We start from the raw sequence: 57,671 nt of genomic DNA on the forward strand, positions 1-57,671 counted from the left end.
CGGCTAAATGCCGCCCGGCTAAGCAGTTGAGTTAACCGATCTTTGTTCTCTGATTGCCGCTGTTTACGTTCGGTAAGGCGGCGCTTACGATCGGCGCGATCTTGAATTAATACGCCAATACCGATTAAAGCGATGACAAACCAACTCACCGCAACAACAAAAGCACTGATCAAACTCTTAATAGGGGAGTGCATGAATGATTGAACAACCAGCAGACCCAATATAAACGCAAATAAGTAACTGCCCACCATTTGAGCTCGAGCAACTCGACTCGCGATATGAGAAGAGAGTAACACACGAACGATGCCCTGATTAGCATTGGCCAAAAGTGCACTGAGTGAGAGGATAATCCCTAAGGTAGTGGTAATAAACGACATCTCTCCAAACAGGGACGGTACTCCGTAGGCATAACCGGTAATGGCTGTCATCGGTATCGACAACGCGCTAAAACTGAGTAATTGAGAGGCAATTCGAAATCGATAGAGGCGACACAAAGTAGCAATGGCAACCGCTTCAAGCATTAGGGCCGTGTTTAACCCCATAATATTGGTTTGCCCCTGTTGATCCTCGATGGTGTAATCGTGAATAAATAGAGTCAGAAGCTTCGCATTATTGGTGAAAAAGAGGACGTCAACAATGCGAATGCTCACCAATAATAAACTGATGTACGCACAAAGCATAACCAGCAGAGGCTGCTTTTTGATTGAGCTAAATAAACAGATCGCGAGTAACACGCCAACCACCGCGGTCAGGGGATTGGTTGCAGGACCATTTGCTATGGGGCGGTACAGCGCGTCTAATTCGAGTAAGTAGCCAGCAACGCTCGTCCCGGATAGCAGCAATACGACTAATGCTAGCGTTTGACTAAGTGTGACTGACGCGCGGGTGTTTGATAGGAGGCCAAACCATTTTGTTGTTAAAGCCAAAGTTTATACCTGTTGAACGAACTGACTAGTCTATAGAGTAGTTCAACCGGTAATAGAAGGTCAATTTACATGCCACTGTTCCCTAAAACACTGATCACAAAATGGTTTCGTCATTACTCATCTCATTTTAAAATCGCACTTTCATCCTCATTGTTACGGCATGGATGGGCGATTAAGTACATACGAAGTTGACTTAGTGCTTGGTTAAGCCGCTTGAGATCGCAACCATAGCAGATACGAAGGTGCCCTTCGCCGCCTTGACCAAAGGCCTCGCCTGGAGCGACACCTACTTTCGATTTTTCAATCATTTGCAAAATATAGGGCTGGCTATTGTCACCCAGTCCTTCAATTTTTAGAAAGGCATAAAAGGTCGCTGGCATGTCATATAAAGTTGTGCCCGGAATATCACTCAACCACTTGAGGACTAACGCCCTCGCTTGAGTGTACCGTTCACGGCTTTGTTCAATAAAGGATTCGCCTTGAGTGACGGCTGCCAGCCCGCCAGCTTGAACAAATCCAGGCGCACACGAAACATTATATTCAATCAACTTAGTGACGGTTGGTGTGATGGATTTCGGCAGTGTTAGCCAGCCAAGTCGCCAACCGGTCATACTCCACGCTTTTGAGAAACTGTTACACACAATGATGGGGTCAGACTCTTTCATGAACTGACAAAACGACGGGGCACTTTCAGCTTCATAGGTGTGGCGCGCATAGACCTCATCGGCAATGATCCAAACATGATGGGTGCGAGCAAATTGGCAAATTGCCTCGACTTCCTGTTGGCTGGCACACCAACCTGTTGGATTGGCAGGGCTGTTAATGATGATTGCTTTTGCGTCTTTGGCTTGGCTAAACAACGCGTCTAAGTCGAGTTCAAAGCGATTATCCACCTGAATTAGTGGATGCTGAACCACCTCAGCGCCAAGCAGTTCAGGGACGGCAAATAGCGTCGGGAAGACAGGTGTGATCACCACCACTTTGTCGCCAGCGCTAATACACGTTTGCGCGGCCAACATAATCGCATTGGTGCCTGAAACGGTGACCACAATGTTGTTTTCATCAAATGGGGTGTGATAGAGACGACGTTGATAATCGGCCAAAGCGCGGCGAAGTGCTGGTGCACCATTGTTTGGCGTATAACGAGTGTCACCTTGGCTCAGGCTGTCACTGGCGGCTTGGCGAATAAACTCAGGGGTTGGAATATCCGACTCCCCAAACCAAAGTGGCGTAACATCAGGTTGAGTCATACCAAAATTGGCGATGGTTCGAATTGAGGACTCTTTGAGCTGTGCCGCTATCGGGCTTAACTGGACGCCTGCGCCGTATTCCATGTCTTTTAATCTCCCTGTCAGTCATGGTGATGCAGTCAATGCTGCCTCATCTACTATCTCACCTTTTTTTTCTGAGGTTAACCATTTACTTGGCTAGTTTTTCTGCAAGTTGAGTATGGTTATCACCGTTTTATCGGTATTTCCTGGTGGTGTTTCATGGCGAATTAGCCCTTTTTTCACTCGGTAGCTACCTGATGTATTAACAAAACTACTCTTTCGCTTGGTTGTCGCCCAGTGCTGAATGTGATGATTTAAAAGCAACAGACACGCACATAGTTCAGGGAAGAATATATGAATCAAGTCTACTACCTTTGGTTACGCTTGAGTCGCTTGTTATTGGTGTTGGTGGGATTGTCGGTGATCATCTTTGTCGTTGCCCGCCTTATTCCTGGGGATCCTGCTCGAATCGCGCTAGGACCACTTGCAACGCCGGAGCAGGTAGAAGCGTTACGACTTAAAATGGGCTTAGACCATTCACTGCTTATCCAATATTTTGATTACATGATGAATGTGTTTCGCGGTGATATGGGAGAGTCAACCATCACCAATCAACCCGTTCTTCTCGATATCACACAAGCGCTACCCGCCACCCTTGAGTTAGTGTTGGTTGCGGTGATGTTTACCGCGTTGATTGGTATGCCTTTGGGGATTGTTGCCGCGTATCGTCCAAACGGCTGGTTTGATCAACTGTCGCGTATTTTTTCTTTAGTCGGGGTGGTCACCCCGTCCTTTTTACTGGCGCTGGTTTTGCAGTTAATCGCAAGCCTCGGTTGGTTTGGCTTACCGGTCACCGAGCGTTTGTCATCCTCATTGACATTCTCTGCGGATTTTTCCGGCTTACTGCTTATTGATAGTGTTCTGCAAGGCCGTTTTGATGTGTTTATCGATGCCTTACAACATATTTTGCTGCCTGCGATAGCGTTATCGGCTGCTGGGATTGGCCAAGTAATGCGCATTACTCGTTCCTCAATGATTGAGTTTAGTCACCGAGACCATGTTGAGACTCTGCGGGCATGTGGTGTCTCCAAGCGGGTGGTCAATTTTAAATATTTGCTCCGTCTGAGTGCCTCAGCACCACTCACTATTTTAGGCCTCGAGTTCGCTTCGCTGATTGGTAACGCCTTTGTCGTTGAGATGGTCTTTTCTTGGCCAGGCGTCGCCAGTTATGGTGTGCGGTCCATTTTGCACAAAGACTTTAATGCTGTGATTGGCGTGGTGCTGGTTTCTGGGGTGTTCTTCATTGTCGCCAACTTAATGATCGACTTTGTCATTGGTCTTGTTGACCCTCGCGTTAAGCTAAAAGGAGCGTAATATGATAACCAAACACCGTTCTTATCTACCTCACGGCGCGCAAGAATTTACGCCATCAAGTGCGAACAAACAGTACTCTAACTTCGGTAAGGCGTGGTATCGATTTAGCCGAAACCCAACCGCAGTGATTGGTTTAACCATCGTCGCTAGTGTGATTTTAATGGCGATATTCGCGCCGCTGATCGCGCCATACCCTGAACATGCCGGCAGTTTTGTTAACTTTCGTGATCGTCACTCGGCCCCTGATTTTAGCTACTGGATGGGAACCGACAACATCGGCCGCGACATCTTAACGCGCGTCATTTATGGTTATCGCATCTCTCTTAGTTTGGTCGTTGGGGTTCTCGCGCTTTCGGTTCCGGTTGGGGTGCTGCTAGGGATTGTCGCTGCTTATGCCGGTGGCTGGGTTGAGCAGCTGATTATGCGCTTTAACGATATGTTACTTGCGGTTCCGCCTCTGGCACTGGCACTGGCTATTACCTCTATTTTGGAACCAAATTTAACCAACGCCATGATTGCCATCGCTAGCCTATGGTGGAACTGGCACTGCCGATTAGTCTACCGCTTAGCCAAAAGTATTGTCACCGAAGATTTTATCGAAGCCGCACGTTTATCTGGTGCGAGCCATTGGCATATTGTCGTCAAAGAAATTCTGCCGAACTGCGTTGCCGCCATTAGTGTGAAAACGACGCTGGATGCTGGGTTCGTTATTTTGTTCGGCGCAACCTTGAGCTTTCTAGGGCTAGGCGTTCAACCGCCAACGCCGGATCTCGGTACCATGGTTTCGACGGGGGCGAGTTACCTTCCCGAATACTGGTGGGAAGCGATTATGCCTGGCCTTGCGATTTTATACGCCATTCTCGGGTTTAACTTATTGGGCGACGGCCTACGCGACTTTTTTGATGTAGAGGTATAAGTAGTATGCAGCCTTTAGTTGAAATTAATGATTTTAGTTTGGCGTTTCGCGTGTATGGCGGTACTCGTCAAGTCTTGCATCATCTATCGATGGAGATTTATCCCGGAGAGCGGGTTGCCTTAATTGGTGAATCTGGCTCAGGGAAAAGTGTCACCAGTAAAATGTTAATGGGGACACTCAACGAGGGTCAAATTCAGATCCTGGGCGGGGACATCCACGTTGAAGGGCAATCCCTGCTGAATATGGCAGTGAATCAGCGTGAAGGGCTGAAAGGCACGGTGATGTCTATGATTCAGCAAGACCCGCAAACGTCATTTAATCCGGTGTTTAAAATCAGTACCCATCTCAATGACATCATGCAGTTTGTGGAACGGACCACTGGCGTTCGCCGCAGCAAAGCGCAACGTAAAGCACATATTTGTCGCGTTCTTGAAAAAGTCAAACTACCGGACGTGGAGCGCGTTTATCACGCCTATCCTTGGCAATTATCGGGTGGCATGCGTCAGCGAGTATTGATTGCAATGGCGCTGCTGCACCCAACTAAATTACTGATTGCGGATGAACCGGGCACCGCGCTGGATGTCACCACCCAAGATGAAATTATCAAATTAATCAATCAACTGGTGAAAGAGGAACAACTTGCTCTGTTGATGATTACCCATAACCTAGGTGTGGTAAGAAAAACGGCGGATCGCGTTTATGTAATGCAGCATGGACGCATCGTCGAGCACGGTTATGTTGACACGATTTTTCAATCAGCTCAGCACTCTTACACTCAAAGGTTGTTTGATTCCGTCCCACGCTTATACAGTGATGAGCAGCCATCTCAACGCGACTCTAAGCCGCAAACATTGGTGCATTTTGTTGAAACCAGTAAAACATTTCACGGCAAAAAGGATTGGCGTGGTCGAGTCACTCAGTCGGTGAATGCGGTTAAGCCGCTCAACCTGACAATCCATCGCGGCGACAGTTTTGGTCTAGCGGGGGAGTCTGGCTCAGGTAAGACGACATTGGCAAGAATGTTGATGGGCATTATCGACAGCAGTGATGGCAACATCATGGTTGAATCTAAGCCATTGGCAACCTGGCGTGCGGACAAAGCCAACCGCCACAGTATTCAAATGGTGCATCAAAACCCGGCGGCGTCATTGAATCCTAGACGTACGATCGCTCAAACGCTGGCCGTACCATTGCAGTTTATTGGCAATTCAAAACGCCGCGCGCAGGAGATAAAACGGCTGCTTGATCTGGTAGAGCTGCCTGAAGAGTACGCGCAGATGTACCCATCAAGCTTGTCTGGCGGGCAAAAGCAGCGTGTGGCTATCGCACGTGCGCTGGCGGCGAATCCGACCATCATGGTGCTGGATGAACCCACGTCTGCATTGGACGTCTCTGTGCAAAAAAGTGTTATCGAGCTTTTGAAAAAGCTTCAACGCGATCTGGGCTTAACGTATCTATTTATCTCCCACGACCTGAGCTTAATGCGCCATTTCTGTAATCGCGTTGCTGTGATGTATCGCGGCGAGTTGCTGGAAGTCGGGGAAACTCAAGCTCTGTTTGCTGAGCCGACGCATAACTACACACGAGCCTTGATTCGCGCCATTCCAGTGATCAGTGAAGATGAAGAACGTCATAAACCGTATTTAAGTGATGCTGATGCGCAAGCGGTGTTGCAATCAGCATAAGAACAAGGAGTTACGATGAAATCCAATTATCGGATAGGAATTGATGTTGGCGGCACCAATACGGATGCGGTCATCATGCAAAATGATACGGTTTTAGCGGCGACCAAACAGCCAACGACCTCGGATGTCACCTCTGGGATCGAAAACGCGCTCAACGCAGTATTGAAAGCCTCGGGTATTGATAGCCAAGCGATCAGTGCGGTCATGATTGGGACTACCCATTTTACCAATGCGGTCGTGGAACGTAAGCATCTGCAAAAAACCGCAGTGATTCGAGTGTGTTTGCCTGCGACGCTCAGTGTGCCTCCGTTTTCTGATTGGCCGCAAGATATTCAGACCATGGTTGATGGCGGTTGCTACTTAGTCAAAGGTGGCTATGAGTTTGACGGGCGATTGATTAACCCGCTCGATGAACAACACATTCGTCAAATTGCGCTGGAGTTAAAGCACAACCAAGTCAATGCAGTAGCGATTAGCTGCGTATTTAGCCCGGTTAACGATGATACGGAATATCGTGTACGCACCTTAATTAATGAGCTTCATCCTGAGTGTGATGTGGTGTTGTCGTGCGAAGTTGGACGTATTGGACTTCTGGAGCGTGAAAACGCAGCGATCTTAAATGCGAGTTTGCGTCAACTTAGCCGCAAAACAGTGACTGCCTTTGGTCAAGCTCTGTCGGTATGTGGCTTGAGTTGTCCGTTTTTCATTACCCAAAATGATGGCACCTTGATGAGCGCGGATTTCGTTGAGCGTTACCCGGTTTTGACCTTTGCCAGTGGCCCAACCAACTCGATGCGCGGCGCGGTATTCCTATCCGGAGAGCAAGACGCAATTGTGGTCGATATTGGCGGAACGACCACCGATGTGGGGCTGGTACAGCAAGGATTTCCACGCCAAGCGGCAATGTCTGTCAATGTTGGCGGCGTGCGCACCAACTTTCGCATGCCTGATATGGTCAGCGTTGGCCTGGGGGGGGGAAGTCTGGTTCGAGACAGCGCGAATGGCATCACCATCGGCCCTGATAGTGTCGGTTACCAAATCAGTGAACGGGCTTGGGTGTTTGGTGGACAAGAACTGACCGCGACGGATATTGCGGTGGCAAGCGGTCGTGCGCAAGTTGGTGAGGCAAGTCATGTCGCTGACCTAGATGCCAATAAAGTCATGGAATCTCTAGGCATCATTGATGAGATTATTGTGGATGTGGTTGAAAAGAACCGCTTATCGGCAGCCAAAATCCCGGTGATTGTTGTCGGGGGAGGTTCTGTGCTTGCCGCGGAACAAATTGGTGACCTCGACACTATTCGTCCTAATCATTTTTCTGTCGCTAACGCCGTCGGCGCTGCCATTGCTCAAGTGAGTGGTGAAGTCGACCGCATTTTTAGCCTCGCTGATATCTCCCGCGAGCAAGCGTTAGAGCACGCCAAGCAAGCTGCAAGTGACAAAGCGATTGAAGCGGGAGCGAAAGCCGAGACGATTTCCTTGGTTGATCAAGAAGATGTTCCGCTAGCTTATCTGCCGGGTAATGCAACGCGCATTCGAGTCAAAGTCGTCGGTGAATTGGAGTTTTAAGATGCAAGAATTAACAGAAAAAGATATCGAAGCGATTGAGATCGGCGCTGGGATTTTGGGCACTGGAGGCGGTGGCAACCCTTACTACGGCAAGTTACATGCTTTGGCAGAAATGCGTCAAGGTGCGAAAGTGAGACTCGTGAGTCTTGGCGAATTAGATGATGATGCCTTAGTGATTTCCGTTGGCAATATAGGTGCTCCGGCGGTGTCGATGGAAAAAATTTGTGAAGGCCGAGAGATCGTGCGAGCGATTCAAGCACTTGAAGAAGAAGTGGGTCGTAAAGTTGATGCGATCATTGCGGTTGAAATCGGCGGAGCGAATGGAATTCGCCCTGCAGCCATCGCTGCGCACATGGATTTACCGCTGGTGGACGGTGATGGTATGGGCCGTGCTTTTCCTGAAATGCAGATGACCACCTTTAGTATTTACGGTCATTGCAGCATGCCGGCGGCCATGTCTGATGCCCATGGCAATACAGTAATCTTTAAACACTTAGTCGATGAATTTTGGCTTGAACGGTTGGCTCGCAGCTGCGTGGTTCAAATGGGCGCGGGAGCCGGAATGGTTGAAGCACCGATGAGTGGTCGCTTTGTTAAGCAATATGCGGTGCCAGGTACGGTAACACAAGCCCGTAACTTGGGGCGCGCTGTTCTGGAGGCGAATAAAGCCAATGTGAACCCAATTGAACAGATTTGTCGTCAAGAAAACGGTCAAGTTCTGTTTGAAGGGAAGATCGTCGATTTAGAGCGCAAGATGGCGGCAGGTTTCACTCGCGGCAATTTATCGCTGGAGGGCATTGCGACGTTTAATGGCCAGCAAGCCAGTGTCGATATTCAAAACGAAAATTTGATTTTCCGCATTGGTGGTGAAGTCAAATGCAGCGTGCCGGATCTTATCATCATTTTAGATATTGAAACGGGGCATGCGATTACCACGGAAGTTTTGCGCTACGGGCAAAAAGTGGCGGTACTGGGTATTCCTTGTCATCCGCTATTGCGCTCAAGCCGTGCGCTGGAAGTGGTTGGGCCAAAAGCATTTGGTTATTCCGATGTGATTTACCAACCATTTGAACAAGTTTAATCAAAAGGGAATTGTATTATGAACTATAAACCTCTTGTGACATTGATGTCGGGTCTGATGTTGGCACAGCCTGCACTGGCCGAAAACTACGATGATTTAACCGCAACGCTCAACGTGATTCAGATTGTCGGCACGATTGATCCCGCGAAAATCAGCGATTACACCGAATACTTGATGGCGGTGAACCTGTATGACGGTTTAACGACCGCAGATTCGACAGGGGCGATTAAACCGTTACTGGCGAAAGATTGGCAAGCCAGCGAAGATGGCAAAACCTTTACCTTTCATCTGCGCGAAGATGCCACATTCCAAAATGGCAACCCCATTGAAGCGGAAGATGTTGTGTACTCTGTTCAGCGTTTAATGACGATAAATCAGGGGCCGTCTAGCTTCTTCACTCCTTTTCTGGATGCCGATGGTGTCAGCGCCATTGATAAGCATACTGTTGAATTTAAGCTCAAAACGTCTTCGTCAGCTTTTCTGGCGATGACGCCACTGCTATTTGTGATCGACAAAGACGTTGCGCAGGAGCACAGTGAAGGCGGTGAGTGGTCAGAGACTTACCTTGCCAGTCATCCTCTGGGTTCAGGCCCGTATGAACTCAGCCAGTGGCAACGTGGTAGCCGAGTCATTTTACAGCGCAACCATGACTACTTTGCGGGGTTCCCTGAGAATCCGCTTGAAAAAGTACGCGTGTTGATCACCAAAGATGAATCGACGATCAAAGCCTTAGCTAACAAGGGTGAATTGGACTTCAGCAGTATTTATCAAGCCAATGAAACCCTTGCCGCCATCGACAAAATTGATGGTTACCATATTCAAAACATGGGCACGGCAACGGGCTATTACATCAAATTCAATAATCAGTTAGCGCCGACAGATGATGTGAACATTCGTAAGGCGATTGCGCTGTCTATTGATTATGACTTGGTCAACAGCGAGTTACACCCCGGTGATCCCATGTCAGGCCCATTAGCGGCGCTGTTTAAGGATGCATTTTTAGATGAGCTTGAAGCGCCGCATATGGACCTTGCCAAAGCGGCTGACTACGTCAAGCAATCAAAATATGCAGGGGGACGCATTCCGCTCACTCTGGGTTATGTGGCGGGCTCTGCGTATGAAGAGGAAATCTCTTTGATGATGCAAGCTAACCTGCAAAGCATTGGTTTTGACGTCAAGCTACAAGCCGACCCTTGGAGCCGAATTACTGAGATTGCAGCCAAACCGGAGACGACACCTAACGTCAACCAAATTTTCTTTGGGCCGACCTATTCGTCACCCCTGTCGGTATTTTATAACCAGTATTCGTCTCAATCGGCAGGATCATGGGCTTCTATGTCGTGGCTTAATGACCAGCAAGTCGATCAGTGGATCACTCAGGCGAGTGAAGAACTCGATAGTGACAAACGTAATGCTATCTACAAAAAGATTCAGCGTTACTTGGTGGATAACCAAGTTGATGCGTTCCTGCAAACCACACGTTACCGCATGGTCATCAATGACTGTTTGACGGACATGCAGTACGTGCCCATCCAAGGGTTTTACTATGACTTTTCTAAGTATAACTGGTTGTGTCGTCCTAACCGCAAGTAAGCGTTATGGCGAGAAGTTAGGCTCTTAATTGAGCCACGGTGAATGGTCAAGAGGCTAGTTGTGGGCTGAAACATTCACCGTTACTTCAAATTATTCCTTTCCTGTTATTTGATCCAGTTTTTGGATTTCGCCAGCGCCAATAAGGCCTGGCGGTTTTTTATTTGGTGCTGTTTAAACAAGTTTTTAAGATGGAACTTCACGGTACTCTCGCTAATACCACAATACTGAGCGATTTGTTTATTTGATAATCCTTCTGCTAACCGTTGAACAATTTGTAATTGTTTGGCGCTCAATTCTTCTATCTCGACATTACTGTTCAAGGCTTGATGACGTTGTTGCCATGCTTTGACCGCTGCTTCTAATGGGGTATTCACATGACGGTGTTTGTCTTTTTTCCAAAGCCATTGTGTCGCAGCGTGAAACCAATCGCTTTCTAACAACGCTGGAAACCATAAATCGAGACGATAACAACGTACGATCAGTTCCTGAAGAGGCGCTTGTAGCTGAGCATATTCACGTTTGAACCAGCGGAGTTTTATAATCTGAAGTTGGTTGGCGATTTCAATCCAAGGATAAGAAGAGAGGGGGTTATCCGTGATTGTTGCCGCGCGTTTTTGTTGATGAATGCATAACATACCCACTTGGTTTCTCAGGGTTAACCATTGATATAGCTCTTGTAAGTTTCCCGTAATGATTTGGGGTGACGTCATTGTGTGATTGGTCAATTTATCCAAGTATTTTTGGCCATCAACCCAGCGCTGTTGCTGCTGCAAGATCAGTACTCGCAGCAAAGTAAACAGGGTGTGACCACTATCGTCGGCAAAGCAAACCAAAAACTCATAATGTAATTCATCGAGAAGCTGGTAGGCGTTGTCCATCGAGTGCTCAAATAATTGAGTAAACAGGCCAAATGAATGGAACTGAATCAGAAAGTCCGGCCAAACTTCAGAATGCTTGCGCAATGTCGCCACCTTTTCCCACTGCAATATCGCTGGCTGAATGTGGCCGCTCATGAGCAAATAGAGACCATTGGCTAAATCGATAAAGTTATGTTCGTAACTTAAGGTGCGTCGATAGCTCACGCGATTTAGCGCCCGTTCCGCTTGTGTAATGTGAGCGTGAGCTTTGGTTGGGTAACCCATGCGTAGGTCGAAGCGCGCTTTATTGAAGTAACAGTAAAAGATCAGGTAGGGGATATCGTACTTCTTGGCCAGAGCCAGTTCTTTGTCTTGATAAACCGCGGCTTGAAACCATTCTCCTTGATTCGAGTAACTGACAGACGTCGAACTGTAATAACTCATCAGGGCGCCATGATGGTCGGCAAAGGAGCTCTCTATCGCCTGCTGGCGGTCAACTTGCAACTGCTCTGTGGTTGAAGAAAAATAGACCTTTTGCTTACTTTTTATCAGGTTAACGATGCCTCTTTGCTGAGGGGAATCGAGCCATACCGGGTTATCCAGAGGTAAGCTCTCAATGAAGTGCTGCGCCTCTATCGATTGATGGGATTTTAAAAGCGCCAACATTTTTGCCCACGCCAATTGCAACTCTTGCTTTAGCATCATTTCGGGAAAGAGGTTTAGCACCTGTTCCAGTTCTTGATACCCGTGATAATAGCCGTACATCCCGCCACCGTTGTCTTTGAACCAACGCATGGCGAGGTCGAAATTGCTCGATTGAACTGCGGTTTGAATCGCTTCAATACGCTGCCCTGCAAGGTGATGATGTTTTGAAACTAAGCGCATCGCACCTTGGTAAAGCCTTAACTCATTACCAGCGATCCGCTGGAGAACAGAGCGAAGGTATGGGACGCCAAGGCGCATTTCGCCGAGGCTATTGAGCTGGATCAGCGGTGCCACGGATTCAATATTAAGTTGCTGGTGATTGATGCTGTTATGATTAAGCGTTGGACAAAATGCCAACGCGACCAGCAGTTGCTGTTGGTGAAACGGCAACTGCGGCAGAATACGAGTTTGGACGAAATCATACCATGAGTCTTGAAACCGCTCGGCTTTGATGTCATTCCAGTTCGCCACCAATACGGGCCACCCCGCTGTTTGTAGCCAGATCTCAGTGGCATCTTGGTTTGGGTGCCAAGTTTGAATTTCATATTCAGACATAAACAGTTGGTGCTGCTCGATAATGCTGACTTTTTGATAAAGCAGAGCGGATGACAGCCATTGGTTGGCACCAACCCAACTTGCTGTCATATACAGAGTTTGACCACGCGCTTCGAGTTCGGGAAGCTGGTCAATCACTTGTTGAAAGTGTTGCTGAAAACTGCCGCTCACCGGATCCCAAAACAATTCACACCCCAGAGAATGCTGCTCAGGTTGCGGTAAGCTGGTGCGCAGCTCTTGGCCAAGATAATCGGCCAGTTGTTTTAAAACGACGGATTTTCCACTCCCGGGAAGCCCGTTGAGAATCACAATGGGTGTTTTGATTGCGGCGAGTTGATGGATCAAAGAGAGCCTAGGCTGCATGGGTGTTGTGTTCCTTGTTACGAATAACCACCTTAATGCCAAGGTACCATGAAGCGTGTGTCTGAAAACAGAGTTAAGCCGATAAATTACCGGTTAATTGCTACTTTGGGATGTGGTAATGCCTGGTGCTTTGGTTGTTATGATGGGGAGTAAGCGTCAAACGACGCTTACGGTATAGATTGAATCGATGGTGTTAATCAATTTGTGATAATAGCCAATCTTTTACCTCATCGAGTAAAGTGGCGTATTGTGGGTAAGCGTTAATTACGTCATCAAAGCGATTACTGATGGCATGCTGTTGATAACTTTGCCCTTGCAGTGAGGCCGCGAGCTTTTCTATTGGGGTCGGGTCGAGCGCATCTGTAAATATCGTGGCTTGTTGAATGCTGCCTTTTTCGACATCAAGATACACATCAACGCCCCCCCAACTAAAGCGCTCATCGAGACGATGGTTAAACGGCGGTGTTTGGCCAAAGTTCCAGTCCCAACTGCTTTGCAGGGCAAATTTGTCTTCAAAGCCGGGCAAGTTGGTAAAGTGCTGAGGTGAAATCACTTCCGGAATGACGTCTTGCTGGTAGTAGTCGCTGTAAGCGGCGATCATCGCTTGGCAAACGTTTTGGTGGGTGATGTCCGGTTTGATGGTATTCAGGTTAATCACTCGTGATTTAACCGACGTAATGCCTTTGGCTTGGAGCTTTTTCGGATCCGGATTTAGGTAGTCTGCCAAGCGGCTTAAGTCAGCACTAAGCAGTAGGGTGCCATGGTGAAAGCCGCGATCGATGGTCTCGCGATACGCTGAACCAGAGAACTTCTTAATGCTGTCTTGCTCTTCCAATACTAAGTCGTTGCGACCATTTTCGACCCCGTTAATACCAATGCGTCTGAGTGCATTGAGCACGATGGAGGTTGACACACTTTTATCATATTCTGGTTTTCCCGCCATAAACGTGAAATTAGTATTGCCAAGGTCATGAAACACCGCCCCCCCTCCGGTTTGCCTGCGTGCCAGTTTGACCTTGTCTTGAGCCATTTTATCGGTTTTACATTCGCGCCAAGGGTTCTGCGCACGTCCAATAACAACGGTATCGGCGTTGCGCCATAAAAACAGAACACGTTGATTGGCAGGCATTGAGCGAAAAATAGTGTCTTCAACGGCTAAGTTGAACCAAGGGTCCGTCGAGTCTGAGATTAAAATGCGGGTTGTCTTCATCACGATACGTTATGGCGTTTAACAATGCGCCTATCTTACTGACACTGATAAAGAAAAACGAGCCATTTGGCCCGTTTTTACCGGATATATCGCTACAGGTCTGCTTGTTTGAGCTCGGCCAGTATCTCAAGGGCATGCAGTCTATCTTGCTGATCATAAAGATCGTTAGTAAAGATAAATTCATCGACGCCGAGTTCGCGGACAAACATCTCTAAACGATGTTGGATGGTCGCAGGGCCGCCACTCACCGACAAGCTCAGGAAGTTTTGTTCGATGTACTCTTGCTCTTGTGTACTCCATAGGCCGCTCATGCTTTCAACGGGCGGTTTCATCCACAGCTCTTGCCCACGAATCAGAGCTAAAATCCGCTGTTTCGATGTTGTTCCTAGATACTCGGCTTGCTCGTCGCTGTCAGCGGCAACCAAAGGCAAGCCGACCATGACATAAGGCTTATCAAGGACGTCAGATGCTTGAAACTCTCGACGATATAACTCAATAGCATCGTAGAGGAAGCGAGGAGCAAAATGCCCCGCAAAGACATATGGCAGGCCTTTACGTGCTGCTAGGCGGGCACTGAATAGGCTTGATCCCAACAGCCAAATAGGTACGTTCGAGCCTTCTCCAGGAAATGCGCGAACGGGTTGTTTGCCTTGATAAGGGCCAAGTAAACGCTGTAGCTCGCTCACTTCTTCTGGAAATTTATCCGCTCGCCGCTCATCACGATTGAGCGCTCGGCTAGTGATTTGATCGCTGCCAGGTGCCCGCCCAAGGCCAAGATCAATACGTCCAGGGTAGAGGCTTTCAAGTGTACCAAATTGTTCTGCAACCACTAGAGGAGGGTGGTTTGGTAGCATAATCCCCCCTGCGCCGACACGAATATTTTCTGTCGCGGCAGCAACTTGACCTATCAGTACAGACGTTGCTGCGCTGGCAATACCTGGCATGTTGTGGTGCTCTGCAAACCAGAAACGATTAAATCCTAGTTTGTCAGCATGTTGGGCATAACGCAGGCTCTGCTTTAGCGTTTCTCCAACGCTCGAACCTTCACGGATAGGTGCTAGCTCGAGAAGAGAGAAAGGAATATCGGACAGTAAAGCCATGGCGTCTCCTAGTGAACATCTTATAGGGTGAACGATCTAAATCGTATATCGCTCATTATTGAAAAGCACTCAGTAGGGGGAAGTCAAATGCGATTACGCTCGAGCATAGAGGAAAATCGTCTAAGTCGGTGGTACTGAGGGTGGCGGAAGCTGTGATGGCGAAAATTGATTTAGATCATAAAAGCCAGAAGATAAGTGGGGGAAAGCGCGCCTTCATAATATTCCATTTTGTGATTCTAACTTGTAACAAATTATTCAACTTTATCGTAATTTTCTTACGTGATTATGTTGACCTGGGTCACACTTATTGCCATAATTTTGACCAAGGACACATAAATCAACATGAGGGTTAGATCATGAGTTCACAATTAGCAGCAAGTATTAGCGTTCCAGCATCACGCAACGAAGGTAAATCAAAATTCGCTACAGTAGCACGCGAGTTAGCTATGGTCGTGACATTTTGGGCTGTCGCCGCAACATTCACCGCAGTTATGGCGTTTACCTGGGTTAACTAAGTCAATCACAACCAACAACCTCAATCGTTTGATAACTAGCAGGCGTAATCGACCACAAACACGGTCATTGACGTTACGTAATGAAATTACACATTTGAACGATAATAACGATAGGTTGTGATTTTAGTCTCTCTGAGTATTCGTTCTTCGACCGACATTTATGCCACTCGGCGAAGAACCTACTCAGACCGTAATAGCTTCCTTGATTTCTATTTCTTACTCTATCCCTGTCAGACATTATGTTCATTGCGACTTGTCGTCGTGAGTGACTCTGCTTTGTGCTGTTGGCAAATGACTTTTTCACTCAAAAGTTAAAAGTGTTGTACGCTTTGTGTAGAGCATTTATCAACGGGCTTTGAGTATGTGGTCATTATTCACGTCATTACGATTGTCCAATCACTGGCTTTTAAGCGCGTTAAGTTGCGTTGTTGTCTGCTTTCCTGCGGTTACCGATAGCAAAGAACCCAAAGAACCTTTGATTGTCACTTATCGCTCGGCGGAAAGTGTTAATGACAAGCGGTATGATTATGATTTGGCGGTACTTCAGCTAGCATTAGAAAAAACCATTGATGAATATGGAGAGTTTCGCCTTGAGCCTAGTGGGCCGATGAATTATGCGCGAGCCATCCACTTGGTTGAAAAAAACCAACGGGCTAACTTTTTTATCAAACTTAGCTATGAACAGAGTTTGCCTCAAACCATGAATTTTGTCGGCTTTCCGATTGATCTTGGTATTGTGGGTTACCGAGTCTGCTTCATTTCGCCAACCGCTAAAGCGCAGCTGCCTGAAAAACTTGAACTGAGTGATATTAAAGCGCTGCGTCATGGGCAAGGTAGAGGCTGGGCTGACGTTGGCATATTGCGCGCAAATGGGTTTGAGGTATTTGAAAACAGCAGTTATGAAGGGCTGTTTCTGATGGTGGCTAACAATCGAGTCGATCTTTTTTGTCGCGGGGCCAATGAACTTTACCAAGAATATCAATCTCATGCGTCTCTTAGCGGCATAGAGATTGATCAGCAGTTTGTTCTCTACTATCCGCTGCCACGATTTTTTTATACTCACAAAGCGAATACGCTCGCTTTAGAGAGAGTAAGCAAAGGACTTAAGAAAGCTTTTCAAGATGGGTCAATTCAAACGCTTTGGCGCCAAGCTTATGGGGCAAGCCTCGATTTTGCAGCCCTTGAAGCACGACAGTTGTTTCCTTTGACCAATCCTAATCTTCAGCAGCTGGAAAGCGAATACTTCAAGTACTTTTATCAGCCAGACGCTTTTAAGCGATAAGTTCAGTGAACGCTGCAAAGCGCAATTTCATTCTATTTTCCTTTTTCCGAGATTTTTATACTTACTCTGACAGTGAAAATGAAAAGGAATGTTATGCAATTTGATACTAAATTTGCGATTGTTGTTGCTGATGACCTACCGACGTGGCAAAAGTTGAATGTTGTGAGCTTTTTGTCGGGAGGCGTGACCCAAACTCCGCAAGTGACAACAGGGCAAACTTATTGTGATGCGTCTGGACAGGGGTATTTGCCGCTTTGCGTTCAGCCGATCATCGTACTAAAAGCCAACAGAGATAAGTTATCGACCTTTGTTCAGCGAGCGAATCGCCAGCAAGTGGACACGGCGATTTTTATTGATGACATGTTCCAATCTGGACACGATGAAGCGAACCGGAAAACGGTATATCAATATGAGACGTCGCAGCTACCGCTGGTGGGTATCGCAATGTTTGGTGACAAGAAACTGGTGGATAAAGTGTTTAAAGGCGCAAAACTACACGATTAGCCCACCTTCACAACATTTAAAACGCACGATAAGCAAAGAGAGATTAGAGCCTTGGCGATATTTCTCTTTGCTTGTTGCTGCCAGTACCCTCTTCATCAGTCAACTTGGAAGACTCGAATCACCACCGCATTAGCGCCTTTTATCGGCGTAATCGTGCCGGTAAAAACCCGTTTATTTAACCAGTCGTATTGGCCGATAGGCGCCTTAAAGGTTGGTGTGGTTCTAATGTAAGGAAACTCGCCGGCCCCTGCATCTCTTGATGCAAGCCCGGTATTATGGATGATGATGTTTTGTCCGTCTTCGGTTTGAATGCTGTACAACGCATCAATTTCTAACACGTCGTCAGGCCGCTGCAGTTGCCAATCAGCGCCGCCAGCAAGCACCGTACCCGAGATATTTTTACCTTGAAAGTATCCGCCCGTAATCGGGACATAACGCCTCACGCCACTGTCACTTTCACCAATTTCCACTGAAGCATCGAGTTTGACAACTAATGTCATCACTTCAAAGGTTTTTGGTGGCTCAACGCGTTTGGGAAGTTGATGAGCGGCAATATCGACATCGATGGTTTTCATTGGGGGCGGTGATTCTGGTTGCGCCCAAAGCGGGTTACTGATGGCGACAAGAACAAACAATAAATTGGCTCGAATACGTTTTAGCATAACTACTATCGCTCCATTGACAGGGGGGCTCTCCGCTTGAGTGCGGAGAGCGACTAAGTCGTTACTAACTACTGTAAAGGATTGGCTATTTGGTGAATATGTCGATTCTTGCGCCATACCATGACCTTTATTGCCCAAGTTAACGGTCATTACTTTGCTGAGTGGCGTCGACAACAATCAGTTCCACGCCATGTCGTTCCATCTGCATCGCGAGGTTTTCAGGTGGTCTTTGATCGGTAACAACAAAATCAATGTCTGACCATGAGCAAGATTGAAACATTAATTGGGTATTAAATTTACTGCTTTCGGCAATGCAGATCACTTGAGTTGACTGAGCGGCCATCGCCCGTTTCAGTTCGGCATCGGTTTCTAAATCGGTGGTGATGCCGGTTTCACTGAGCGCACTAACGCCAATAAAGGCTTTATTGGCTTGGTATTTCCCAATTTGTTGAGTGGTGATATTGCCGACAATCGCATGAGAAAAATCGTCGAACATCCCTCCGAGAATACACTTCTTAATCTGAGATTTGTCACTAAGCTCATTCAAACTCTCCAGTGAGTTAGTGATGACGCTCGAAGGCAGATCAAGATAGTGTGCAAGGGCTGCGCAGGTGGTGCCCGCATCAAGGAAGACGATGTCATGTTGTTTAATCAACGAAGCGCCATAAGCCGCCAGTGACTGTTTCACCGGATCGTTTTTTGAGCGCTGTTTGTAGGAAAGCGTGACTTTTTTATCATCAAGGATCGCCCCGCCTCGAATTCTCAATATTCCCGGATAATCCGCGAGCTTAACGAGATCACGGCGAGCGGAATCGTAGGAAATGTCGTAGGTGTGACAAATCTCTTCAATGGTAATTTTTCCTTGGCTTTTGATGTGTGCTTCAATCGCAATTAAACGTTCTTCTTGGGTCATATCATCAGCGTGTTCAGCGTCTACGTTGAAAGCCAGTCTACCTCATTCTCCATTATTAAACACTTGTATTCGCGTATAATCACTTATAAGCATGATGACAATACAGCGCATTAAAGCGGCGAATAATCCTTGTTTGGCTTGAATGTGCGTAAGTAACAGTGCAATATTTGGTTTTTGTCACATTAAATAATGGGTAAATTTAAGTGTTATAGCCGATTGGTAAGTGGTTGTAAGTCTAATCGCTTAACTGACATCAGGTGTTGCACTTAAAGTGACCAAGATGACAACTGATAGGTTGTGTTTAACGAACTGAGAATGAAGTGTTATGACGGTTGCTCCTATAAAAACGGCGGTTATTGGCTATGGCTTTTCCGCCAAAACTTTCCATATTCCTTTTGTCGATACGCTGGCTGAGTTTGAGTTGGCTGCAATCAGCACCAGTAACGGTGATGCAGTGGCTGCAGACTGGCCAAGCGCGCAGCATTACGCGAGTGCGTCGGAATTACTGACGCACTCCGACGCTGAATTAGTGATTATTACCGCGCCCAATGACGTGCATTTTGAGTTAGCAAAACAAGCCATTGAAAATGGTAAACATGTGATCATTGAAAAGCCGTTTGTCACTCGAGTTGAAGACGGAGAGGCACTGATTGCCCTTGCTCAAAAACATAACCGAGTGTTGAGTGTGTATCACAATCGTCGTTGGGATGGCGATTTTTTAACCGCGAAAAAGCTGATTCAAGAGCAACAGATTGGTGAGATTCGACATTTTGAATCGCATTTTGACCGCTTTCGCCCGCAAGTACGTCAACGCTGGCGTGAACAAGCTACCGACGGCGGAGGTATTCTGTTTGATTTAGGCTCGCACTTAATCGACCAAGTTCTCGAATTATTTGGTGTCCCTGAGGCGGTTACAGCGCAATGTAAGATGATGCGCGAAGGCTCAACTAATGTTGACTATTTCGATGTAACGCTGCATTACTCAAGCCATGTTGCCATTGTTCATGGTGACTTATTCAGTGCAGGACCAAACAAGCGATTTACGCTTAAAGGCACGCAAGGCAGCTTCGAAAAATATGGTCTCGATCCTCAAGAAGGTCGTTTAATTGATGGGGTAGCTCCGAGTGATTCATCATGGGCGGACGAAACGTCTGATAGCTATGGGCGTTTATACCGCGCAGAAAATAGCGAAATTGTTGCCACTGAGCGCGGTGGTTACCAGCACTACTTTCAAAAAATGGCGCAGGCCATTCGTAGCAACGGGCAGCCACCAGTCAGTGCTGAAGACGCGCTATGGAACATTAAGCTGATTGAGTTAGCGATGGAGAGTCAGCGTCTTGGCCAAACCATCGCAGTTAAACAAGTGGAGGAAGCGAATTGATGGCTAACGATATGCTCACCAAACTGCTTGCTCAAGAGGCAGAGTTGCAGCTTACGCAGTTTAATCATGACATTGCCTGGCAACTGGGCTGTGCCCTAAAACTCGCGGCAGAGGAACGTGGCGCTGCCGTGACGATAGAAATCTACGCCTTTGAGCAAGTTCTGTTTAGTTACGCGATGGCAGGGACAAGTCGAGATAATCAAGATTGGGCTCGTCGCAAGCGTCAATCCGTGCTGCGTTATGGGCATAGTTCTTACTATCTAGGGCAATACAATGCGTCAAAGCATCGGGAATTTGAATCGCAGCCTCATATTGATCCTCGTGAATATTGTGCCCATGGTGGTGCGTTTCCGATTCGGATCCAAGGTAGCGGTTTGATTGGTGTCATTACTGTATCGGGTTTACCCCAGGAAGAAGATCATAATATGGTCGTCACAGCGCTGAGTCAGCACATCAAGGCGATACCATCATCGTGATTTAAAATCAATGCAGAGAAATTAATCATCAGCATCATATTCGTGACTTTGCAAATCCAAAGGTAAGGTTCACAATCAGTGATACTCGTGTATACAAGGAGTTATGTCATGACAAAAATTTCTCGCTGCATCAGTGCAGCTCTGTTTGCGGCGGCGATGGCGCAAGCGCCGCTCAGTTACGCTAAGTACGAACCGAACCTGATTACTCAACAAGCGGGCGGTTACGCGGTACAAGTCGGTGACGTTCGAGTCACGGCGTTAAACGATGGTACGGTGCCACAAGATGCGAAAAACTTGCTACGTAACGTCACGCAACAGGAAATCGATAAGCAACTGGCGTACAACTTTCAAAGTAATCCCGTTGAAGGCTCAATCAATGCCTACCTCATTCAGATGCCTGAACATACCATTTTAGTGGATACCGGGGCAGGGCAGATGTTTGGTCCCGGTAAGGGCGGAAAGGTCATGAGCGATTTAGCTGCGTTAGGTATTAAACCCGGTGATATCACGGATGTCTTGATTACCCACTCACATTCTGACCATACCGGTGGTTTGATTAAAGACGGTAAACCTGCGTTTAACAACGCAACGGTTTATGTGGGTAAGCCTGATATCGATTTCTTCTTTGACGATGAAAAGATGAAAAACTCGCCATACGGCCAAGGTTACTTTGACGGTGCTCGTAAGACCCTCAAGCCTTACCTTGATGCGGGAAAAGTGAAAACCTTTGAAGGCTCTCAAGAAGTCTTACCGGGGATCACTGCCACGGTCCATCCGGGCCATACTCCGGGGGCCGCGTTTTACCGTTTAGATAGCCAAGATGACAGCATCACGTTTATTGGTGACATCATCCATATTGCCTCGGTGCAATTTGCCGATCCTAAGGTCACGATCATCTATGACCAAAATCAGTCTAAAGCGCAATCGGTGCGTAGCAAAGCGTTTGCTGAATTCGCCAAACAAGGTGAACTGGTTGCCGGGCCGCATCTCGCGTTTCCGGGTATTGGACATCTGCGCAGCGATGGGAATGGTTATGATTGGGTCCCTATTGACTATGTGAATCGCGCGGATAGCGGTCAATAAACGTTAAAAAGGGCTCTGTTGAGCCCTTTAACTTTACCATTGATGGTTGTCAGGTTTGAGGGTACTTCGCGCTTAAAACGTGTAGTTAACCGACACCCAGTAATTGCGTCCCGATGTACGTAGCTCGCGAGGCCGAGTTTCACTGGTTTTCGGGCAAATCAATGCCTGTTGCTCATTATCGCTTTTGACTACTTATCTCCGCGCGTTTCCTTTGTTAATGATGGTTGACCTGAATGTTTGATCTTTAGGCCATCAATATCATCCTATGTCTTTTTCTGTTACAGTCCGCGCTGCGCGAAGCTGTATTGGGAGAATAAATGAAATTACTGTACTGGTTGAATGAATGGCTATCTCTGTCCTGCCAGCAACAGCAATCCCAACTTCCTCACTATGGACACGCCTTACTTGATACTGTTTTTGTCAAGTATGAGCTTGTGGATATCGATAAACCGTTACTGTTTATTTTTTCTCCTTCAGGCAGTGATGTTCAGCAACAAGACCTCCATCCGGACTTTGAGCCTTGGGGGTATCATTTCGCTCAGCAACAGCAGGTCAACGTCATTGCTTTTCAGCATCTGGGTAAAAGTAATTGGTTTCGTAGCCCGAGTTTGATCGCCTTCCTCGAACAGTTGTCGCCTTTACTCACTCCTTTTAAGTGTCGTTTAGGGTATGGCTTGAGCCGAGGTGGTTTTGCGGTGGGGGCATTTAGCGATTTACTCATGCTGGACCATGTTCTGCTGTTTTCTCCGGTTAGCACAAAAAATAAACATCTCGTGCCATGGGATGACAGGCCAAGCACGGAGCTAGCCCAGCAGTTTGACTGGCGTGGGGATTATCATGATCGTAACCTTGGTTCGGCTTTAGGTTATGTCATTTATGACCCGACCAATGACATCGATAGGTGGCATGCGGAGCGCTTTTCTCAACTTACACACATACAGGTTGAGGGGATGGGGCATGGCGTAGACCCCAGTGATTTAAATAAATTAGGCTTTTATAACCATTTGGCCGCGCAGTTTATTCAGCATCAAACCCTTGATGTTGGCGAACTGCGTCAACAAGCCAAAGTTCGGTTTTTACAAGAGGACTGACCGTGAATCTTCATCGCCAATGAAGAGGACGACATACAACACACGACATTATTAGCACAATTGCTTTGCGGCAATTTAGATGGAGGACTCATGAAGTTACTGTATTGGCTGGACGAGTGGCTCGCGCTTGATAAAGACGCGCAGCAAAGCCAGCTACCTATGTCCGGGGAGGATTTACTTGATGATGTATTCGTTAAGTATCAGTTTGTTGATCTCAATAAACCCTTGCTGCTTACCTTTTCACCCGCCGGCACCAATATACAGAAACAGGATTTAGATTCGAATTTCTCGCCTTGGGGCTATCGATTGGCCACCAAGCAGAACGTCAACATCATCGCTTTTCAACATATGGGGAAAAGCAATTGGTTTCGTAGTCGCAATTTAATTTTCTTTTTGGAGCAGTTAGCCACCTTGATAACCCCCTTTGAATCGCGTCTAGGCTACGGCTTAAGCCGTGGCGGTTTTGCGGTCGGCGCCTTTGCTAAATTGCTTCAGTTAGATCAAGTGCTATTGTTCCATCCAGTGAGTACCAAAAATAAAACCATCGCGCCATGGGATGATCGCCCGAGTACTGACTTAGCTCAGCAGTTTGACTGGGAAGGGGATTACCACGATTTAGATTTAGGGAATGCCAAGGGCTACATTATTTATGATCCGACCAATCATATTGACCGCTCGCATGCGAAACGCTACGCCCAACTTACGCATCTCAGAGTCTTTGGGATGGGGCATGGCACTCACGCAACCTACCTGAGCAAGTTTGGATTTTATAAGCAGGTCGCGGTCGATTTTATTCGCAACCAACACATCGACATTGCTCAGTTCCGCCATCAAACCAAAACCTTGCGTTTAAAAGAAGATTATTATCAACGCCTTAATCACGCCAACGCCGATTCTTCGCACCGTTTAGGGCTATTGAGTACCGCTCATAAAGTACTTAAAGAAGAGAAAAAAGCGCACGTCAAAGAACATCAGACCAGTATCGACATTCAGCCGCTTATTGATATCGCCTCAAAGCATCAAGAGCAGAATCCGCAAGATGCTAAGCAGTTGTTGGAAGTGGCTCAGCAAATCGCGCCTGACGAACCTAGGATTGAACGTAAACTCCAACAATTAGCTTAGCCGAGGTTGGATTGCGATATTGAGTTGGATTGCGATATTGAATAGTCAGTGAAGGGCTTTGGCCCTTTTGAATCTATTTGGCGAAATAATTGCAGTGTATTCAATCTGATTAGAGGTAGTAATTGTTTTACTCATGGAGTAGCATGCTCGACCCTTTTTTGATCGCAGGAGTCATCGATGTCTATTGGTTTTGATTTTGGAACAGCAAATTGTTCGGTGGCTCACATGGATGATCAAACGCCAGTGCTTCTGGCGCTTGAAAATGACCAAGCCTATATCCCATCAACGCTCGCTGCGCCAACCCGTGACAGCGTGTCCGAGCATTTGTTTCGTCATCGACATATTGAGCCAAATGGCGAGGTCGGCGAACGTTTGCTTCGTCGCTCGATAGCATTGAATCGTGAAGAAGATATTGATCTTCAAGCTGAAGACGTGGCTTTTGGCCATGCGGCGCTGGATGTTTACTTGAGTGATCCTCAAGAAACGTACTATGTGAAGTCACCAAAATCGTTTCTTGGCGCGATGGGGCTGCACGATATTCAGCTCGCATTTTTCGAGGACCTGGTCTGCGCGATGATGGCAAATATCAAATCGCAGATCGCACTAAGTGGCGTTGATAGCGCAAATGTGGTCATCGGCAGACCAATCAACTTTCAAGGGCGTGGCGGAGAGGATTCGAACCGTCAAGCTGAGGCGATTTTACGTAGCGCTGCCCGGCGCGTGGGATTTCGTCATATTGAGTTTCAATTTGAGCCCGTTGCTGCTGGCTTGGAATATGAGTCCACCTTAACTCAAGACAAAACCGTGTTGGTGGTCGATATTGGCGGTGGGACAACCGACTGTTCCTTGATTCAAATGGGGCCAACTTGGCGCCACAAAGACCAGCGCCAAGCCAGCCTTATTGCGCATAGTGGCCAACGCGTTGGCGGGAACGATTTGGATATTCACTTAGCGTTTAAACAGCTGATGTATCCGTTTGGGTACAAAAGCCAAACCCTTTCAGGGCTTGAGATGCCAATGACGCAATTTTGGAACCCGATTGCGATTAACGATGTCACGGCGCAGCAAAGCTTCTATGCGCGCGAGAACTTGAAAGATCTCAAACACATGTATAAAAACGCGGCTCAACCGGAAAAGTTGGCGCGCTTACTGACGGTCTACCATGAAACGCTGGGCCATCGTGTGGTTAAAAATGCCGAAGACATCAAAATTGCGCTTTCTGAGCATCCGCAAGTGACGACGCAACTGGATATTGTGTCCGACCAAGTCTCATTAACGGTTGAGCGCGAAGCGATGTTAGAAGCGATTGATGCACCAAAGCGAAAAATGATGAGCTTGGTGGAAGAGGCGCTTGCTCAAGGCGGAGTTAAACCAGATGCCGTCTATATGACAGGCGGTTCGGCGCGCTCACCAATTTTACGTAGCGCCGTAGAGCAACTGCTTCCAGACGTGCCTGTGGTGAGCGGTAGCTACTTTGGGTCGGTGACGGCAGGGCTTGCACGCTGGTCAAAACTTTGTTTTGGCTAAGCATTGTGGGCCAGGTGCTCAGAACTGCGAATCGTGTGAGAAGTTTGTTAGAGCGCGTCTCACCCAGTTGTACTACCGCGATGATTTGATAAAGTGTGATCTTATCCTCGTTTGTTTGTCTATTTGTGAGCTCAATTAATGCGCAAAGCGTTTAAGTTCTTTTTCAATTCAATGCTGATTTTGGCTGGGTTATTTTGGCTTTCATCGTGCAGTATGTTCAATGAACCGCCGTATCAGTCAGACAGCATGACATCGGTTATCATCAAAGATAGTCACATTAACGAGGCCAGTGGCCTTACGCGCTCACGCCGAGATAAAAATGTCTTGTGGGTGAATAACGACAGTGGTAACGCCGCAGAAATCTATGCAATTAATCCACAAGGTGAGCGTCTGGCAACGGTCACGATTCCTGATATTGATTTGGAATGGTTGGATTGGGAAGACATGGCGTCGTTTGAAATGGACGGTAAAGCTTACCTGATGATTGCGGATGTGGGTGACAATTTTGAAAGTCACTGGCAATACCATTTGTATTTTATCGAGGAGCCGGATCTTTCCCAATATCAAAAAGGTGAAAAGTTCGAACTTAAACCAGAGTGGGTCATGCGCTTTATGTATGAAGATGGCCCGCGTGATTGTGAAGCCGTTGCGGTGGACGAAAAGCATGGCAAGATTTTACTGCTCACCAAACGAAATGACCCACCTGTGCTGTACCGTTTACCGCTGAAGAAGATAAGAGCGACAAAAGCCAAACGTATGGGAGAAGTGAAACCCATGCCGATGCCCAAAGAGCGTCATTACCGCATTGTGGATTTTTTGGATTATACCAAGATGCCGACCGCGATGGATATTGCGCCAGATGGCTCGGGGATTGTGGTGCTCACTTATGGTAATGCCTTTTACTTTCCGACCAATGGCGTGGAAGACGATTGGCTAAGTGTGCTGAACTCCACGCCGAAAACCATTGAGTTACCGCCGTTAAAGCAAGCTGAGGCGATTGGTTTTGACCACAGCGGCCAACATGTGTTTGTTACTGGCGAGCGCCGGCCCACGCCGTTGCTAAATATCAATATTTCTTCGCTGATTGACACCGCGTCCGATGAATAAAAAAGAGCATCCTAGGGGATGCTCTTTTTTTGGTCACTATCTGGATTCAATGGGACGCGGCGCTGGTTTCCACCAACTGACACTCACAAAGGTGACTAAACCGGTAATCAGTGTAGGAACAATTGCGTGCACTCCGCCCATGTCAGGCTTAGTGACCATTAAAACAATGTAGCAGCCAAGCCCAATAACCATCGAGCTTAGTGCGCCTGCCGCCGAGGCTCTTTTCCAATACAAGCCAAGAACTAATGGCCATAAGAATACGGCCTGCAACCCCCCTAGCGCCATGAGATTGAGCCAAATGATCATCTCCGGCGGGTTGGTTGCTGCAAAAAATACCAGCAAGGCAAAAATCCCGGTAATCCATAATGAGAGGCGGTTGAGTTTGCTGTCGGCTTTGTGCTGCTCAGCGGCCCGTGGATTAATGTAGTTGATGTATAAGTCTTTCAGTAATGTTGCTGAAGCTTGGATCAATAATGAGTCGATGGTTGACATGATAGCCGCCATCGGCCCCGCCAGAAAGACGCCAGCGACCACAGGCGATAACACGGTGATCATCAGCGTTGGCATAATCTGGTCTGGGCTATCGATATCGGGCACAATCGCGCGCCCAAGAGCGCCCGCAGTGTGTGTGCCAAACATTAATATAGCAATCACAACCGTGCTGATGACCATACCTTTATGTAAGGAAGGGCTGTCTTTATAAGACATACAGCGCACCGCAGCATGGGGAAGTCCAATGACCCCAAAGCAGACCAAAACCCAGAAGCTGAGCATAAATGGCTGACTCAAAAATTGATTCGGGCCGTACGGGGTCACTAGTGCGGGGTCAATGGCGTGCATTTTGGTGACCAGTTCACCGATACCGCCGCCCACATGAATAATGCCGTACAGCAGGAGTAGCGTACCAATCACCATCATAATACCTTGAATAGTGTCAGTGAGGACGACGGCGCGAAAGCCGCCAATGGTGGTATATAAACCTACGGTACATGCAAAAATCAATAAACTCGCCTGATACGGTAAGCCTGTGACGGTTTGCAATAGCCGTGCACCGCCAACAAATTGAACCACCATCGTGCCAAAAAACGCCAGCAGTAGGGCGAGCGAGGCAAAGATCACCACGTTACGATTCTTAAAGCGTGCATAAAGAATGTCGTTTAACGTCAGAGCGTTGTGCCGACGCGCTTCAATCGCAAACTTTTTACCCAGCACCCCAAGCGTGAGCCAAGTGGCGGGCAGTTGAATCATGGCCAATAATACCCAGCCAAGGCCCATTTTATAAGCCGCGCCAGGGCCTCCAATAAAGCTACTTGCACTGGCGTAGGTGGCCGCGAGGGTCATTGCCAAGACAAAACCACCCATACTGCGATTGCCAACAAAGTACTCGCTTAAAAATTTTCCAGATTGCTGATGGCGACGAGTAAAAAACGCCACGGCAAAGACGCCCAGTACGTACAGTACCAGCGGTATCAGAATTTGAATGTTCATAGGCTTAGTCGTCTTGAATGTCGTCGAGAGGAAGATCACGATAGAGGTATTTGACCATCAAGCCACACAGCACAGTAAATAGCGCAGGCCCAATGATACATGACAGTAAAAACCATAATGGCATCCCCCAATAGAGGGTTGGCAAACTGGTGTCCTCAACGGGCGCAGAAAATTGATAGGCGCTGAGATACCACCAAACAAAATATCCGAGTGCCAGAACGATAGCCCAGATAGCCTCGCGATGTGCTTGGCGATAAACCATGTCTCGCTGGTTCATGAAGTTCTCCCGACGTAAAGCTCATTGTGAAGCACAAGGAGTCCAGTGACCTGCACTTTACAATGAGTATGAAAAATTGGCGTGATGATACCAAAGATGGCACCCAGTTTTCCTGAAAATTCGCATTTAATGAATTTATTCAATAAGTTTTATGACGAAGAAGGGTAAAATACCTCGAGATTTAGGTGTCTAAAATCGGCTACCGGCGCGATACACGCCCAAGGTCAGCCGCGATATAAAGAGGAATCATGGAAAGGTTAGATTGCGACCGAATGTTTATCGCGGTCAAAGAGTTGGGCAGTTTTACCGCCGCAGCGAAACGCATGGGAAGCAGTAGCGGACAAGCTTCAAAGATGATTTCTCGACTAGAAAACGAACTCGGCGTGCAACTGTTTAAGCGCAGTACGCGGGCGGTGACCGTCACCGATGTTGGCGATGCGTACTATCAGCGGATTAAGCCAATTATTGAAGATCTCGATGCGCTGAATGATTCAATTCGTACTGCTTCAAAGGAGCCGTCTGGACGACTGCGCATCTCAGTGCCGTCGAGCTTTGGTCGTAATCAATTGACACCGCCGCTGCTTGCTTTTGCGCAGCAATATCCGCACATCGCTCTGGATGTCAATCTTGCTGATCGCCCTGTGAGTATTGTCGACGAAGGTTATGACTTAGCACTGCGTATTGGTATTTTACGTGATAGCAGCTTAATTGCCCGTAAGCTGTGTGATATTCGCGTGGTGACGGTGGCGGCGCCAAGTTATCTTTCTTACGCGGCGGGTATAAAACACTGGCAGGATCTGCCAAATCATCAATGCATTATTGATACTAATTTTGAAAGCCCCTATCACTGGCCCTATGCGGACTCAAATGGCGAATTGTGCGAGGTTAACGTGCATGGGAGATTGCAATTTTCCAATGCAGAGGTGTGCTTACAAGCGGCTTGTGAAGGGCTGGGCGTAGCGCGCTTACCGAGTTTTGTTGCGGGCCAAGCATTAAAGCATGGGCAGCTCGTCACCATACTTAATGATTTTGAACCTGACCCCATCGGGCTTTTTGCACTGTACCCCCCATCAAAACATCTTGCCCAAACCTCGCGTATTTTAATCGACTATTTAGTCGCTCATTTTGCTGGTCAGCCTGAGTGGGATACAGGATGGTAATTTCTTCCATAATGGAAGTAAACATCCTCAAAAGCGGGGGATAATAATCATTATGGAAGTAGGCTAAAGTCTCTTTGTCGCAGCCGAGTAATGGAGAGAGATTATGTTAGTCAATGGTGTTTGGACCAAAGAATGGGATCCTGTGCAAGCCACCGATAAACAAGGTGGATTTGTGCGTCAAACTTCCTCGTTTCGCAATTGGATTACGCCAGATGGTTCACCGGGCATCACCGGAGAAGGTGGCTTTAAAGCGGAAGCTGACCGCTACCATCTGTATGTTGCCTTGATCTGCCCTTGGGCTTCGCGCACATTGATTGCTCGTAAACTCAAAGGCTTGGAGAATATTATCTCGGTTTCAGTGGTTGAACCTGCGTTACTCGATGAGGGCTGGCATTTTGGTGACTACCCTGGTTCAGATCTCGACCCAATCAATCACGCAACGTGGATGCATCAAATCTACACTCAGGTAGATCCTCACTTTACAGGCCGCGCGACGGTGCCCGTTTTATGGGACAAGAAGACGCAAACCATCGTCAATAATGAATCGGCAGACATCGTTCGTATGTTTAACTTTGGTTTCGGTGAGTTGGCCAGTTCAGAGTACGATTTATATCCACAGCAACTGAGCGCTGAACTTGAGCCTTTAACCAAACGTATTTACGATAAGTTGAATAATGGTGTGTATCGTGCGGGCTTTGCGACCACACAAATTGCATACGAACAAGCGTATGAGGATGTGTTTGAGACACTTGATGAGCTTGAAAAACGTTTGAGTGATGAGCGCCCTTATTTGATGGGATCACAGCTCACTGAAGCGGATATTCGTTTGTTCGTCACGTTAGTGCGTTTTGATGTCGCTTATCACGGCATTTTTAAATGTAATAAACAGCGAATTGGTGATTATCATTACCTCGATCTGTTTTTAAAACGCATGCTAGACGTGCCAGGTATTCGGGAAACCGTGAATATCGACCACATTAAACGCGGTTACTATGCGATCAAGGCATTAAATCCCACTCGTATTGTGCCCGAAGGGCCAGACATGTCACGTTACGGGCTTTAGGAGAGCGCAAATTATGGCAAAAAATATCGTTATTTTTCTGCATGGAGTCGGTAGCCGAGGAAGCCATCTTGAGCCGATTCTCGATTACTGGAAGAGCAAGATGCCCGAGGTTATTTTCGCGGCGCCTAATGCGCCTTTTCCCTTTGCGGGAGGAGGTGATGGGTTTGAGTGGTTTAGCCTAAATGCGATCAGTGAGCAAAACCGACCTCAACGAGTCCTTGAAGCGCGCGAGCACTTTGACAATACACTGAACCAAGTTTTGGCTGAGCATGGCGCTTCGTTTGAGCACGATCATGTCCTTTTGGTCGGCTTTTCCCAAGGTTCCATCATGACGCTGGACGTATTGGCAAGTGGTCGTTTGAATGTGGCTGGTGCGGTGGCTTTTTCTGGGCGCTTTGCCTCTGTAGAGCCCTATACGCCACGCACAGGAACGCCACTTCTACTGGTTCATGGTAAAAGTGATGGCGTAATTTCCTGGCATGAGAGTGAAAACAGTGCCCAGGCGTTTAAGCAACTCGGGCTCAAAGTCGACACTCTCTACGAAGAAGGGCTTGAGCATACCGTGTCGCAGCAAGGCGCGGATCGCGCTGCGGCGTTTATTGCTAACGTATTTTCAAGTTAATTCGATTTTATGGTAATACGAATAAAGCAGGCAAAGTGATGCCTGCTTTTTGTCTGTCGATTAAGAGGAAGACGTTAAAACGCTGTGGCGACGAGGTGCAAGACGCAGAATCAGGGCCAGCAATCCACACCCTGCGGCAAATAATGTAACGCCACTCCAGTGTGTATCGCTATACAGGTAACTGGCAATAAAACTTCCGAGCGACATGCCAATAAATAGCCCGACAATTAAAATCGCGTTCACCCGACTTAATGCTTCGGGGGCCGCTGCGTAAATCAGCGCTTGGTTGGAGATGAGTGACATCTGAAACCCCAAGTCAAAGACTATGGTTAATAAAACTAATAATCCTAATTCGACGCTAAAGCTTATCGGAAATTGATGAATAGCGAACATGCCGCTAAAGGCGAAAAATACCAAAATAGCGCCAATTTTCGTCAGCCTCAGAGGGCCAATACTATCCGATAGCTTGCCAAATTTAGGCGCCATTAAGACACCCATCGCACCCGCAATACCGAACAAACCGGCGATGCCCGAGCCAAGCTCAAGTGGAGAATCTTTGAGCATTAAAGAGAGGGTGGTCCAGAACGCGCTGAATCCCATTGCCAGCAACCCTTGAGTGAAGGTCGAAAGCCGAACCGATGCATGTTGGACAAACAGCTTACCTAGGGAGCCCAGTAACCGAGGATAACTGATATCACTTGTGGGTTTGGTGCTTGGTAGCTGTGTAAACAGTAGGACACTAATTATCAGCATTGCACCGGCGGCACAATAAAATACCGCTCGCCATCCTGCCAATTCACTGATTGCGCCACTGAGTACGCGAGAAAGTAGAATACCACCGAGCAGGCCAGTCATGATGGTACCAACAATGTGTCCCCGTCGCTGCTCATCGCCAAGCACAGCAGCAAAAGGCACCACATCTTGCGCTAAGGTCGCGGTTAACCCCATCAAAAAGCTGGCAATAAGTAAGGCATTGAGATTACTCGCTGCCCCCGTCAGTAATAATGCTAAAAACAGGGCCAGCGCCTTAATCACAATGACTTTCTTGCGATCATATTTGTCGCCTAATGGATTAATTAGCAGCATTCCCAATGCGTATCCCATTTGTGTGAGCGTAGGGAGATTGCCAACTTGCTGCGCACTGACATTAAGATCAACCATCAATTCACTCAGAAGAGGCTGCGCGTAATAGAGTGAAGCCACTGCCAAGCCAGAGGTAAAGGCAAGTAACCACACAATTGTCGATGACAGTGGATTTTGGTTATTTGTATGACGTATAGCATTGTTCATAAAGGAAGGTTCCTAATAGTCGCTTGCTAATGAGTTTGACCGCATAACGCTTGCTCGGGAAGAGGCATAGTGAGAACATCTGTTATACGTACTGCGTATAAAGGTGAATCTGATGGCGAATGGTAATTTTGATCGTGTTGAGTTAATGCGAACCTTTGTTCGCATCGTTGAATCAGGCAGCTTATCGGCAGCGGCTACGCAGCTCATGACAACCCAGCCGACAATCAGTCGCCGTTTAAAAGCGTTAGAAGTCTCTATTGGTGGCAAGTTGATTCATCGAACAACCCATCAATTGAAACTCACCGAGCTGGGGGAGCAATATTATTCTGGTGCCCGTCAATTACTGGCCAATTGGGATGCGTTTGAATCGGATGTTACGGGCGCGGTGGTGACGCCTGAAGGACGGCTCAGAGTCATGGCGCCTCATGCTTTTGGGCAAGAAGCGTTGATCAAACCACTGAGCGAATTTATGCATCAGTATCCGAAATTAAGTGTTGAGTGGCAGCTTCACGATGACCGAAGCTTAACGGACTTTATTGCCCATGACATCGACTGTGCGATCCAAGTTGGTGAGGTCAAAGATGACAATTTAGTGGCGATTCGAATTGCTGAGGTACCAAGAATTGTGGTCGCAAAGCCTGGGTTCGTTGAGGGGGTCGATGACTTAGCGTGGAATCCTGACTATCTGCAAGCGTATCCATGGTTGGCACTGCAAACCTTTTATCGCAATCATTTACGTCTAACTCATATTCAAACCGGAGAGCAGCGAGAGCTCGAGTTTAGCCCTCGATTTCTTACTGACAGCTTGTATGCCCTGCGCAGTGCTGCGCTCCATGGCGTAGGAGTCGCGGTCGGTTCTCAATGGCTGCTGAGCAAAGATATTCGTGAAGGGCAGCTTGTCAACTTATTACCGCAATGGCGCGCCGACCCTTTACCTGTCTACGTGGTGTATCCCTATGCCAACTTTTACCCGGCGAAACTGACGGCTTTTGTGAGCTTTATTCGAGAGCATATGGCGCAAGTCATTCAGGGCTTAACGCAATCCTAGGATTGTGATTTTTGCAAATCTCGTTATGATAAACTTCACAGTTGCAAATAATTATCAATAGAATTTACAAGGATTTAAAGTGAGCACTTTTCAATCTGAAAGCGATTTAGACGAGGTTTATCCCCAACCGCACCCGCTAGCAAAAAGCAAAGCCATTAGCTTTATTGACCCTCATAGCGAAACATTCATTAACCATAGCCCTCTAGCGATGGTGTCTAGTGTCGATGAAAGTGGCTTTCCGGATGTTTCTCCTCGTGGTGGGAAACCTGGCTTTGTTAAAGTGCTTGATAAGCATACCCTCGCTTTTGCTGACAGTGCAGGCAACAATCGCTTAGATACTTATCGTAATTTAGTGAAGCAGCCGCAGGTGGGTATCCTATTCACTATTCCTGGCATAGAAGAAGTATTGCGAGTGAAAGGAAGTGTCAGTTTGTCGCGTGATCCTGAGGTGTTAGAAGCGTTTGCTGAAAAAGGGAAGCCCGCCAAGTTGGTGGTGATGATCAGCGTAAAAGAGCTGTTCTTCCACTGCGCAAAAGCCCTTATGTTGGCAAAACCTTGGGACAGCGAAACGCATGTTGACCGTGATGTACTGCCGTCTTTATTGCAAATTATCAAAGATCAGCAGGCGTTAGCCACCTCTGAGTAAATCTAACGCGGTGATAATCAAGACATAAAAAAAGACGCATTAAGCGTCTTTTTTGTTTATCAGCGACGGATTATCCGCGCTTGGACTCTAAGGCATATTTACCCGGGCCAAGAAGTAAAATAGCGATCGCTGAGAATAGGTAAACACCAATGCCTTCGGCAGCCCATGCGCCGACTTTATCCACGGCAAAGAGGTCACCGCCATGCATTAAGAAAATCACCATCACGGCTGTACCGATGATGATAATCGCACCTATGCGAGTGAATAGACCAAGAATCAGTAAAATAGGTGCAACGACTTCGCCAAGGTAAACACCATAGGCGATAAAAGCGGGCAGGCCATGTTGTTCTAACAATCCTTGAATGAAGGTCGTACCACCGTAAATTTTATGGATACCATGAAGTAAAAACATAACACCGAAACTTACACGCAAAATCAGTTTACCTAAGTCTTCGTTGTCAAATGTTGTGTCGATAAAGTGAAGTAGTGCTTTCATGCGCAGTCGCCTTATAGATTCGTTTTATGATAATGAAACGCGATGTAAATGTGATGTCTTATTAGTTTTTAATATAAAATGGTTTCAACACGTTACGGGTTGATTAGAATCAACATAACGATAATAACGTGCTTGAAATTTTAATTTGTGGAATCTTGTTATCAGATAAATAGGGTCGCTTTCTGTTTTTAGTTTGCGGCCAAGTTAAGGGAGGAATGAATTGATTACACGACAAGTGGCATCGAGCAGCAATCAGCAATCTCTACGTACTAATCAGTGTGGCGTATGGTTTTAAGCGGCGATCTAATGTCATGAGCGTGTATATAAAACTTTATGCTTAGGAATAAAAGCAAACTGCGTCTATCTTCTAAATAGACGCGAATTTGGGAACCACATATGCTTGCGCAAACAGCACTCGCTTTAGCATCAATTATTGTCTGTATTTTCGGATTGGTTGGAATTCAACTTATCCATGAGCCCAAAGGCCAACGCCGGGCAAAACCATTTTTCAGCGGTTTTTTTCTCACTGGTATGGTCAGTGCCTACCTGTTTGGCAACCTTTCCGGTGATTCAACCACACTTTATGAAGTGGAATTGGTCGCCGTTACCGCGATTCATCAATGGCTCTTCCTTCTTGGTTTAGCGATCCGTTTTGCCAGCCGCCACGTGGAACGTTTATGTTACGTGCTCGCTTTTGCGTTTGCGCTACTTTATGCTTTTGGTTTGCCCTCCACCATTATCACCATTTGTTTCTCTATTCTTACTTCGCTAGTGGCTATCGCGATTTTGGTGATGCGGCGCCCAGCCCCGAATTCTGCAGATATCTGTTTAGCGTTAACTGTACTGCTTTCGTTTAGCTTGTCTTTGTTTGATATTGCCAGCGGAACACAAAGGCTGTCGTTTTTGGACATGGAAATGGACGATTTCATTTTGCACTTGGTGTTTGTGCCTGCGGTCATTTGTGGTCAGAGTATTTTCTTGTTGGCGAGTTACATGATCGATAATAACCGTAACCTGATGCGTTTGGCGCAAAAAGACAGTTTAACCAATATGCTTAACCGCCGAGCCTTTTACGAACAATTGAATCAATACTATCAAGAGTTAAAGGAGTCGCATGGACAAGGTGCGATCATCATTGCTGATATTGATTTTTTCAAAAAAATCAATGATACCTATGGGCATGAAGCGGGCGACCAAGGGCTTCTGCATTTTGAAAGTATTATCAGCCAGTCGATTCGGGATAGTGACATTGCTGCGCGCTACGGTGGTGAAGAGTTTGTGATTTTTCTGCCTGGAGCTGATCTCCCCAAAGCACTTGAAGTGGCTGAACGAATGCGTTTGCGCTGTGAAACCAGCTATTTCAATTACAAAGATTACACCATTAAGTTCACATCAAGCTTTGGCGTGGCAGAGTGCTTGTTTTCTGCTCAGCCTGACGCGACCGTCGCGATGGCCGATAAAGCCTTGTATGAAGCGAAAACCAGTGGCCGGAATCGCGTTTGTTATTTGCAGTTATAAAAACGCTTCGTGTCATCACGAAGCGTTTTCTCCGCTGAAACGCGCCGTTAAGCGGATTTGAATTGAGGGATAATGTGCTCGCCGTACTTGGCGATGATATTCTCTTCGTCGCCGTTGTCTAAATAGATATTAAATTGCGTTACGCCTGACTCTTCAAGCTGTTTGATTTTCGAAATATGCTGGTCGACTTCGCCAAGAACGGAGAAACTTTCAATGATCTCATCAGTGATGAAATCGAGATATGGGTTATCGCTTTGTCCGTGTTTGGAATAGTCGTAACCTTTACGCTGTTCAATGTAGTCTGTCAGACTTTTCGGAACTAAGCCGGAATCCGTACCATACTTCTCAACAATATCAGCGACATGGTTGCCAACCATGGCCGGGAACCAACGTGTTTTGTCTAAGCACTGTTGCTGGGTACCAAAATAGGCTGGGGCAGCGGCTTGAATTTTAAAGTTGCTCATGTCGCGTCCCTGCGCTTGACCCGCCGCTATGGCTTGGTCTGCAAACCATTTGACCAATTGGGGTTCGCCAATTTGCAAAATGAGCCCATCGCCCACTTCGCCCGCGGTCGCCAATGCTTTAGGGCCATACGCGGCAATCCAAACCGGAAGATCGTAGCCATCGGCCCATGGCAGTTTCACTGGGTTTTCACACTCGCCGTAAGTGACTTCTTCACCTTTGACCATGGCTTTCACTTTACGTGTGAACTCAGCGACTCTGGCAAGTGGCGCTGGCTTTTTCCCCATAACGCGCATGGAGGAGTCCCCCCGGCCAAGGCCAATATCAATACGTCCTTCACTTTGCGCCGCCAAACTGCCGTATAGGCTTGCAGCGAGAGACCAGTCACGAATGTTTGGGTTTGTGACACATGGACCAAAGCGCATTGTTTTGGTGTGTTCCATACACATCGCCATGGCGACGAACGACTCACGCCAAAGAATGTGAGAATCATAGAACCAGCAGTAATCAAAGCCAGCTTCTTCGGCCTGACGTACTAGGTTTCTTGCTCGGTTTGGGCTAACAAAGCCTTTAAAGGTAATACCAAATTCCATTTGTGTGTTCCTTCTTAAATCTATGAGTTCATTAATGAATTGGTGGAGCAATCGTGATGCCCGCGTGGCTAAACGGCACATCTTTAGAGATATTGAGGCGAATCAAAATCGAGGTCATCGCTTCGATGCAGCGCGCGCTTTCTGCTAGCCCTGCATTATAGGTTTTCACGTCAAGTTGATTGATAACTGCCATGACCTTTTTCTTGGCATCTAACTGATTGCCGCAGACTAAAATGTCGCAGTTAATCGGGCGCGATAAATCATTTAATGTTGTGGCAGAAACATTGTGCAAAGCACCGACAACCGGGATAGCATCGCCGAGTAGTGCTTGTGCCTCTTCTGTTGCTGAACCTTGTTCGGGCATCGCCATTTTTTTAGGATTACCAGGGGCGAGCGGCACGACAATATCAACCAAAATTTTGCCAGTGAGCTGCGTTTTGATGGCATCTAGGGTGGCGTTGTGCGCCGCATAAGGAACGGACAAAATGACGATGTCACCTGCGTGCTCCACGGCTGCATTATTTTCAAGGCCAATAATTTCGGCACTGCCAACGGCGAGCTGACGATTTAACTCTTGCGCGCACAGCTCGGCACTTTCTTGGCTTCGTGAGCCAATCACCACCGGGATGCCAGCGGTAGCAAATCGCAGGGCTAATCCTTTACCTTGCGGGCCTGTTCCGCCAAGAATGGCGATAGAAGTCGAATGGGTCATCGAAAAAGATCCTCTTGTTTCGGACGAATAATTTGAGAAATATGGCTGTGTTGGGGTGTCCAGTCTAAGCCGCGAAAGATCATCACTGGGCATTTGGCGTCTTTGTCCATCAAAAGCCCCGATGCCGCCGCTAATTCATCAGCGAAAGCCGGCGCCGTAACCTTGAGTGGGCGACCCCACGCATCGTTTTCACCAAACAGAGTTTTAATGGTGGGCACATTCGCCACGCCAATGGCGACATTGGTTTGCCCCATACGCCAAGGGCGCCCAAAGGTGTCGCTGATCACCAACCCGAGCTCAGTGTGATAGTAGTCTTCAAGTTCGGTGCAAAGCTGCTGTGCGCTGCTGTCTGGGTCATCGGGCAGGGTGATAAGTCGTCCAGGGCGATCCGCGTTTGATTCATCGACTGCAGCGTTGGCACAGATAAAACCAAGTTTGTGCTCGGCAATGATGATGCCTTCGTCTTGATTTGGGCGTTTAATATGGCGCAGGATTCGTGAGGATTGTCGTAGGATCACTTCGACTTTTCGTGGGTCTTTATTGACTTCACGAGCAAGTGTCATCGCCTCGTCAGTCGGAGTAACATCGTCCAAATCATACATGGCCCCCTCGCACTTGGAGACCGCTTTATGCGCGATCACCAAGATATCCCCACGTTGTAAAGATTCACCTTGTGCCGTTAAGGCGTTGATAATTTCTGCGCCAAGCGCCATACCCGGCGTAAAGTCGGGGAGGTTATTGACCGCAAACATGGCCATAGAGCGAGTTTGGGAGGCGGATTCCTCAAGATAAGCCAGTTCACTCATAGCAAAACTCCTTGGCTTGGGTGGGTTGATACCAATATTGCAGGTCAGCACTGACATCAATATCGAGACTCAATTTCTCGAGTGTTAGCCGTTTCACGCTCAAGCCATTTTGATGAGCCTGTGCGAGGTGGCGCATGGATGACTGAATGCCAAAACTGGGAGAGATCGCATTGGGCGGCGTGGTCATTAACGCGTTGGTCCCGCCATCTTTTGCTGCGGCAATCACTACTTGCGCATCACTGAATCCGAGTTCAATCAAATAACGAATCTCAAGAGGGTCAAGGTGGCCAATATCGGCAGGTAAAATCAGTTGGCTATCGAAGCCGGCGTTCAGGCTCCATTGTGAGGCTTGCTCAAGTGCATGATTGAGCCCTTGCTCTCCTTGCTCTCCTTGCTCGATGAGTACGGTTGCGCCCATTTTCTCGGCTATTTGCGCGATATAGCGGTCTTCCGTGACGACCAAAATGGGCGTTTTAGGGTGTTGAACGGCTAAGAATTGCAGCGTATTCCGAAACAAGGTTAAGGCCAAAGCCTCGCGCTGCTCAACACTTAACACGGGTTTAAGCCGCTGTTTGGCGCGTGATAAGCCTTTCATCGGGATGACGATATTGAGTGATTTTGTCATGCGCAGGCCCTGCTATTTTTATACGGTAACTTGAATGCATCACAGGCTCGTTCAACGATATGACTCATTACCTCGATGCGGCTTGGGCGTTCGGTCATCAGCGTGGGGGTACAAATCACCGCTGTACCGAGCTTTTCAATGGTGGGTTTGAGATGTTGGTCTTGCTCATCAATGATCAGAAGGTCAATTAACCCCTCGTAATACTGAGCAATGCCAAGAGAATCAGCGCGCAGATCCATCTCTTGCATCATTTTAGCGGCAGGACCTTTTACCGCTTGGCCGCCAATTAGAGGAGAGATGGCAAGCACAAGGGCAGTGCTGCTTTCCAGCGCACTACGAATACCCGGAATGGCCAGAATTGCGCCGATACTAAGCAGCGGATTGCTGGGGGCAATAACAATGATTTCCGCGTTTGCAATCGCCTCTAGCGCTTCTGGTGTTGGTTTAGCAAGGTGAGCATTGTGATAGCACACTTGCTTGATTTTAGGTATGCAGCGCTCGGCAACAAAATAGTTTTGAAAATCCAGCCAACCGAGTTCAGTATCCAGTTGAGTGGGCACTTTATCGTCGGTTGGCAGCAAAATTGGAATATCGACACCGTAGCCTCGGGCCACGGCTCGGGCAATATCACTGGCTCGAACGCCCGCTTGGCGCTGGACGCTGCGATAGATATGAGTGGCAAAGTCTAAATCACCCAAATGCATCCAAGTGTCACATCCTAACTGTTGCAGTTGTGACAACACGCGGTTTGAGTCTCCTTTTAATCCCCAGCCTTGCTCGCGATCAATGGCATCGGACAAGGTATAGGTGAGGGTATCAATATCGGGTGACACCCATAGCCCGTGAAAGCGTTGGTCATCACCGATATTGCCAATAATTTTAAGTCCTTCGCGGTAATCGCTATAAGCAAGGCCTTCTGCCGCTTTTGCGCCTCCGACTCCCCCGGCGATGAGTGTAATGGCGGGGCTGCTCATACTGTGGCTCCAAAATGAGCGATTTCCTGAGCGGGAAGACGAACTGAGCTTGCGTTTTCCAGCGGGTAGGCTTTAAGGACCTCATAGCGAGTATTACGCTGAACTGCATTGAGGCCCGCTTGATGAATCATTTCGACCATATCTTCTGGGAAGACTTCTTGCCCATTTTCTCCGCCCGCCGAGCGCGAGATGCTTTCGTTCATCAGTGTCCCACCTAAATCATTGGCGCCGCAGCGTAGCATTTGCGAGGCGTCGGCATGGCCAAGTTTGACCCATGAAGCTTGGATATTGTTTATCTCCCCTTGGAACATGATTCGTGCAACGGCATGCATTTTGAAGTTTTCTTCGCGGCTCGGTCCTGGGCGACATTGCGCTGGATTCTCGTTAAACAATTTGGTTTTGTAATGAATAAAACCCAGTGGAACAAACTCCGTAAAGCCACCGGTTTGACGTTGAATATTACGCAAAATATTCATGTGCGCTGCCCACTGTTTGGGAGAGTCGATGTGCCCATACATAATGGTGGCGGTGGTTTTGATTCCGACCTGATGCGCCGTTGTGATGATCTCAACCCACTCTTCGGTACTGAGTTTGTTGTGCGTTAGTTGTAAGCGAACATCGACATCTAAAATTTCTGCTGCCGTACCAGGCATGGTATCTAAGCCACACGCTTTCAAATCGGTTAAAAACTCGTGGTACGACACATTGGCTTTACGAGCGCCATACCAAATCTCAAAGGGTGAGAAAGCATGAATATGCATTTTAGGAAGCACCGCTTTGATGCCCAAAACGATGTCACGATAGAAATTGGCACTCATTTTGGGATGCAAACCGCCTTGAATACATACCTCGGTGGCTCCTTTGTCCCATGCTTCTTGTGCGCGTTCTACCACTTCTTGAATTGAAATAAATTCCGCTTCTGCATCTTTTATGGGTTTTGAGAAGTTACAGAATTTACATGCCATGTAGCATACGTTGGTAAAGTTGATATTACGCGTAATGACAAAGCTACCTGTATCAGGGCAGTGACGTTGACGCACGATATCTGCGACAGTCAATAAGGCTTGATAGTCGTGGTTTTGTGCCGAGAACAGGGTCTCTGCTTGCTGCTCTGAAATCGCTACGCCATCCAATGCTTGTTGCAAAATAGGGGCAATGTGCGAGGAGAGGTGTTGCCACTGGATATCGTCTCGATGAGAGGCGGTTGAAATCATTCCTTGATTTAAAAACATGATGTACTCCTTAACTGAAATCACAAATGACATTGCTGCGCGGCCAGTCCGTTATGGGCCGAGAGGGCAGATAAGCGAGTGGCGATGTCCCGGTCTAGATATTGACTGGGTTGATTGAGGTAGGCGGGATATACCGTCAATCGCTCTTTTAATCCATGACCTGCTCGTGCGCAGGTTTGAGCGAGCTGCTCGATTTGCGGCCAAGCACGTTCTGGATTGATGAAATCACGCGTTAGCGGGGAAATACCGCCCCAATCATTGATGCCGGCCTCTAAATAGTCCTGATGATCCTGCTCGAGATTGGGCGGCGCTTGTAAGCTAATGCTTGGGTCCAAAATAAGACGAGCGGCAGCCAGGGTAAGCAACATCTCTTGGCGAGTCGGCTCACAAGCGTTGGCCATTCCGGTGCCGGGTTTAGCGCGAAAATTCTGAATAATAACTTCTTGAATATGCCCATACTGTTGATGAATACGATTGATGGCATACAGGCTATCGATGCGGCTTTGCCAATCTTCCCCAATACCAATCAACAAGCCAGTTGTGAAAGGGATATCCAGTTTGCCGGCGGCAATGAGGGTATCTAGGCGGCGCTGCGGCGTTTTATCTGGGCAACCATGGTGGGCTTGACCACGTTGCATCAATTTATCGGTGAGACTTTCAAGCATCATACCCATTGAGCCAGCAACGGGACGCAGCATCTTAAGCTCGTCATAGCTGAGGGCTCCCGCGTTAATATGCGGCACTAAAAGGCTGCTGTCTAATACCAGCTGAGCCATGTCGCGAAGGTAGTCAAGGGTAGTGCGGTAGCCTTGCTGTGACAGCTTATCGCGTGCGAGTTGATAACGTTTTTCTGGGCGCTCTCCCAAACTAAAAAGAGCCTCTTTGCATCCCATGGTTTGACCTTTTACGACGGTACTCAGGACTTCATTAGGGGTCATCAAGTGCGCTTGCCCTGAATCGGGCGTTTTCACAAAGGTACAATAGCGACATGTATCGCGGCACATGTTGGTCAGCGGGATAAACACTTTTCGTGAATAAGTCAGAGTTGTCCCCCAATGGGTATCGCGAATCACACGAGCTTGTTTGAGTAACTGCTGCTGTTGCTCAGGCGAAGCAAAGGGCAGTTGGTAAGCATCATCTTGGCTTAATGTGGTCATAACTCAATCCTTTGAGAAGCAGCAAATCCGTATGCGGCAAAGTTTTACCAATTGGTATAATTTTATTGTTAGCATGATTTTTACCATTTGGTAAAGTTAAAAAATGCATGTTTATTTTGGTGCTTTTATGGATCAAATTGGTGCTAAAAGTAACGAAAATGAAGGGAAGTGAGTGGAATTTGGTTCCATGCAAAATGAAGGCAAACCCACACTGAGAGTAGGTTTGAAAGCGATGGTTGATGGTGTTTTTTTGTACTTAGTGATTTAAAAATAAACCATGACGCCGATCACACTATGCAACCGATTACTGACGTTATGAACTCAGTAAAAAAATTATTTTGCGCCATTTTGGTGAGTTTTATGAATTTTTAATTGGACTTGGGAGCCACAATGCCGCGTAGAATCATTTGAGTAAGAAATTCGGTGGCATTGGCAAAGTCGTTATCATCAAGCTGATGTTTACTCATGACCAAGTGAATTTGCGCAGAGAAGTCAGCGTAAGTCTGGGTTGCCGCCCAAATCGAGAAAAACAAATGCTCAGGCTCAAAACAACGCAGGTAACCGTTGTCAATCCACTCGCGTACCAACTCGATATCACGTTCAAACAGAGGCTTGAGGTTTTGTTGTAGGTAAGGTTTGATCATCGGTGCGCCTGAAATAATCTCTTGGGCGAACACTTTCGATGCGTCAGGATAATCCTGAGAAAGTTTTAATTTGCCGCGAATGTAGTTGGCAATCACGGTTTCTGGTGACCGGCTTTGGTCATCACTGAACGACATGCTTTCCAGCCACAAATTGACGATGTTTTGCAGGACGGTGCGATAAAGGATTTCTTTGGACGAAAAATAATAAATGACATTCTGCTTGGAAATGCCAATTTGTTTAGCAATTCGGTCCATTGACGCTCCACGATAACCAAACTCGGCGAAGACCTGCTCAGCACCACGCAGAATTCTCTGCTCCATTGCAATACGATTGGCTGATGGGACCCCCGATTTGGTTCGACGCGAATTTGCAGGCAGAGAGGCAGAAGAGTTATCCATAGGTACATCCAACATCTAGATAATTTTTGTTTGTTCTAAGGCGCGAAGAAACTGTTGTACTAACCGCGTCGGCTTAGGTGACTTTCGGTGAATGGCCGTGAACTCGCAGTGATATGCAAACTTAGGATTATTCACCTGACACAGCATACCACCTTGTACCAGAGATTGGGCGAAATGATCGGGCAAAAATCCGAGGTAGCGTCCAGAACCAATCAATGTCGCGATGCCTTCTTGGTCTGTGGACCCGGCGTGTTTGATTAAGCCAAGGCGTTGACCGGTTTCCATATTAGGGCTACTGAAACTCAATCCTGCGTATGGCTGAGCGAGTACCTCCTCATCACTGACTGCCGTTCGTCGTTCAAAAAAATCATGCCCCTTGCCGCAGTACAAGTGCATCTGTTCCCCAAACAGCGGCGTGTAATGCAAGCTCGCAGAGCGGCGGTGGGGCGGAATGATGCCAACGTGATATTCGCCTTCCAGTACGCCTTTTTCGATTTCATTGACTGGAACCACATGAATCTCTATCAATACGTCCGGTGCTTGCTCCACGTAACGAGCGATGGCTTCATTGACGCGGCATTCGGGGTTGGTGATGGTTTTATCAAACATGGCGATCACCAACCGACCTTTTAAAGTTTGATGCAAATCGTTGACTTGATGGCGAAAATCTTCCAGAGATTTGACCAAACGTTTGGCAGCATCGTAGATGTTTTCCCCTTCACTGGTTAGAGAAAATCCGGCTCTTCCTCGATGGCACAGCACTAAACCAAGTCGTGTTTCCAAATCTTTTAAATGTCGACTGATGGTCGAGCGGCCAATGTTCAGCTCCATCTCTGCGGCACTCAAACCGCCGCACTCAACGACGGCCATAAAGACTCGCAGCAGGCGAATATCGGCGTCGGTTAACTGTCCTAGTAGTGCTTTCATTGTTTCATAAACATCAATCTTTGATTCGATAAAATGTAATTTATCAAACAAAAAAACTTGCATAAAGTGATTTTAAGCCGAGGAAACGGCGCTAAACAGCGAAGGAGCTAGGAAGCCATGGAAACACAAGTCACGCAGAAAGGACTCGATGCGTACTGGATGCCGTATACGTCCAACCGCCAATTCAAGGCGGATCCGCGTATGATTGTCGGGGCGAAAGGTGCGTATTACATTGATGATAAAGGCCGTGAGATCTTTGATGGATTGTCCGGGTTGTGGACCTGCGGAATGGGGCACAATCATCCCGAAATTGTTCAAGCTGTGGGCAAACAACTTAGTGAATTAGATTACGCGCCTGCGTTTCAATATGGTCACCCCAAGGCCTTTGAATTGGCGGAGCGATTAACCGAATTAACACCGCAAGGTCTTAACCGTATTTTTTACGTAAATTCAGGCTCAGAGGCGACCGATACCGCAACCAAAATCGCGCGTGCCTATTGGCGTGTCAATGGTCAGCCGACCAAAACGCGCATCATTGGCCGAGCAAAGGGGTACCACGGAGCCAGTTGGGGTGGGATTAGTTATGGTGGCATTGGCGGCAATCGTAAAATTTGGGGTCAAGCCATGGAAGCGGATCACTTGCCTCACACTTGGCAACCTTCTCAAGCTTTTTCTCAAGGCATGCCCAAAACCGGCGCAGAGCTCGCTGATGAGTTACTCGAACTGATTGCGCTGCACGATGCTTCAAATATCGCGGCGGTCATTGTTGAACCAATGTCAGGGTCTGCGGGCGTTATTGTTCCCCCCGAAGGGTATCTGCAGCGCCTTCGCGAACTATGCAGCCAGCACAACATTTTACTGATTTTTGATGAAGTGATCACCGGCTTTGGTCGTACAGGTAACTATTTTGCTTCACAAACTTTTGGAGTAACACCGGACATGATTTGTTCAGCCAAACAGATCACCAACGGCACCGTGCCGATGGGGGCGGTGATGGTTCAAGACGACATCTATCAGGCGTATATGGCAGCAGCTGGCGCGGCCCACAATATTGAGCTGCCTCATGGCTATACCTACTCCGGCCATCCAGTGGCCTGCGCGGCAGCGTTAGCAACATTAGATTTACTTGAAAAACATCAATTTATTCCTCGTGTTGCGGAATTGTCTCCACATTTCGAGCGCGCGATCCATACCTTGAAAGGCGCTCAGCACGTTGTCGACATTCGAAACTTTGGTTTTGCTGCGGGTATTTCGATTGCGCATCGTGATGGAGACCCTGCAATCCGACCATTTGAGATCGCTCAGAAGCTTTGGCAAAGCGGGTTTTATGTGCGCTACGGCGGAGACACCATTCAACTTGGCTTGCCGTTTTGTACTGAACTTAATGAGATGGATCGTTTGGTGGACGCGATAGGAGACGCTATCAACAGTGTCTCGTGACCATCAAAGGTACATGGTTTGGGTGGGTAATGAGCTAACGTGTTACCCGCAACAGAGTGAGTTAATCGTTCATTGGCATTGTGCTTGATACCGACAATGCATAACAACTAGGAAGAATATTATTATGAACCAAGGAATTGGTCATCTGATCAATGGCGAACTTTTGCATGACAGTGTCACAACTCAGCCTATTTATAACCCGGCGACGGGGAAAGAGTGCGGTCAACTGCCGATGGCCAGTCGAGCAGTAGTTGAGCAAGCGTTATCTGCCGCCAAACAAGCCTATCCCAGCTGGGCAGCAACACCGCCATCAGCGCGGGCGCAAGTCATGTATCGATTTAAAGAGTTACTGGTCCAGCACCAAGATAAAATTTGTCAATTGATCACGCTTGAGCATGGCAAAGTGCTCAGTGATGCCAAGGGCGAACTGGCGCGTGGGATTGAAAATGTCGAGTATGCGTGTGGCATTCCTGAATTACTCAAGGGGGAGCACAGCCGCAATGTCGGAACCAATATTGACGCTTGGAGTGAGTTTCAACCCCTTGGAGTCGTAGTCGGGATTACGCCATTTAACTTTCCGGCGATGGTGCCTTTGTGGATGTGGCCATCTGCCGTGATGTGTGGCAACAGTTTTATTTTAAAACCGTCAGAACGAGATCCAAGTTCGGTGCTTTATATTGTCGAATTAGCCCATCAAGCCGGGCTGCCCAAAGGCGTGCTTAACGTTGTTCATGGCGGGGTGGATGTCGTCAATCAGCTCATTGACGCTCCCGAAGTGCAGGCGGTGAGTTTTGTTGGGTCAACCCCGATTGCCGAAGCCATATACCAGCGTAGCGCTGAGCAAGGAAAACGTTGTCAGGCTCTGGGCGGAGCCAAAAATCACGCTGTGGTGATGCCAGATGCGGATTTGGATATGGTGACTAACGCGTTAATGGGGGCGGCGTTTGGGTCTTGCGGTCAACGTTGTATGGCTATCTCCGTCGCCGTCACCGTTGGTGATCACGTTGCCGATGCCTTAATTCGTCAGCTGACGCCAAAAATCGAAGCGTTACAAGTGGGCCCGGGTACTGATGAAAGTAATGAAATGGGGCCAATCATCACCGCTGCTCAGAAGCAAAAAGTCATTGATTACATCGATGAAGCGTGTGCGCAAGGCGCCTCTTTGCGGGTAGACGGTCGCACCAAAACTGTGCCCGATTATGAGTCAGGGTACTTTTTAGGCGGCACTCTATTTGACAATGTCACGCCAGAAATGACGATTTATCAACAGGAAGTTTTTGGGCCGGTGCTTGTTGTCGTCAGGGTTAACACGCTAGAGCAAGCGATAGAACTTATTAACCAGCATGAATATGGGAATGGAACCTGCATATTTACTCGTGACGGAGAAGCAGGACGCTTCTTCTCAAATTATGTGATGGTTGGCATGGTAGGGATAAATGTGCCGTTACCTGTTCCAGTTTCTTACCACAGTTTTGGTGGTTGGAAACGCTCTCTGTTTGGCGATCTTCATGCCTACGGACCGGATTCGGTACGTTTTTACACTCGGCGCAAAGCCATTACCCAACGTTGGCCATCTCGGGGAGTGAAAGACGGCACGCAATTTTCTTTCCCAAGCTATTCCGAGGAATAGCACGCAATCTGGCGAGTCCGAACAGAACTCAATCAATGAGTCGGCGGCGCAGCCAGAATTTTTTTGCTCTTGAGTTTTACCATTTGGTAAATCGAGGGCCCTTACTTCGAGAATGTGCGTATTGGTCCCGGGTGAGCTGCTGTACCCAGCTCGGGGGGGAACGAACGGAAAACTCCGATTCGAACAGAAATAAAAGGATGTTATATGCAAGATTTACGAGTTAACGGAACGCGACTTTGGGATAGCCTAATGGAGATGGCCCAATTTGGCTTAACGGAAAAGGGCGGTTGTAATCGCTTAGCGGCGACGGAGCTAGATGGTAAGGCACGTGACCTATTTGTTCAGTGGTGTGAGGCGTGCGGTTGCACGGTGAGCTATGACTGCTTTGGTAATATCTTTGCGCGCCGAGAAGGCAAAAATAACGATTTGCCAGCGGTTGCGACCGGAAGTCACCTAGATACTCAGCCGACGGGCGGTAAGTTTGATGGCGTATTTGGCGTACTGGCTGGGGTAGAAGTGCTGCGCACGCTGCATGAAAACAATGTTGAAACCGAAACGCCAATGGAATTTACCGTTTGGACCAATGAGGAAGGCTCTCGTTTCCAACCTGCGATGCAAGGTTCGGGGGTGTACGTTGGGCGTTTTGACCTTGAAACAGAGCTTAATAAAACTGATGTCAACGGTATTCGCCTGAAAGATGAACTAGAGAAAATTGGTTATCTGGGCGAAGCTCAGCCTGGCAGCCGTCACTTTGGTGCTTTTTTTGAAACGCATATCGAGCAAGGGCCAATTCTTGAAGATCAACAGAAGACCATTGGTGTTGTGCGCTTAGGGCAAGGCATTCGCTGGTACAACGTCACCATTAAAGGCCAAGAAGCCCACTCAGGAACCACGCCGATGTACCTGCGCAATGATGCTATGGTGGCCAGTGCGAAAATTATGGCTGAAGTGGGAGCCATCGCGCACCGTTATGACAACGGTCTCGGCACCGTTGGCTTCGTGCAAGTATACCCCAATTCACGCAATGTCATACCCGGCGAAGTGACGTTTAGCGTCGACCTACGTAACCCCAACCCTGATGTGCTCAAAGAGATGGATGAGGTTTTTCAATCCTACTGCCAAAGCGTCGCCGCAGAGCGCAATATCAGCGTCGATATCGATCATTTCTGGTACTTCGCGCCAGTCGAATTTAGCGCTTCAGACGATGTCAAAAAGGCGACCGATGAACTTGGCTATTCCAATATGGATATCTACGCCGGTGCAGGTCACGATGCCTGTTATATGGCAGACCTTGTGCCAACAGGCATGATTTTCACACCTTGTGAAAATGGTATCAGTCACAACGAAATTGAAAACACCGCACCTGAGGAATGTGAAGCGGGAGCAAATGTGTTGCTGCATACCATGTTGGCCGCCAGCAAACGGATTGCTGAGCAACAAGAAACGCTTTGCGAGTCTGCAAGCTGATCACTGATGCAAATGAAATGACTCAATTGGATGAGGAAACGATCATGGATACCAAAATACAAAAAGTGGGTGATTTTTATGAGCTCGATGTCGGGCAGGATTTAACCCAAAGTAAAAATTTCAATGATGATTTGGCACCCACTAAAATCAAAGAACGCACATGGAGTAAATACAACGTGGCCGCGCTGTGGGTCGGCATGTCGATTTGCGTGCCCACTTACACCTTGGGTGGCGTATTGACTGCCTATTTCGGATTATCAGTACTTGAAGCCTTGTTTACGATTCTTATCGCTAACCTTGTGGTACTGATTCCTTTAACCTTGAATGCCTTCGCAGGGACGAAATATGGTTTGCCTTTTCCGGTACTGCTACGCTCTTCGTTTGGCATTTTTGGCTCTAATGTACCGTGTCTGATTCGCGGTTTGGTTGCATGCGGCTGGTTTGGAATTCAAACCATGTTCGGTGGCTTAGCCATACACTTGATGTTGTCAGAAATCTCGTCAGGCTGGCAAAGCCTTGGCGGTGCGGGGGAAGTTTATGGCTTCTTTATTTTCTGGGCGCTGAACATTGGGGTGGTGCTAAAAGGGTCTGAATCCATTAAGTGGCTTGAAACACTGGCAGCCCCGTTACTGCTTGCGGTTGGGGTTGGCCTTATGATTTGGGCAAGTGGTCATGTGTCGGTGGGAGAATTGTTGGCAACGCCTGCAAGCCGTCCTGAAGACGCGGGCTTTGCCAGTTACTTCTTCGCTGGGTTGACGGCTATGGTTGGGTTCTGGGCGACACTTTCGCTAAACATTCCAGACTTTAGCCGATATGCTAAATCACAAAAAGATCAAGTGGTTGGGCAAATTTTGGGCTTACCGTTGACCATGTTTTTCTTTGCCGCGCTTGGCGTGGTGTTAACCGCAGCCTCTGAGCCGCTGTTTGGGCAAACCATCTCTGACCCCATCACCTTAATTGGCCAAATTGATAGTCCGTTTTGGGTCTTTGTGGCCATGGTCTTGATTGTGATCGCCACATTGTCTACGAATACGGCGGCCAACGTTGTCTCGCCAACCAACGACTTCCAAAACATTGCACCTAAATACATTAATCACACGCGTGGCGTTTTACTGACTGGCGTGATTGGTATTTTGCTGATGAGTTGGGAGTTGATTAAGAAAATGGGCTGGGTTGAATCGGATGTCAGTGTTGAAGCCATGTACTCCAATTGGCTTCTTGGCTATTCAAGCTTACTTGGCCCCATTGCTGGGATCATGATTGTTGACTATTTCCTAGTGAAGAAGCAGCAGTTAGATGTCATTGCACTGTACAAAGAAGACGCGTATCCGGCGATTAATGTGGCTGGCTTTGTTGCATTCTTTGTCCCTGTGCTGTTTACCATCATGGCGATCAGCTTTGATGTGATGACTTGGTTTTATAACTATGGCTGGTTTACCGGCGTCGCCTCAGGCGCGGTCATTTACTACCTTGTGTCACAAGTACAAACCCAGCCGGTGATGTCGACATCAGGCTTTAAAAAAGCATAAACATGGATGAAAAAGCGAATAGGCACATCGCGCCTATTCGCTCAAAGAGGGAACACAATGAAACTACTCATTCAAGGCGGCACAGTCGTCACTCATGATCAAACCTATGTTGCCGATGTCTATTGCGTCGATGGCAAAATTGAACAAATTGGATTGGATCTCAACATTGGCGAAGTCGATGACGTGGTGGACGCCACCGGTAAGTTAATCATGCCAGGTGGTATTGATCCTCATACTCACATGCAATTGCCATTTATGGGAACCGTTGCTGCTGATGATTTTTCTTCAGGCACAGCCGCGGCGCTGGCTGGTGGCACCACGACGATCATCGATTTCGTGATTCCCGCGCCGCAGCAACCATTAATGGAAGCCTACCACCAGTGGCGTGACTGGGCAGAAAAAGCGCAATGTAACTACTCATTCCATGTGGCCATTACTTGGTGGGATGATTCTGTGCACGCCGATATGAAAACCCTTGTGGAAGACTATGGTGTTAACAGCTTCAAGCACTTTATGGCTTATAAAAATGCCATGATGGCCACGGATGATATCTTAGTGAATAGCTTTAGTCGTTGCTTGGAACTGGGGGCTATCCCAACGGTACATGCTGAAAATGGTGAGTTGGTTTATCACCTTCAACAGCAACTGATGGAAAAGGGGATCACTGGCCCTGAAGCGCATCCAATGTCACGACCAGCCAAAGTGGAAGGCGAAGCGGCAAGCCGCGCGATCAATATTGCGGGCACGCTGGGTGCGCCGATCTATTTGGTGCATGTGTCGGTAGAAGACTCGGTTGAAGCGATTAAGTACGCAAAAAATAATGGCCAAATAGTGTTTGGTGAATGCCTTGCGGGTCATTTAGTGGTGGATGATAGCGTGTATCAATCCAAAGATTGGGATGTGGCTGCCGCGCATGTGATGAGCCCGCCGTTTCGTCCCAAAAAGCACCAAGAGGCGCTGTGGAATGGGCTACAAAGCGGCGTTCTGCAAACTACCGCAACCGACCACTGTGCCTTTTGTGCGGAACAAAAAGCGATGGGGAAAGACGATTTTACCAAAATTCCCAATGGCACCGCAGGTGTGGAAGAGCGTTTGATGGTGTTGTGGGAAAAAGGGGTGAATCAAGGCCGTTTAACACCGAATGAGTTTGTGGCAATCACTTCGGCTAACACTGCGAAAATCTTCAATCTTTTTCCAAGTAAAGGCAGCATTACGGTAGGTGCAGATGCCGATCTCGTGGTTTGGGATCCTAATGCTCAAAAAACCATTTCTAGCCAAACCCATTACTCGAAAATCGAACACTCGATCTTTGAGGGTATGACCGTCAACGGAATGCCGGATACCACGATTTGTGCAGGTAAAATTGCATGGCAACAAGGTTCACTCAAAACCGCACCGGGTGATGGTCAATATGTTAAACGCAGCCCGTATGCCGGTTATTATCAAAGTCAACTTAAGCGTAATGAGTTGGCTGAACCTCACGCGGTCGAGCGTTAATTTCCTCCCTGTGACTATGTAGAGATACGAATTCTTTATCTCGCCCGATGCTTGTGATAGGCATCGGGTCTTTTTGCTGTTTGCAATTTTTCTCTGCGATTGGTTAATCTCTCGGCGCTGTTTCAATTTCTTTGACCTAGAACAGGTTGGGCATGGCCTCTTCAAGCTAAAAAGTTAATGAAACTTAAGTCTTTTTTCTAAACTCTGATACTCAAAAATCACGCAAGCTGACAGTGTGAGCGGCTCGTCATATTGCAACGCTAAGATTGAGTTCGCAGTGGCAAAAGCTAGTATTAATCTGGTGGACCAGAGGGAAGGAAATTACGTGGAATTAGAGATTTATCAAGTTGATGCGTTTACTAGCCACGCATTTAAAGGAAACCCTGCAGCGGTATGCATTACGGAAAATGGGCTCGATGAGGCGCTGATGCTGAAAATTGCCAGTGAAATGGCGGTGTCAGAAACCGCGTTTTTGTCGCTCAGTGATTGGCGTTTACGATGGTTCACGCCGCAAACCGAAGTGGCGCTTTGTGGCCATGGCACTCTCGCGACTGCGCATGTTTTGCGTAAGAAGGGATTGGCGCATGAAGGCGATATTTTGGCCTTTCATACTCAATCCGGCATCCTCAATGCAACGATTTTAAGTGATGCGATTGAGCTGGATTTTCCTACTCCCCACCTTGTTCAGTGTGTTAACCCTGATCCGGCGTTGTTAGGCGCGCTGGGTTTGACACGCTCACAGGTTGTTGATAGCTATAGCTTTGAAAGTAAATTGATGCTGGTTGTTGAACGTTCGGAAACGGTACATGCCATCGCTCCTAATTATGAACAGCTAAAGCAATTAAAAGGTCGAGGCGTGGTGGTTTCGGCTCAGTCAGAGCAGCCAGAGACGGATATTGTTTCGCGCTATTTTGCGCCCTGGGTTGGCGTTAATGAAGATTACGTGACTGGTTCTGCGCATTGCGCCTTAGCCGCATATTGGTCAGAAAAGCTGAATAAAGCAGTACTTTGTGGTTATCAGGCCTCTTCTCGCGGTGGTGTCATCAATATGGAACTGCAGGGTAATCGACGCATCAAATTAAGTGGGCAAGCGGTGATTGTTGTGCATGGAAAATTGTTGATCCCACCGAGTGATCGCTAGGTGCTATGCGTTTTGTGCATAGAGTAAATGTCAAAGTTTCATTTTTTTCATGTTTTAGCTATGACTACAATTGCCGTGGTTAAACTTTATCGAATTACACACGTCATCTCATGACGATATGGAGAACAGAATGTTTAATGCTCTGATTTTAAACCAAGAAGATAAACGTACCATTGCAAATGTTGAGCAGATCGAGACTGCGCAATTACCCGAAGGTGATGTGTTAGTTGAAGTTGATTACTCATCACTCAATTATAAAGATGGTTTGGCGGTTACCGGAAAAGGAAAAATCATTCGTCAATTCCCGATGGTGCCTGGCATCGACTTTACCGGGACTGTCGTCGAGTCAGCGAATGAACGTTATCAAGCCGGTGACCAAGTGGTCCTTACCGGTTGGGGCGTTGGTGAAAATCACTGGGGCGGCATGGCGCAAAAGGCACGTGTAAAATCAGAGTGGTTAGTCCCTTTAACTGAAAAACTCAATGGCAAACAAGCGATGATGGTCGGAACGGCCGGATTTACCGCCATGCTATGTGTTCAAGCCATCCTTGATGCGGGCATCACCCCCGATGCAGGTGAGATCTTAGTGACAGGTGCGAGTGGCGGTGTGGGCTCTGTCGCAGTTACCTTACTCAACGAATTGGGTTATCAAGTTGCGGCAGTAACAGGGCGCGCGGCTGAAAATGGACCACTGCTTGAACAACTTGGCGCCAAACGCGTGATTGAGCGCAGTGAATTTGAAGAGCCTGCACGTCCGCTTGAAAAGCAAGTTTGGGCTGGTGCTATCGATACGGTGGGCAGCAAAGTCTTGGCGAAAGTTCTTGCACAGATGGATTACAACAGCACCGTCGCTGCCTGTGGTTTGGCGGGTGGCTTTGATTTACCGACAACCGTGATGCCTTTTATTTTGCGTAACGTACGTTTACAGGGCGGATTCCGTGAATTGTCCTTATGAGAAGCGTGTTGCGGCGTGGGATAAGCTGGCTTCTCTGTTACCGGCAAGCTATTTCCAGCAGGCTTGTTCTGAAATTACGTTAGAGCAAGTTCCTACATTTGCTGAATCGATCACTCAAGGCCAAGTAACCGGACGTGTGGTGATCAAGTTATAATCTGGCTAGATTAAACCAGTAAAAAGCCATGGTATCCTAATGCCATGGCTTTTTATCCGTCATCAAATCAAGTTTCTAATCCCATATCTTCAATGCGCTTTGCAATCAAACGCCCACACTCCTGACTCAGGGTTTTTCGAAGCCACGCTTGGGCTGGTGAATGGTCGCAGCGTGGATGCCAAATCATCGAATAGTCAAACGCCGAGAAATCAAACGGCAGTGGTTTTACCACTAATCCGTAACGTTCGCCGACCAAGTAAGCTAAGTCGGCAGGGACAGTAATGATCAGTGGCATCGTTTCAACTATCGCCAGTGCCGTTTCCAAATGATAAGCGCGAAGTACCATGCGTCGTGAGGGCTGTGTCGCTAGGGCATTATCGATTAATGCTTTGACACCATCACTGATGGCAATCATCGCATGCGGATACGATAAATAGTCATCAAGAGTCATGGCTTGGTTGGCGATAGGATGCTGCTTTGATACCAGACACATGACACCAACGCGGCCTAAAAACTCACTACGTAATGGCGCGACTTGTAGTGTTGGGCGACAAATCGCTAGATCAGCTCCTTCATGGCTGAGTTGTTCAGCAAGCTTGTTATGGCGAAGTGGAATCAGTTCAAGGGACAGGTGGGGAGCCTCTTGATAAATTCGAGGTAGAGCAAAAGGCAGTATAGTTTGCATCGCATAATCGGTCGTGGCGACTTTGAAGGTTTGACTGCATGTCTTGGGATCGAATTCGTTTGGTGACAGTAAACCGAGAATTGACTCCAGCGGTTGTTGCATTGCTTGATTGATCTCTAACGCTTTTTGGGTGGCAACTAGGCGCTGGCCTTGACGAGTAAATAACGGGTCATCTAACAACTCGCGTAGTCTCGCGAGTACTCGGCTCATTGCAGACTGACTTAGGTTTAAACGCTCGGCTGCTCGGCTGACACTGCATTCTTCAATCAGTACCCTTAGTGCTACAAGCAAATTTAAATCGCGGCGATAGATATCTTCAAGTTTCATGACGGCTTTACGGCTGGGATGATGTACGCAGTGTAACCAATTTCTCGACCAAGCGAGTAGTGTTTATGAATGAAGGTTATTCGTTAATTCGATATCTATTATAAATAATTGGAAGTTTTTGAATAACGCAGGCTCGCGTAGTATAGCTGTCATCATTTTAGGTGTGTAAGCACCAAACGATAAAGCGAAGAAATGAAAAGCGGCTGACGCTTCTATCCTTGTGATTGCTCACGATGCACGTTAAGTGATTCATCGTTGTGGATGGCATTTTAGTCATTAAATTTGAAGAATAAAGAGGTGTTTATGTCGGCTCTATTTGAACCGTTTACATTAAAGTCTGTCACTCTGAAGAACCGCATCGCGGTGCCGCCTATGTGCCAATATAGTGCTGAAGATGGCTTGGTCAATGACTGGCACCAAGTGCATTATGCGGGTTTAGCCCGTGGTGGAGCAGGTTTAGTGATTGTTGAAGCGACAGCCGTATCACCAGAAGGGCGCATTTCGCCTAACTGTTTAGGACTGTGGAATGAAGAACAAGCCAAAGGCTTGGCAACGATTGCTCAATCAATTAAAGATAATGGCAGCGTACCGGGTATTCAAATTGGTCATGCGGGTCGTAAAGCAAGCGCAAATGCTCCATGGAAAGGCGATGATCATATTGACTCTGCCGATCCTCAAGGCTGGGATACTATTTCCCCATCGGCTGTTGCATTTGGTGCCAATCTACCTAAACAGCCAAAAGCGATGACCGTTGAGGATATTCAACGTGTTAAACACGATTTTGTTCAAGCGGCGATTCGTGCTCGTGACGCGGGCTTTGAGTGGTTAGAATTGCATTTCGCCCACGGCTACTTGGCGCAAAGCTTTTTCTCCGTTCATGCCAACCAGCGTGATGACCAATATGGTGGTAGCCCAGAAGGTCGTGGTCGTTTCTTACTTGAAACATTAGAAGCTGTGCGCGAGGTATGGCCTGAAGAGTTGCCATTAACTGCACGTTTTGGGGTGATTGAATTTGATGGACGTGATGAAGAAACATTGCAGGAAGCCATTGAATTAACCAAACAGATGAAGCAGCGCGGGCTCGACATGCTGAGTGTTAGCATGGGATTCTCGACTCCGGACGCACAAATTCCTTGGGGGCCAGCATTTTTAGCCCCTATCGCAGAACGTGTTCGCAAGGAAACCGGGTTACCAGTAGCCTCAGCATGGGGCATTGATAAGCCGCAAGACTCAGAACGTGTTGTGGCAGAGCAGCAGCTTGATGTTGTCATGATTGGGCGTGCGTATTTGGCGGATCCTCATTGGACTTACCGTGTTGCCAAACAGTTAGGTATTGAGAAACCATCGTGGACATTACCTGCGCCATATGCACACTGGTTAGAGCGTTACGCGTTAGCCGATTAATGCGCAGCGTATGCTAGTATAAAAGCCCGGCCAAAGAGCCGGGCTTTTACTTTAATGATGTTGAGTAGCCAGAACTTTATTATGAATTTACTTCATCGCGACCTGAATTTACTGTTGATTTTTCATGTGCTTTATCAGGAGCAAAATGCATCTCGAGCGGCTGAAATACTTGCTATCAGCCAACCTGCGCTGAGTCATAAACTGAATAAACTTCGCCATGAGTGGAACGACAGTTTATTTGTTAAAGCGCCTCGCGGGTTAACACCAACGCCAAAGGCTCACTCCATCGCGAAGCAGATTAATCAATTGGTGCCCAACCTTGAGCGTTTTTATTCTGCTCACATTGAGCCGCATTTTGAACAACGTGATGACCGCATCTATATCTACACGACTGATTACATCGAGCAGCTTCTCTTTCCTCCTTTGCTGTGCCGA

51 protein-coding genes and 1 pseudogene (2 of these 52 cut by a window edge) are annotated in these 57,671 nt (G+C 47.6%); 31 read left to right on the forward strand and 21 right to left on the reverse strand.

Annotation, left to right across the window (positions count from 1 at the left end; genetic code table 11):
- Both M1D72_RS12610 and M1D72_RS12615 read right to left on the reverse strand, forming a co-directional pair.
- Positions 1-926 carry the 5' portion of a GGDEF domain-containing protein gene (locus M1D72_RS12610; protein ID WP_456297095.1) on the reverse strand. 451 nt of this gene lie to the left of the window's left edge, so the window shows 926 of its 1,377 coding nt (coding positions 1-926); its start codon is at positions 924-926; the stop codon falls past the left edge of the window.
- Positions 927-1,048: 122 nt separating this feature from the next.
- A complete protein-coding gene (locus M1D72_RS12615) occupies positions 1,049-2,260 on the reverse strand; it encodes a pyridoxal phosphate-dependent aminotransferase (protein WP_456297096.1) in 1,212 nt (403 codons plus the stop codon).
- 291 nt (positions 2,261-2,551) lie between these two features.
- Between M1D72_RS12615 and M1D72_RS12620 the strand changes: the two genes are divergently transcribed.
- Genes M1D72_RS12620 through M1D72_RS12645 form a run of 6 tightly spaced genes read left to right on the forward strand, consistent with a single transcriptional unit; the run spans position 2,552 to position 10,415 of the window.
- Positions 2,552-3,571, forward strand: a complete 1,020-nt coding sequence (locus tag M1D72_RS12620; protein ID WP_456297097.1) for an ABC transporter permease — start codon at positions 2,552-2,554, stop codon at positions 3,569-3,571.
- A 1-nt stretch (position 3,572) separates the two neighbouring features.
- Positions 3,573-4,487 (forward strand): ABC transporter permease, encoded by a 915-nt coding sequence (locus tag M1D72_RS12625; protein WP_390190554.1) that lies wholly within the window; start codon positions 3,573-3,575, stop codon positions 4,485-4,487.
- 5 nt (positions 4,488-4,492) lie between these two features.
- Complete coding sequence (locus M1D72_RS12630) at positions 4,493-6,172, forward strand: ATP-binding cassette domain-containing protein (protein ID WP_456297098.1); 1,680 nt, start codon at positions 4,493-4,495, stop codon at positions 6,170-6,172.
- A gap of 15 nt (positions 6,173-6,187) precedes the next feature.
- A complete protein-coding gene (locus tag M1D72_RS12635; RefSeq protein ID WP_456297099.1) occupies positions 6,188-7,741 on the forward strand; it encodes a hydantoinase/oxoprolinase N-terminal domain-containing protein in 1,554 nt (517 codons plus the stop codon).
- A 1-nt stretch (position 7,742) separates the two neighbouring features.
- Entirely contained in the window at positions 7,743-8,822 is a 1,080-nt protein-coding gene (locus tag M1D72_RS12640; protein WP_390190551.1) for a DUF917 domain-containing protein, read from the forward strand.
- A gap of 18 nt (positions 8,823-8,840) precedes the next feature.
- The gene (locus M1D72_RS12645) at positions 8,841-10,415 is read left to right on the forward strand and encodes an ABC transporter substrate-binding protein (protein ID WP_456297100.1); all 1,575 of its coding nucleotides are present in this window, start codon (positions 8,841-8,843) and stop codon (positions 10,413-10,415) included.
- A gap of 104 nt (positions 10,416-10,519) precedes the next feature.
- On the opposite strand, the gene M1D72_RS12650 is transcribed toward M1D72_RS12645, so the two are convergent.
- The 3 genes from M1D72_RS12650 to M1D72_RS12660 all read right to left on the reverse strand — a co-directional run bounded on the left by M1D72_RS12650 (position 10,520) and on the right by M1D72_RS12660 (position 15,205).
- On the reverse strand, positions 10,520-12,895 hold the full coding sequence (locus M1D72_RS12650) for a LuxR C-terminal-related transcriptional regulator (protein WP_456297101.1): 2,376 nt from the start codon (positions 12,893-12,895) through the stop codon (positions 10,520-10,522).
- Positions 12,896-13,088: 193 nt separating this feature from the next.
- Positions 13,089-14,105 carry a lipoate--protein ligase gene (locus M1D72_RS12655; RefSeq protein WP_456297102.1) on the reverse strand — a complete coding sequence of 339 codons (1,017 nt, stop codon included), beginning with the start codon at positions 14,103-14,105 and terminating at the stop codon, positions 13,089-13,091.
- Positions 14,106-14,197: 92 nt separating this feature from the next.
- Complete coding sequence (locus tag M1D72_RS12660; RefSeq protein ID WP_390190545.1) at positions 14,198-15,205, reverse strand: LLM class flavin-dependent oxidoreductase; 1,008 nt, start codon at positions 15,203-15,205, stop codon at positions 14,198-14,200.
- 356 nt (positions 15,206-15,561) lie between these two features.
- On the opposite strand from M1D72_RS12660, the gene M1D72_RS12665 reads away from it, so the two are divergent.
- The 3 genes from M1D72_RS12665 (at position 15,562) to M1D72_RS12675 (ending at position 17,506) form a co-directional block, all read left to right on the forward strand.
- The gene (locus tag M1D72_RS12665) at positions 15,562-15,720 is read left to right on the forward strand and encodes a hypothetical protein (RefSeq protein ID WP_390190544.1); all 159 of its coding nucleotides are present in this window, start codon (positions 15,562-15,564) and stop codon (positions 15,718-15,720) included.
- A 361-nt stretch (positions 15,721-16,081) separates the two neighbouring features.
- Complete coding sequence (locus M1D72_RS12670) at positions 16,082-17,002, forward strand: hypothetical protein (RefSeq protein WP_456297103.1); 921 nt, start codon at positions 16,082-16,084, stop codon at positions 17,000-17,002.
- Positions 17,003-17,095: 93 nt separating this feature from the next.
- The gene (locus M1D72_RS12675; protein ID WP_456297104.1) at positions 17,096-17,506 is read left to right on the forward strand and encodes a DUF2000 family protein; all 411 of its coding nucleotides are present in this window, start codon (positions 17,096-17,098) and stop codon (positions 17,504-17,506) included.
- Between the two features lie 95 nt (positions 17,507-17,601).
- Here the strand turns inward: M1D72_RS12675 and M1D72_RS12680 are convergent, their stop codons facing one another.
- Positions 17,602-18,168 carry a DUF3237 domain-containing protein gene (locus tag M1D72_RS12680; RefSeq protein WP_456297105.1) on the reverse strand — a complete coding sequence of 189 codons (567 nt, stop codon included), beginning with the start codon at positions 18,166-18,168 and terminating at the stop codon, positions 17,602-17,604.
- A 139-nt stretch (positions 18,169-18,307) separates the two neighbouring features.
- Complete coding sequence (locus M1D72_RS12685) at positions 18,308-19,081, reverse strand: DeoR/GlpR family DNA-binding transcription regulator (RefSeq protein WP_456297106.1); 774 nt, start codon at positions 19,079-19,081, stop codon at positions 18,308-18,310.
- 325 nt (positions 19,082-19,406) lie between these two features.
- On the opposite strand from M1D72_RS12685, the gene M1D72_RS12690 reads away from it, so the two are divergent.
- The 7 genes from M1D72_RS12690 (at position 19,407) to M1D72_RS12720 (ending at position 26,868) form a co-directional block, all read left to right on the forward strand.
- A complete protein-coding gene (locus M1D72_RS12690) occupies positions 19,407-20,462 on the forward strand; it encodes an oxidoreductase (protein WP_456297107.1) in 1,056 nt (351 codons plus the stop codon).
- Positions 20,462-20,938, forward strand: coding sequence for a heme-degrading domain-containing protein (locus tag M1D72_RS12695; RefSeq protein WP_390190538.1), 477 nt, complete (start codon positions 20,462-20,464; stop codon positions 20,936-20,938). The genes M1D72_RS12690 and M1D72_RS12695 overlap by 1 nt, the downstream gene beginning before the upstream one ends.
- A 108-nt stretch (positions 20,939-21,046) precedes the next feature.
- On the forward strand, positions 21,047-22,021 hold the full coding sequence (locus M1D72_RS12700) for an MBL fold metallo-hydrolase (RefSeq protein ID WP_456297108.1): 975 nt from the start codon (positions 21,047-21,049) through the stop codon (positions 22,019-22,021).
- Between the two features lie 317 nt (positions 22,022-22,338).
- The gene (locus tag M1D72_RS12705) at positions 22,339-23,112 is read left to right on the forward strand and encodes a cytosolic protein (RefSeq protein ID WP_456297109.1); all 774 of its coding nucleotides are present in this window, start codon (positions 22,339-22,341) and stop codon (positions 23,110-23,112) included.
- 90 nt (positions 23,113-23,202) lie between these two features.
- Complete coding sequence (locus M1D72_RS12710) at positions 23,203-24,234, forward strand: cytosolic protein (RefSeq protein WP_456297110.1); 1,032 nt, start codon at positions 23,203-23,205, stop codon at positions 24,232-24,234.
- 177 nt (positions 24,235-24,411) lie between these two features.
- The gene (gene yegD, locus M1D72_RS12715) at positions 24,412-25,761 is read left to right on the forward strand and encodes a molecular chaperone (RefSeq protein WP_456297111.1); all 1,350 of its coding nucleotides are present in this window, start codon (positions 24,412-24,414) and stop codon (positions 25,759-25,761) included.
- Positions 25,762-25,899: 138 nt separating this feature from the next.
- Positions 25,900-26,868, forward strand: a complete 969-nt coding sequence (locus M1D72_RS12720) for a hypothetical protein (RefSeq protein ID WP_456297112.1) — start codon at positions 25,900-25,902, stop codon at positions 26,866-26,868.
- 36 nt (positions 26,869-26,904) lie between these two features.
- Here the strand turns inward: M1D72_RS12720 and panF are convergent, their stop codons facing one another.
- Positions 26,905-28,356: a sodium/pantothenate symporter gene (panF, locus tag M1D72_RS12725; RefSeq protein ID WP_456297113.1), complete on the reverse strand. Its 1,452-nt coding sequence runs from the start codon at positions 28,354-28,356 to the stop codon at positions 26,905-26,907.
- 4 nt (positions 28,357-28,360) lie between these two features.
- On the reverse strand, positions 28,361-28,633 hold the full coding sequence (locus M1D72_RS12730) for a YhdT family protein (protein ID WP_456297114.1): 273 nt from the start codon (positions 28,631-28,633) through the stop codon (positions 28,361-28,363).
- Between the two features lie 248 nt (positions 28,634-28,881).
- Between M1D72_RS12730 and M1D72_RS12735 the strand changes: the two genes are divergently transcribed.
- The 3 genes from M1D72_RS12735 to M1D72_RS12745 all read left to right on the forward strand — a co-directional run bounded on the left by M1D72_RS12735 (position 28,882) and on the right by M1D72_RS12745 (position 31,478).
- Positions 28,882-29,793 carry a LysR substrate-binding domain-containing protein gene (locus M1D72_RS12735; RefSeq protein WP_456297115.1) on the forward strand — a complete coding sequence of 304 codons (912 nt, stop codon included), beginning with the start codon at positions 28,882-28,884 and terminating at the stop codon, positions 29,791-29,793.
- A 103-nt stretch (positions 29,794-29,896) separates the two neighbouring features.
- A complete protein-coding gene (locus M1D72_RS12740) occupies positions 29,897-30,856 on the forward strand; it encodes a glutathione S-transferase family protein (RefSeq protein ID WP_456297116.1) in 960 nt (319 codons plus the stop codon).
- A gap of 13 nt (positions 30,857-30,869) precedes the next feature.
- Entirely contained in the window at positions 30,870-31,478 is a 609-nt protein-coding gene (locus tag M1D72_RS12745; RefSeq protein WP_456297117.1) for an alpha/beta hydrolase, read from the forward strand.
- A gap of 60 nt (positions 31,479-31,538) precedes the next feature.
- Here M1D72_RS12745 and M1D72_RS12750 read toward each other — a convergent pair whose 3' ends face one another.
- Positions 31,539-32,768 carry an MFS transporter gene (locus M1D72_RS12750; protein WP_456297118.1) on the reverse strand — a complete coding sequence of 410 codons (1,230 nt, stop codon included), beginning with the start codon at positions 32,766-32,768 and terminating at the stop codon, positions 31,539-31,541.
- Positions 32,769-32,880: 112 nt separating this feature from the next.
- Here M1D72_RS12750 and M1D72_RS12755 point away from each other — a divergent pair, with 112 nt between their 5' ends.
- Together M1D72_RS12755 and M1D72_RS12760 are read left to right on the forward strand one after the other, a co-directional pair.
- Positions 32,881-33,816, forward strand: coding sequence for a LysR family transcriptional regulator (locus M1D72_RS12755; protein WP_456297119.1), 936 nt, complete (start codon positions 32,881-32,883; stop codon positions 33,814-33,816).
- Positions 33,817-33,895: 79 nt separating this feature from the next.
- The gene (locus tag M1D72_RS12760) at positions 33,896-34,462 is read left to right on the forward strand and encodes an MSMEG_1061 family FMN-dependent PPOX-type flavoprotein (RefSeq protein ID WP_390190521.1); all 567 of its coding nucleotides are present in this window, start codon (positions 33,896-33,898) and stop codon (positions 34,460-34,462) included.
- A 70-nt stretch (positions 34,463-34,532) separates the two neighbouring features.
- Here M1D72_RS12760 and M1D72_RS12765 read toward each other — a convergent pair whose 3' ends face one another.
- Positions 34,533-34,958: a DoxX family protein gene (locus M1D72_RS12765; RefSeq protein WP_390190520.1), complete on the reverse strand. Its 426-nt coding sequence runs from the start codon at positions 34,956-34,958 to the stop codon at positions 34,533-34,535.
- 396 nt (positions 34,959-35,354) lie between these two features.
- Here M1D72_RS12765 and M1D72_RS12770 point away from each other — a divergent pair, with 396 nt between their 5' ends.
- Complete coding sequence (locus tag M1D72_RS12770; RefSeq protein WP_456297120.1) at positions 35,355-36,476, forward strand: GGDEF domain-containing protein; 1,122 nt, start codon at positions 35,355-35,357, stop codon at positions 36,474-36,476.
- A gap of 47 nt (positions 36,477-36,523) precedes the next feature.
- On the opposite strand, the gene M1D72_RS12775 is transcribed toward M1D72_RS12770, so the two are convergent.
- From M1D72_RS12775 to M1D72_RS12815, 9 genes are all read right to left on the reverse strand, one after another.
- The gene (locus M1D72_RS12775; protein ID WP_390190518.1) at positions 36,524-37,531 is read right to left on the reverse strand and encodes a TIGR03842 family LLM class F420-dependent oxidoreductase; all 1,008 of its coding nucleotides are present in this window, start codon (positions 37,529-37,531) and stop codon (positions 36,524-36,526) included.
- A 31-nt stretch (positions 37,532-37,562) separates the two neighbouring features.
- Entirely contained in the window at positions 37,563-38,243 is a 681-nt protein-coding gene (gene npdG, locus M1D72_RS12780) for an NADPH-dependent F420 reductase (RefSeq protein WP_456297121.1), read from the reverse strand.
- Positions 38,240-39,049 (reverse strand): coenzyme F420-0:L-glutamate ligase, encoded by an 810-nt coding sequence (cofE, locus tag M1D72_RS12785; protein WP_456297122.1) that lies wholly within the window; start codon positions 39,047-39,049, stop codon positions 38,240-38,242. Before cofE ends, npdG begins: the two co-directional genes overlap by 4 nt.
- Positions 39,042-39,674, reverse strand: a complete 633-nt coding sequence (cofC, locus tag M1D72_RS12790; protein WP_456297123.1) for a 2-phospho-L-lactate guanylyltransferase — start codon at positions 39,672-39,674, stop codon at positions 39,042-39,044. Before cofC ends, cofE begins: the two co-directional genes overlap by 8 nt.
- Positions 39,671-40,648, reverse strand: coding sequence for a 2-phospho-L-lactate transferase (locus tag M1D72_RS12795; RefSeq protein WP_456297124.1), 978 nt, complete (start codon positions 40,646-40,648; stop codon positions 39,671-39,673). The genes cofC and M1D72_RS12795 overlap by 4 nt, the downstream gene beginning before the upstream one ends.
- Positions 40,645-41,880 carry a 5-amino-6-(D-ribitylamino)uracil--L-tyrosine 4-hydroxyphenyl transferase CofH gene (gene cofH, locus M1D72_RS12800; protein WP_456297125.1) on the reverse strand — a complete coding sequence of 412 codons (1,236 nt, stop codon included), beginning with the start codon at positions 41,878-41,880 and terminating at the stop codon, positions 40,645-40,647. Before cofH ends, M1D72_RS12795 begins: the two co-directional genes overlap by 4 nt.
- A gap of 20 nt (positions 41,881-41,900) precedes the next feature.
- Complete coding sequence (gene cofG / locus M1D72_RS12805) at positions 41,901-43,037, reverse strand: 7,8-didemethyl-8-hydroxy-5-deazariboflavin synthase CofG (protein WP_456297126.1); 1,137 nt, start codon at positions 43,035-43,037, stop codon at positions 41,901-41,903.
- Positions 43,038-43,405: 368 nt separating this feature from the next.
- Positions 43,406-44,080, reverse strand: coding sequence for a TetR family transcriptional regulator C-terminal domain-containing protein (locus tag M1D72_RS12810; RefSeq protein ID WP_456297127.1), 675 nt, complete (start codon positions 44,078-44,080; stop codon positions 43,406-43,408).
- Positions 44,081-44,095: 15 nt separating this feature from the next.
- Positions 44,096-45,007: a LysR family transcriptional regulator gene (locus tag M1D72_RS12815; RefSeq protein ID WP_390190507.1), complete on the reverse strand. Its 912-nt coding sequence runs from the start codon at positions 45,005-45,007 to the stop codon at positions 44,096-44,098.
- Positions 45,008-45,124: 117 nt separating this feature from the next.
- Between M1D72_RS12815 and M1D72_RS12820 the strand changes: the two genes are divergently transcribed.
- The 7 genes and pseudogenes from M1D72_RS12820 to acuI all read left to right on the forward strand — a co-directional run bounded on the left by M1D72_RS12820 (position 45,125) and on the right by acuI (position 54,820).
- On the forward strand, positions 45,125-46,447 hold the full coding sequence (locus tag M1D72_RS12820) for an aminotransferase class III-fold pyridoxal phosphate-dependent enzyme (protein WP_456297128.1): 1,323 nt from the start codon (positions 45,125-45,127) through the stop codon (positions 46,445-46,447).
- Positions 46,448-46,571: 124 nt separating this feature from the next.
- Positions 46,572-48,077 carry a CoA-acylating methylmalonate-semialdehyde dehydrogenase gene (locus M1D72_RS12825; RefSeq protein WP_456297129.1) on the forward strand — a complete coding sequence of 502 codons (1,506 nt, stop codon included), beginning with the start codon at positions 46,572-46,574 and terminating at the stop codon, positions 48,075-48,077.
- A 204-nt stretch (positions 48,078-48,281) separates the two neighbouring features.
- A complete protein-coding gene (locus tag M1D72_RS12830) occupies positions 48,282-49,544 on the forward strand; it encodes an allantoate amidohydrolase (RefSeq protein WP_456297130.1) in 1,263 nt (420 codons plus the stop codon).
- Positions 49,545-49,588: 44 nt separating this feature from the next.
- The gene (locus M1D72_RS12835) at positions 49,589-51,073 is read left to right on the forward strand and encodes an NCS1 family nucleobase:cation symporter-1 (RefSeq protein ID WP_456297131.1); all 1,485 of its coding nucleotides are present in this window, start codon (positions 49,589-49,591) and stop codon (positions 51,071-51,073) included.
- 57 nt (positions 51,074-51,130) lie between these two features.
- The gene (gene hydA / locus M1D72_RS12840; RefSeq protein ID WP_390190501.1) at positions 51,131-52,570 is read left to right on the forward strand and encodes a dihydropyrimidinase; all 1,440 of its coding nucleotides are present in this window, start codon (positions 51,131-51,133) and stop codon (positions 52,568-52,570) included.
- A 325-nt stretch (positions 52,571-52,895) separates the two neighbouring features.
- A complete protein-coding gene (locus M1D72_RS12845) occupies positions 52,896-53,711 on the forward strand; it encodes a PhzF family phenazine biosynthesis protein (RefSeq protein ID WP_456297132.1) in 816 nt (271 codons plus the stop codon).
- A gap of 130 nt (positions 53,712-53,841) precedes the next feature.
- Positions 53,842-54,820: pseudogene (acuI, locus tag M1D72_RS12850) on the forward strand (acrylyl-CoA reductase (NADPH)).
- Between the two features lie 67 nt (positions 54,821-54,887).
- On the opposite strand, the gene M1D72_RS12855 reads toward acuI, so the two are convergent.
- Positions 54,888-55,832 (reverse strand): LysR family transcriptional regulator, encoded by a 945-nt coding sequence (locus M1D72_RS12855; RefSeq protein ID WP_456297133.1) that lies wholly within the window; start codon positions 55,830-55,832, stop codon positions 54,888-54,890.
- 303 nt (positions 55,833-56,135) lie between these two features.
- Between M1D72_RS12855 and M1D72_RS12860 the strand changes: the two genes are divergently transcribed.
- Together M1D72_RS12860 and M1D72_RS12865 are read left to right on the forward strand one after the other, a co-directional pair.
- Positions 56,136-57,236, forward strand: coding sequence for an NADH:flavin oxidoreductase/NADH oxidase (locus M1D72_RS12860; protein WP_390190496.1), 1,101 nt, complete (start codon positions 56,136-56,138; stop codon positions 57,234-57,236).
- Positions 57,237-57,317: 81 nt separating this feature from the next.
- Positions 57,318-57,671, forward strand: partial view of a LysR family transcriptional regulator gene (locus tag M1D72_RS12865; RefSeq protein WP_456297134.1) — the 5' portion only. 570 nt of this gene lie beyond the right edge of the window; only the first 354 of its 924 coding nucleotides appear in the window; the start codon lies at positions 57,318-57,320; its stop codon lies off the right edge, out of view.

The sequence above is a fragment of the Vibrio sp. AK197 genome, assembly GCF_053903115.1.

Coding starts and splice junctions, on each gene's coding strand:
- M1D72_RS12615 (WP_456297096.1), bottom strand. CDS start 2,260: ATGGAATACGGCGCAGGCGTCCAGTTAAGCCCGATAGCGGCACAGCTC.
- M1D72_RS12620 (WP_456297097.1), top strand. CDS start 2,552: ATGAATCAAGTCTACTACCTTTGGTTACGCTTGAGTCGCTTGTTATTG.
- M1D72_RS12625 (WP_390190554.1), top strand. CDS start 3,573: ATGATAACCAAACACCGTTCTTATCTACCTCACGGCGCGCAAGAATTT.
- M1D72_RS12630 (WP_456297098.1), top strand. CDS start 4,493: ATGCAGCCTTTAGTTGAAATTAATGATTTTAGTTTGGCGTTTCGCGTG.
- M1D72_RS12635 (WP_456297099.1), top strand. CDS start 6,188: ATGAAATCCAATTATCGGATAGGAATTGATGTTGGCGGCACCAATACG.
- M1D72_RS12640 (WP_390190551.1), top strand. CDS start 7,743: ATGCAAGAATTAACAGAAAAAGATATCGAAGCGATTGAGATCGGCGCT.
- M1D72_RS12645 (WP_456297100.1), top strand. CDS start 8,841: ATGAACTATAAACCTCTTGTGACATTGATGTCGGGTCTGATGTTGGCA.
- M1D72_RS12650 (WP_456297101.1), bottom strand. CDS start 12,895: ATGCAGCCTAGGCTCTCTTTGATCCATCAACTCGCCGCAATCAAAACA.
- M1D72_RS12655 (WP_456297102.1), bottom strand. CDS start 14,105: ATGAAGACAACCCGCATTTTAATCTCAGACTCGACGGACCCTTGGTTC.
- M1D72_RS12660 (WP_390190545.1), bottom strand. CDS start 15,205: ATGGCTTTACTGTCCGATATTCCTTTCTCTCTTCTCGAGCTAGCACCT.
- M1D72_RS12665 (WP_390190544.1), top strand. CDS start 15,562: ATGAGTTCACAATTAGCAGCAAGTATTAGCGTTCCAGCATCACGCAAC.
- M1D72_RS12670 (WP_456297103.1), top strand. CDS start 16,082: ATGTGGTCATTATTCACGTCATTACGATTGTCCAATCACTGGCTTTTA.
- M1D72_RS12675 (WP_456297104.1), top strand. CDS start 17,096: ATGCAATTTGATACTAAATTTGCGATTGTTGTTGCTGATGACCTACCG.
- M1D72_RS12680 (WP_456297105.1), bottom strand. CDS start 18,168: ATGCTAAAACGTATTCGAGCCAATTTATTGTTTGTTCTTGTCGCCATC.
- M1D72_RS12685 (WP_456297106.1), bottom strand. CDS start 19,081: ATGACCCAAGAAGAACGTTTAATTGCGATTGAAGCACACATCAAAAGC.
- M1D72_RS12690 (WP_456297107.1), top strand. CDS start 19,407: ATGACGGTTGCTCCTATAAAAACGGCGGTTATTGGCTATGGCTTTTCC.
- M1D72_RS12695 (WP_390190538.1), top strand. CDS start 20,462: ATGGCTAACGATATGCTCACCAAACTGCTTGCTCAAGAGGCAGAGTTG.
- M1D72_RS12700 (WP_456297108.1), top strand. CDS start 21,047: ATGACAAAAATTTCTCGCTGCATCAGTGCAGCTCTGTTTGCGGCGGCG.
- M1D72_RS12705 (WP_456297109.1), top strand. CDS start 22,339: ATGAAATTACTGTACTGGTTGAATGAATGGCTATCTCTGTCCTGCCAG.
- M1D72_RS12710 (WP_456297110.1), top strand. CDS start 23,203: ATGAAGTTACTGTATTGGCTGGACGAGTGGCTCGCGCTTGATAAAGAC.
- yegD (WP_456297111.1), top strand. CDS start 24,412: ATGTCTATTGGTTTTGATTTTGGAACAGCAAATTGTTCGGTGGCTCAC.
- M1D72_RS12720 (WP_456297112.1), top strand. CDS start 25,900: ATGCGCAAAGCGTTTAAGTTCTTTTTCAATTCAATGCTGATTTTGGCT.
- panF (WP_456297113.1), bottom strand. CDS start 28,356: ATGAACATTCAAATTCTGATACCGCTGGTACTGTACGTACTGGGCGTC.
- M1D72_RS12730 (WP_456297114.1), bottom strand. CDS start 28,633: ATGAACCAGCGAGACATGGTTTATCGCCAAGCACATCGCGAGGCTATC.
- M1D72_RS12735 (WP_456297115.1), top strand. CDS start 28,882: ATGGAAAGGTTAGATTGCGACCGAATGTTTATCGCGGTCAAAGAGTTG.
- M1D72_RS12740 (WP_456297116.1), top strand. CDS start 29,897: ATGTTAGTCAATGGTGTTTGGACCAAAGAATGGGATCCTGTGCAAGCC.
- M1D72_RS12745 (WP_456297117.1), top strand. CDS start 30,870: ATGGCAAAAAATATCGTTATTTTTCTGCATGGAGTCGGTAGCCGAGGA.
- M1D72_RS12750 (WP_456297118.1), bottom strand. CDS start 32,768: ATGAACAATGCTATACGTCATACAAATAACCAAAATCCACTGTCATCG.
- M1D72_RS12755 (WP_456297119.1), top strand. CDS start 32,881: ATGGCGAATGGTAATTTTGATCGTGTTGAGTTAATGCGAACCTTTGTT.
- M1D72_RS12765 (WP_390190520.1), bottom strand. CDS start 34,958: ATGAAAGCACTACTTCACTTTATCGACACAACATTTGACAACGAAGAC.
- M1D72_RS12770 (WP_456297120.1), top strand. CDS start 35,355: ATGCTTGCGCAAACAGCACTCGCTTTAGCATCAATTATTGTCTGTATT.
- M1D72_RS12775 (WP_390190518.1), bottom strand. CDS start 37,531: ATGGAATTTGGTATTACCTTTAAAGGCTTTGTTAGCCCAAACCGAGCA.
- npdG (WP_456297121.1), bottom strand. CDS start 38,243: ATGACCCATTCGACTTCTATCGCCATTCTTGGCGGAACAGGCCCGCAA.
- cofE (WP_456297122.1), bottom strand. CDS start 39,049: ATGAGTGAACTGGCTTATCTTGAGGAATCCGCCTCCCAAACTCGCTCT.
- cofC (WP_456297123.1), bottom strand. CDS start 39,674: ATGACAAAATCACTCAATATCGTCATCCCGATGAAAGGCTTATCACGC.
- M1D72_RS12795 (WP_456297124.1), bottom strand. CDS start 40,648: ATGAGCAGCCCCGCCATTACACTCATCGCCGGGGGAGTCGGAGGCGCA.
- cofH (WP_456297125.1), bottom strand. CDS start 41,880: ATGTTTTTAAATCAAGGAATGATTTCAACCGCCTCTCATCGAGACGAT.
- cofG (WP_456297126.1), bottom strand. CDS start 43,037: ATGACCACATTAAGCCAAGATGATGCTTACCAACTGCCCTTTGCTTCG.
- M1D72_RS12810 (WP_456297127.1), bottom strand. CDS start 44,080: ATGGATAACTCTTCTGCCTCTCTGCCTGCAAATTCGCGTCGAACCAAA.
- M1D72_RS12815 (WP_390190507.1), bottom strand. CDS start 45,007: ATGAAAGCACTACTAGGACAGTTAACCGACGCCGATATTCGCCTGCTG.
- M1D72_RS12820 (WP_456297128.1), top strand. CDS start 45,125: ATGGAAACACAAGTCACGCAGAAAGGACTCGATGCGTACTGGATGCCG.
- M1D72_RS12825 (WP_456297129.1), top strand. CDS start 46,572: ATGAACCAAGGAATTGGTCATCTGATCAATGGCGAACTTTTGCATGAC.
- M1D72_RS12830 (WP_456297130.1), top strand. CDS start 48,282: ATGCAAGATTTACGAGTTAACGGAACGCGACTTTGGGATAGCCTAATG.
- M1D72_RS12835 (WP_456297131.1), top strand. CDS start 49,589: ATGGATACCAAAATACAAAAAGTGGGTGATTTTTATGAGCTCGATGTC.
- hydA (WP_390190501.1), top strand. CDS start 51,131: ATGAAACTACTCATTCAAGGCGGCACAGTCGTCACTCATGATCAAACC.
- M1D72_RS12855 (WP_456297133.1), bottom strand. CDS start 55,832: ATGAAACTTGAAGATATCTATCGCCGCGATTTAAATTTGCTTGTAGCA.
- M1D72_RS12860 (WP_390190496.1), top strand. CDS start 56,136: ATGTCGGCTCTATTTGAACCGTTTACATTAAAGTCTGTCACTCTGAAG.